The sequence below is a fragment of the Streptomyces sp. ADI96-02 genome (genome assembly GCF_003846185.1).
Taxonomy (GTDB): domain Bacteria; phylum Actinomycetota; class Actinomycetes; order Streptomycetales; family Streptomycetaceae; genus Streptomyces.
The window spans coordinates 923,136-979,554 of sequence record NZ_ML123034.1 but is presented as its reverse complement, the minus strand read 5'-3'; the positions used below and the strand labels follow the sequence as shown (position 1 = coordinate 979,554).

The following is a 56,419-nucleotide window of genomic DNA, read 5'->3' as shown; positions in this document are numbered from 1 at the left end:
GCCGAGGGCCCCGAGGTCGAGGCGGAGTGGTTCAACTTCGACGCCCTGAACTTCGTGCCCGACCACCCGGCCCGCCAGATGCAGGACACCTTCTTCGTGCGGGGCGCCACGCCCGACGGCAGGGCGACCGAGGGCGACGAGTCCGGCGTCGTGCTGCGCACGCACACCTCGCCGGTCCAGGCCCGCACCCTGCTGGAGCGCAAGCCCCCCGTCTACGTGGTCTGCCCCGGCCGGGTCTACCGCACCGACGAGCTCGACGCCACGCACACCCCGGTCTTCCACCAGATCGAGCTGCTCGCCGTCGACGAGGGCCTGACCATGGCGGATCTCAAGGGCACCCTCGACCACATGGTCCAGGCGCTCTTCGGCCCGGACATGAAGACCCGGCTGCGGCCGAACTTCTTCCCGTTCACCGAGCCGTCCGCCGAGATGGACATGGTCTGCTACGTCTGCCGCGGCGAGTCCGTCGGCAACCCGGACCGCCCCTGCCGCACCTGCGGCAGCGAGGGCTGGATCGAGCTGGGCGGCTGCGGCATGGTCAACCCCAAGGTGCTGACCGCCTGCGGCGTCGACCCGGGCAGGTACAGCGGATTCGCCTTCGGGTTCGGCATCGAACGGATGCTGATGTTCCGCCACAACGTCGAGGACATGCGAGACATGGTCGAGGGCGACGTCCGGTTCACCCGGCCGTTCGGGATGGAGATCTGATGCGCGTCCCGCTTTCCTGGCTGCGGGAGTACGTCGACCTGCCGGAGACGGAGACCGGCCGTGACGTACAGGCCAAGCTCGTCTCCGTCGGCCTGGAGGTCGAGACCGTCGAGCAGATCGGCGCGGGTCTCAAGGGCCCCCTGGTCGTCGGACAGGTCCTGACCATCGAGGAGCTGGAGGGGTTCAAGAAGCCCATCCGCTTCTGTACCGTCGACGTCGGCTCCGCCAACGGCACCGGCGAACCGCAGGAGATCGTCTGCGGCGCCCGCAACTTCTCCGTCGGCGACAAGGTCGTCGTGGTCCTGCCGGGCGCCGTGCTGCCCGGAGACTTCGCGATCGCCGCCCGCAAGACGTACGGCAAGACCTCCCACGGCATGATCTGCTCCACCGACGAGCTGGGCATGGGCGACGACGGCACGCACGGCATCATCGTGCTGCCGCCGGAGCACGAGGCGGGCACGGACGCGATCGAGCTGCTCCAGCTCGTCGACGAGGTCCTGGACATCGCCGTCACACCGGACCGGGGCTACTGCCTGTCGATGCGCGGCGTGGCCCGCGAGACGGCCATCGCCTACGGCCTGCCGCTGCGCGACCCGGCCCTCCTGGACGTGCCCGCGCCGAACGCGTACGGCTACCCGGTCAGGATCTCCGACCCGATCGGCTGCGACCGCTTCACCGCGCGCACCGTCACCGGACTCCAGAGCGAGGCCCGTTCCCCGATCTGGATGCGGCGACGCCTCCAGAAGGCCGGGATGCGCCCGATCTCGCTCGCCGTGGACGTCACCAACTACGTGATGCTGGAGCTGGGCCAGCCCCTGCACGCCTACGACCGCACCCGGGTCGACGGCCCCATCGGCGTGCGCCGCGCCGCGCAGGGCGAGAAGCTGACCACGCTGGACGGCGCGGTGCGCGTGCTGGACGCCGAGGACCTGGTCATCACGGACAACCGCGGGCCGATCGGCCTCGCGGGCGTCATGGGCGGGGCCGACACGGAGATCGCCGACGCCGCCGAGGAGTCGCACACCACCGAGGTGGTCATCGAGGCCGCGCACTTCGACGCGATCTCCATCGCCCGCACCGCCCGCCGCCACCGCCTCTCCTCCGAGGCGTCCAAGCGCTTCGAGCGCGGCGTCGACCCGCAGGCCGCCGCCGCTGCCGCGCAGCGCACCGTCGACCTGCTGGTCCTGCTCGCCGGGGGCACCGCCGAGGCCGGCGTCACCGAGATCAGCTCGCCGTCCGCGCCCCGCAGCATCGCGATGCCGGCCGACCACCCCGACCGGGTCGCCGGTGTGGCGTACGGCCGCGAGACCGTCGTGCGCCGCCTCCAGCAGGTCGGCTGCGACGTCTACGGGCAGGACGAGCTGATCGTCACCGTGCCGTCCTGGCGCCCCGACCTCGCCGAGCCGAACGACCTGGCCGAGGAGGTCATCCGGCTGGAGGGTTACGAGAACCTGCCCTCCACCCTGCCGACGCCCCCCTCCGGCCGCGGTCTCACCGACCGCCAGCGGCTGCACCGCCGCATCGGCCGGGCGCTGGCCGGAGCCGGTTACGTCGAAGCCCTGAACTACCCGTTCATCGGCCCCGCCGTCCTGGACCAGCTCGGTGTGGAGGCGGACGACGCCCGCCGCCGCACGGTCACGCTCGTCAACCCGCTCTCCGACGAGGAGCCGGCGCTGCGCACCACGCTGCTGCCCGGCCTCCTGGGCGCGCTGCGGCGCAACGACGGGCGCGGCAGCCACGACCTCGCGCTCTTCGAGACCGGTCTCGTCTTCCGGCCGACCGGCGACGAGACGCCGGCCGTCCGGCTGCCCGTCGACCGGCGTCCCACCGACGAGGAGATCGCCGCTCTCAACGCCGCGCTGCCGCGCCAGCCGCGCCGCGCCGCCGTCGTGCTCGCGGGCGCCCGCGAGCAGGCAGGCTGGTGGGGCAGGGGCACGCCGGCGACCTGGGCGGACGCCGTCGAGGCGGCCCGGACCATCGCCCGCGAGGCCGGCGTCGAGGTGACCGTCCGCGCCGACCGGCACGCCCCCTGGCACCCCGGCCGCTGCGCCGCGCTGTACGTCACCGTGGACGGCGAGGAGACCCTCTTCGGACACGCGGGCGAACTGCACCCGCGCGTGATCAAGGAGCTCCACCTTCCCGAGCGGACCTGCGCCGCCGAGGTCGAGCTCGACGTCCTGGAACGGGCCGTCGACGGCGCGCTCCGGGCGCCCCGGATCTCCGCCTTCCCGGTGGCGACCCAGGACGTCGCGCTCGTGGTCGCCGAGGACGTCCCGGCCGCCGACGTGGAGAAGGCGCTGCGCGAGGGCGCGGGCGGACTCCTCGAATCGCTGCGGCTGTTCGACGTCTTCACCGGCGAGCAGATCGGGGCGGGCAACAAGTCCCTGGCGTACGCGCTGCGGTTCCGTGCCGCAGACCGGACGCTGACCGTCGAGGAGGCGTCGGCCGCCCGCGACGCCGCCGTCGCCCTGGCGGCGGAGCGTACGGGCGCGGTGCTCCGCGGCGCGTAGGCCGCATCCGGCACCGCTCGGCGGTGGACGGGCAGACGACGTCGGGAAGGGGCGTATCCGGCCACTGGATACGCCCCTTCTCCTGTCCCGCCGATCGGCGCGTGGACCGCACGCGGGCCGGGAGCGGAACCGGGAGGAACGCGGTTCCGGCCGGCGACCCGCGGCCACCCTCCTTCACTCTGGGGCAGTGGGTCGTGCGGTCCGCCGCGCCGCCCGCACCGCCCCGGAGTGTCGGGCAGGTCGGCGGTGCGGACGGGCGCGGGTGCGGGTCGTCAACCGTTACGAGGGGGAGCCGACGACCCGGCCGCCTCTTGCGAGGAGCCCATTCAACCGAGCCCGGACCCCGTGCGGCAGAGCGCACGGCCGGAGGGTTCGGGCATTGCGTTCACACCCCGTGTGAACCGGACACCCCTTAGGCTCGGTGCGACACGCACCAGGGGGGACGATGGAGCCGAATGTCCTGCTCGAATCCCTGATCGACGAGGCCGAGGTCTCCCGGGCGGGACTGGCCGGTCACGTCAATCAGGCCGGCCGGGCCCGCGGCCTGGACCTGCGGTACGAACACACGGCGGTGTCCCGCTGGCTGAAGGGGCAGCGACCGCGCGGCCAGGTGCCGGACCTGATCTGCGAGGTGCTGGGCGGCAGGCTGCGGCGACCGGTCGGCCTCGACGACATCGGCATGGGCGTCTCCGCGGCCCCGGGTGCGGACGCCGCCGCGCACGGCGCCTCGCTCTCCGGCTTCGTCGAGCGGGCGACGGCCCTGTGGCGCTCCGACGAACAGCGCCGCCCGCACCTGGCCACCGTCCCCGCGGTCACCGGCACCACGGCCGTGATGCCGGTCTGGGAGTGGGAGAACCCGCCGGAGGACACCGACGTGTCACGGCCGGGACCGGTGCGGGTGAGCACGGCCGACATAGCGGTGCTGCGCTCGGCCCGCGACCACTACGAGCAGATGTACCGGAAAGCGGGCGGCATCGCGACCCGCCCCCGGATCGTCCACTTCCTCAACGCGCAGGCCGCGCCCCTGCTGCGCGGCGGCCACAGCGACGCGGTCGGCCGGCGGCTGCACCGGGCGACGGCCGGACTGGTGGCGGTGGCCGGCATCTGCGCCTACGACTCCGACGCCCACGGACTGGCCCAGCGCTACTTCCACCAGGCGCTGCGGCTCGCCAAGTCCAGCGGCGACCGCGGCCTCGGCGGCTACGTCATCGCCCTGCTGGTCACCCAGTCGCTGTTCCTCGGCGACTACCGCCGCTCCATCGCCTTCGCCCAGGCCGCGCTGCGGGCCGCCGGGGACCACATCACCCCGGCCCTGGCCGCCGATCTGCACGCCATGCAGGCCAAGGCGTACGGCAGGCTCGGCGACGCGGCGAGCGCCCGCGCCTGCATCGGCCGGGCCGAGGCACAGGCCGGGCGCATCCACACGGGCCGGGAGCCGGACGAGACGGGGTACGTGCAGCCGGGGCTGGTCGACGTCCAAGTGGCGGAGGCGCTGCTCAGCCTGGGGGATCTGCCCGCAGCACGGGAGTACGCGGCCTCCGCCGTGCGCGCCCCGGCGCACGACCGGGGGCGCGTGCACCGGCTGGCGATGCTCAGCCATATCGAACTGCTCCAGGGCGAGCCGGACCGGGCGGCCGGTACGGCGGCCGAAATGGCCGAGCGGGCCCGGGGCATGGAGTCCCAGCGGCTGCGCGACCGGCTGCGCCAGGTGCGGCGGCAACTGGCCGAGAGCGGCTGCGCCGACGCCGCTCGGACGGCGGACCTGATCGACGGGGCGCTCCGCGTGCCTCTGTGAGCTCCGGCGACACCCTCGTCGCGCGTTCCCGCCGGGAAGCGGACCCTGCTGGCATGTTGCCACCGACATGTCGAAAGGCGGCAGAAACGTGCAGTGGACGAACCTGAGTGAACAGAGTGTGTATCAGAACCCGTGGTTCCGGGTGAACCTGGCGGATGTCCTGCTCCCGGACGGCCGGCACCTGGAGCACTTCGTCATCCGGCTGCGGCCCGTGGCGGCGGCCACCGTCGTCAACGAGGCGAACGAGGTCCTGCTCCTGTGGCGGCACCGGTTCATCACCGACAGCTGGGGCTGGGAACTGGCCGCGGGCGTCGTCGAGGACGGTGAGGACATCGCCGCGGCGGCGGCCCGGGAGATGGAGGAGGAGACCGGCTGGCGTCCCGGCGAGCTGCGCCCGCTGCTGACCGTGGAACCGGCGAACGGACTCACCGACGCCCGCCACCACCTCTACTGGTCCGACCGGGCGGACTACACCGGCCCTCCGCAGGACGCCTTCGAGTCCTCCCGCCGGGAGTGGATACCGCTCAAGCTGGTCCCCGACATGATCGCCCGGGGCGAGGTGCCCGCCGCGAACATGGCGGCGGCCCTGCTGATGCTCCACCACCTGCGCCTGGGCTGACCGGCCGTCGCGCACGGCGAAGGGCCGGTCCGGGCGCTGGTGCCCGGACCGGCCCTTCGAGGCGCACGGGCTCCGGACCCAGCGGCCTCAGACGTACGGGACCTCAGGCGTACGGGTAGAACCCCGACCCCGTCTTGCGGCCGAGCCGGCCCGCGTCGACCATGCGCTGGAGCAGCGGGGGAGCGGCGTACAGCGGCTCCTTGTACTCGGCGTACATCGAGTCGGCGACCGAGGCGACGGTGTCGAGGCCGATCAGGTCGGCGAGCTTGAGCGGCCCCATCGGGTGGGCGCAGCCGAGCTCCATGCCGTTGTCGATGTCCTCGCGGCTGGCGATGCCCGACTCGAACATGCGGATCGCGGAGAGCAGATACGGGATCAGCAGCGCGTTGACGACGAACCCGGACCGGTCCTGGGCGCGGATCGCGTGCTTGCCCAGCACGTCCTGCACCACGGCCTCGGCGCGCGTGACCGTCTCGTCCGAGGTGGTCAGCGCCGGGATCAGCTCGACGAGCTTCTGCACCGGGGCCGGGTTGAAGAAGTGGATCCCGATCACCTGTTCGGGGCGGGAGGTCGCGACGGCCAGCTTCACCAGCGGGATGGAGGAGGTGTTGGAGGCCAGGATCGCGTCCTGCCGGGTCACCACCTGGTCGAGGATCTGGAAGATCTCCGTCTTGACCTGCTCGTTCTCCACGACGGCCTCGATGACGAGATCGCGGTCGGCGAACTCCCCGAGGTCGGTGGTGAAGCTCAGGCGGCCGAGGGTCTCGTCCCGCTCCGCCGCGGTGATCTTGCCGCGTTCGGCGGCCTTCGAGAGGGAGTTGTGCAGCCGGGTCCGGCCGATCTCCAGCGCCTCGCCGGTGGTCTCGGCGACCTTCACTTCGAGGCCGCTCCGCGCGCACACCTCCGCGATACCTGCGCCCATCTGGCCACAGCCCACCACCCCGACGCGTGCAATGTCGGCCATAGAGTCCGTCACCTCGTGCCTTTCGCCGTTCTCCGTATCGCAGGGTCCCGTGTGGTTCCGGTGCCCGCCTCGACCCCACGACGTTACTCCGCGACCTGGCCTCCACGACCTGCGGGTCATCCGGCTACGGAGGGGCATGATGTCGTCACACACGGCTATCGGGGTCGTGGGGGAGCGCGGAGGGACGAGGTGCGGCACATGGGGCGTACGGGTATGGCCAGGAGGGCCTTCGTGGTGGGCGCGGCCGGGACGGCGGCGGCGATGGCGGCGGCCGGTGACGCCGTCGCCTCCCCGGCGGCGGGGCTCCGACGGGCCCGGAGAGGCGGCGGCCGGGCCGAGCCCGCCGAGATGCGCGGGCTGTGGATCGCCACCGTCTCGGGGGTGGACTGGCCGTCCAAGGCCGGTCTGACGGCGGCGGCGCAGAAGGCCGAGCTGATCGCCTTGCTGGACCGCGCCGTCGAACTGCGGCTCAACGCGGTGGTCTTCCAGGTCCGGCCGACCGCCGACGCGCTGTGGCCCTCCCCGCACGAACCGTGGTCCGCCGTCCTCACCGGGGTGCAGGGCAAGGACCCGGGCTGGGACCCGCTCGGCACGGCGGTGCGCGAGGCGCACGCCCGCGGGCTGGAGCTGCACGCCTGGTTCAACCCGTACCGGGTGGCGAACCACACCGACCCCTCCCGGCTCGTCGCCTCGCATCCGGCCCGCCGCCACCCCGACTGGGTCCTGCCGTACGGCGGGAAGCTCTACTACAACCCGGGGCTGCCGGAGGTCCGGCGCTTCGTCCAGGACGCGATGCTGGACGCCGTGCGCCGCTACGCCGTCGACGCGGTGCACTGGGACGACTACTTCTACCCGTATCCGGTGGCCGGCGAGCGGTTCGCGGACGACGACGCCTACGAGCGGTACGGGGCGGACTTCGCCGACCGGGCGGCCTGGCGGCGGGACAACACCGACCGGCTGGTGCGCGAGATGAGCGAGCGGATCCAGGAGGTCAGGAAGGGCGTCCGGTTCGGCGTCAGCCCGTTCGGCGTCTGGCGCAACGCCTCGACCGACCCGCTCGGCTCCGACAGCCGGGCCGGGGTGGAGACCTACGACGATCTGCACGCCGACACCCGCAAGTGGGTCAAGAAGGGCTGGATCGACTACATCTGCCCACAGCTCTACTGGCACATCGGCCTCGCCTCCGCCGACTACCGCAAGCTGGTGGCCTGGTGGAGCGGGACCGTACGGGGCACCGGCGTCGCGCTGTACGTGGGGGAGGCGCTGTACAAGGCGGGCGATCCGGCACAGCCCGCCGCCTGGCAGGACCGCGCCGAGCTCTCCCGCCACCTCACGCTGGCCAAGGAGCACGCGGAGGTGGGCGGGCACGTCTTCTTCTCGGCGAAGTCGGCGGTGAGAGACCGGATCGGCGCGATGGCCCAGGTGGTGGCCGACCACTACCCGAGCCGGGTCCGCGCGCGGAACTGACCGGTCGGAGCGCGGAGCTGACCGGTCGGGGGCGGAACCGACCGGACGGCGCTCCGGTCCGACGGGGTGCCGAACCGACCGGTCGGCGTTCCGACCGGACGGGCCCGGCGCCGACCGGTCACGGCGGCCCTTCGGCTCCGGCCCCTCGGGTGCGCGCGGACACGCCGCCGCGTGCGCCCCGGCGGCGGGCCGTGCGCTGCGTGGCCGCGATGCAGACGAGCACCGCGACCGCGGCCGCCGGGGCCGCCGCCGACACCTCCTCGCCGAGCAGCAGGAAGGACCAGGCCAGCGTCAGCAGCGGCTGGGCGAGCTGGAGTTGACTGGCCCGGGGCACCCCGATCTCCGCCATGCCCCGGTACCAGACGTACAGGCCGAAGAGGGTGGACCCGGCGGCCACCCAGACCAGGCCGAGCACGCCGTGCGCGGTCAGGTGCACCGGCTCCAGCCGCAGAGCGACCGCGCTGCCCGCCACCGCGAGCGGCAGGCACAGGATCAGCGCCCAGCCGATCACCTGCCAGCCCGGCATCACCCGGGCCAGCCGGCCGCCCTCGGTGTACCCGGCCGCGCACACCAGCAGCGCGCCGAACAGGTAGAGGTCGCCCGAGGACACCGCGCCGCCGCTCTGCTGCACGGTGAAGGCGATCACCACGGCCGCCCCGGCCAGTGCGGCGATCCAGAACGTACGCGAGGGGCGTTCGCCGGTGCGCAGGGAGGACAGGACCGCCGTGGTCAGCGGCAGCAGACCCACGACGACGGCGGCGTGCGACGACGTGGAGGTCTGCAGTGCGAGCGTCGTGAGCAGCGGGAACCCGACCACGACGCCGCCCGCGACGACCGCGAGCCCGCCCCAGTGGCGGCGGGCCGGCGGCGGGACGCGGGCCGCCAGCATCATGGTCCCGGCGATCAGCGCGGCCAGCATGCTGCGCAGGGCGACCAGGGACCAGGGGCCGAAACTCTCCAGCCCCCAGGCCGTGGAGGGAAAGGTGAGCGAGAACGCCACCACGCCGAGCGCGGCGAGGACGACTCCGCCGCGTGCCGTGGCCGGGGCGGCGGTCGCGAACCGCGCGGACGCCTCCGGCGGGGCCGCGTCCGCCGCGGGCGCGGCCCGCTCCGCCGGGCGGCGGTGCAGGTCGCTCACCGCTATCGATGATGCCGGGGTAGCGCTATCGTGTGCTCTCATGCATGAGCGTAACAGCGTCCTGGAACTGGTGACTTCCCTGAGGGGTGAGCTCGACCGCTACTCTCCGGGTGGAAAGCTCCCGTCGAGTCGGGCCCTCGTAGAGCGCTTCCGCGTCAGTCCCGTGACCGTCTCCCGGGCCATCGCCCAGCTCGCCGCCGAGGGGCTCGTGGTCACCCGTCCCGGCTCCGGGGCCTTCCGGGCCCAGCCCCGTACCGAGCTGCCCGCCCCCGGAGACACCTCCTGGCAGGAGGTGTCGCTGAGCGGCGACGGCGGCCCCGAGGCCGTGCCGCGCAGCGTCGACGCCTCCGGCGTCCTGATCACCCTCACCGCCCCTCCGCCCGGCGTCATCGAGTTCAACGGCGGCTACCTGCACCCCTCCCTCCAGCCCGAGCGGGCGCTCTCGGCGGCCCTCGCCCGCGCCGGCCGCAGGCCCGGAGCCTGGGGCCGGCCGCCCACGGACGGGCTGCCCGAACTGCGCTCCTGGTTCGCCCGCGAGATCGGCCCCACCGTCGCCGGCTCCGACGTCCTGATCACCGCGGGCGGCCAGAGCGCGCTGGCCACCGCGCTGCGCGCGCTCGCCCCGCCCGGAGCCCCGGTCCTCGTGGAGTCGCCCACCTACCCCGGCATGCTCGCCGTCGCCCGCGCCGCGGGGCTGCGCCCCGTACCGGTCCCGATGGACGCGGACGGGGTGCGGCCCGAGTTGCTGGCCGACGCGTTCCGGGCCACCGGGGCCCGGGTCTTCGTCACCCAGCCGCTCTTCCAGAACCCCACCGGGGTCGTCCTCGCCCCGGCCCGCCGCCCGGAGATCCTGGCGATCGCGCGGGCGGCGGGAGCCTTCGTCGTCGAGGACGACTTCGCCCGCCGCCTCGTCCACGAGGACGCCGGGCCCCTGCCGGCGCCGCTGGCCGCCGACGACCCCGACGGCGTGGTCGTCCACGTCTGCTCCCTCACCAAGATCGCCTCGCCCAGCCTGCGGGTGGGCGCGCTGGCCGCCCGGGGCCCGGTGCTCGAACGGCTCCGCGCGATCCAGGTCGTCGACAGCTTCTTCGTGCCGCGCCCGCTCCAGGAGGCCGCGCTCGAACTCGTCGGCTCACCGTCCTGGGGCCGCCATCTCGGCTCCGTGGCGTCGGGGCTGAAGAACCGCCGTACCGCCATGGCAGCCGCCCTCCGCGCGCACCTGCCCGAACTCGCCCTCACCCACCTCCCGGCCGGCGGCGGCAGCCTCTGGCTCCGGCTGCCCGCCACCGGGGCCGGAACCGGCACCGACGAGTCCGCCATGGTCTCCGCCGCCCTGCGCGCCTCGGTCGCCATCGCCCCCGGCAGCCCGTACTTCTGCGCCGAGCCGCCGGGCGGACACGTACGGCTCAGCTTCGCCGCGGTCTCCGGTCCGGCCGAGATCGCGGAGGGCGTCCGCAGACTGCGCGCCGCCCGCGACGGCCTGCTCCGGCCGGGCGGCTCCGCCGGGGGCCCCGGGCCCTGACCGCGCGAGGGCGTCCCGTCGATCCGGCCGGACCCCCTTGACCAGACGGGCGTTCGGCACCACGATCCGGCCATGACGCTTCGGGTCTTCCTGGTCGCGGCGGCACGCAGCTCCTCCCGCCTGGCCGAGCGCTTCAACGAGGACCGGCCGCTCGACCACTTCGGCCGGCACGAGGTGCGGCTCGTCGCGCCCACCCTGCTCCCGCTCGCCGCGGCCGAACTGCGCTACTGCTCGCCCACACCGCGCAGCCGCGCCACCGGTGACGCGCTCGGGCTGGCGCCCATGGCCCAACCCGCCCTGCGGGACTGCGACATGGGCCGTTGGCGGGGCGCGACCCTGGCCGAGGCGACCGCCCGGGAACCGGCCGCCGTCGACCTCTGGCTCAGCGATCCGCAGAGCGCGCCGCACGGCGGCGAGACCCTGGTCGGCTTCATCGGACGGATCGGCGGCTGGCTGGACACCCGCCCCGACTGCGAGGGCTTCATCGCCGCCGTCGCCGAACCCGCCGTGATCCGCGCCGCCGTCGTCCACGCGCTCAACGCCCCTCCGGCGGCGTTCTGGAACGTGGACGTCCGCCCGCTCTCCACCGTGGCCCTGACCGGCCGGCCCCGGAGCTGGAGCATCGACCTGGAGCCGGGCGTCCGCTGACCCCCGTACGGGCGGGACGGCGGAGGCCGACGGCGGTCCCGGAGCGGTCACGGAGCGCGGCAACCGATTCACCGACCGAACCCGGGTTTCACCTGCGGTTGCCAGGGGTGTGAGGATGGCTCCATGACAACCAAGGTCTACTTCGACATCACCATCGACGACGCGCCCGCAGGGCGGATCACGTTCAACCTGTACGACGACGTCGTCCCCAAGACGGCGGAGAACTTCCGCGCCCTCGCCACCGGCGAGAAGGGCTTCGGCTACAAGGGCTCGTCCTTCCACCGCGTCATCCCGGACTTCATGCTCCAGGGCGGCGACTTCACGCGCGGCGACGGCACCGGCGGCAAGAGCATCTACGGCGAGAAGTTCGCCGACGAGAACTTCACGCTCAAGCACGACCGCGTGGGCCTGCTCTCGATGGCCAACGCCGGCCCCAACACCAACGGCTCGCAGTTCTTCGTCACCACGGTGCTCACCCCGTGGCTGGACGGCAAGCACGTGGTCTTCGGCGAGGTCGCCGACGAGGACGGCCTGGCCCTGGTCCGCAAGATCGAGGCGCTCGGCACCCCGAACGGCCGCACCCGCGCCAAGGTCACCATCGCCGACTCCGGCGTTCTCTGACCCCTCCCGTACGCAGCCGATCCCGTACGCAGCCGAGCCGCCGGCCCGACGCATCCGCGTCGGGCCGGCGGCTCGCCGCTGTCCGGGGCCGCACGCACCACCCGGGCCGTTCTCCGGGGCCGGGGGCCGGGGGCCGGGGGAGCGGGTGCGGGGCTCAGCCCGACTGGGCGGCCCGCTCCGCGTTGCGCTCCTTGATGCGGGCGGCCTCCTTGCGGACCTCCGCCTGGGTGGCCCGCTCCTTGGCGAGCCATTCGGGCATCTCGTCCTTGAGCGCGTCGATCTGCTCCGTGGTGAGCGCCTCGGAGACACCGCCGCGGGCGAGCCCCGCGATGGAGACGCCGAGCTTCGCCGCGACGACCGGGCGCGGGTGCGGACCGGTGCGCCGCAGCTCCACCAGCCACGCGGGCGGGTCGGTCTGGAGGGCGTTCAGCTCGGTGCGCGAGACGGCACCCTCCTGGAACTCGGCGGGGGTGGCCTGGAGGTACACACCCAGCTTCTTCGCCGCGGTGGCGGGCTTCATGGACTGGGCGGTCTTGTGCGACGTCATGGTGTCCAGGGTATCGACCGCCGGACATACCTCCGACCACCGGCCGGTAGCCTGGATCCGTGACAGGCTCGGAAATCCCCTCGTCGTTCAGACTCGCGTACGTCCCCGGCGTGACGCCCACCAAGTGGGTGAGGGTCTGGCACCAGCGGCTGCCCGGCGTCCCGCTGGAACTGCTCCAGACCTCCGCGGCGGAGGCCCCCGGGCTCCTGGCCGAGCGCGGCGCGGACGCCGGACTGGTGCGACTGCCCGTCGACCGGACGCTGCTGAGCGCGATCCCCCTCTACACCGAGACGACCGTCGTCGTGATCCCCAAGGGCCACGTCGCGACCGCCGCCGAGGAGGTCTCGCTCGCCGACCTGGCCGACGAGGTCGTCCTGCATCCCCTCGACGACCTCCTCGACTGGGAGGCCCTGCCCGGCCGGCCCGCGATCGAGCGCCCGGCCACCACGGCGGACGCCGTCGAGCTGGTGGCGGCGGGCGTGGGCGTCCTCCTCGTCCCCCAGTCCCTGGCCCGCCTCCACCACCGCAAGGACCTCACCTACCGCCCGGTCCCCCAGGCCCCCGCCTCGCGCGTGGCCCTGTCGTGGCCTCAGGAGGAGACCACCCCCGACCTGGTCGAGGAGTTCATCGGGATCGTCCGCGGGCGCACGGTCAACAGCACCCGGGGCCGCGTGGCCGCCGCGGCGCAGCCCCCGGCCAAGGAGAAGGCGCGGGCGAAGGCCAAGCGCGCCGAAACGGGCGAGGGAGCGCGGCGCAAGCCCGCGCCCGGCCGCCAGGGCGCGGCGGACCGGCGCGGCACGGCCCCCAAGGGCGGCCGGTCCGGCCAGGCGGGCAAGCGCGGGAAGCCCCGCGGCAGGTAGGACCGGGCGGCGGGCAGCACGGTCCGGGACCCGGCTCCGGGCGCGCCGACAGCCGCCGGGCCGGCCCGCCGGCGGCGACCCGATCCGCCGCCCGCCCCGGCGGCACGGACCGCCCCGTGGGGCGCACGCGTACCCGCCCGAGGCTCCTGCCGGGTGGACGCGGACCGGAACGCCCCGCCCGTTCCCTCGTTGACGATGCGTCCTGCCGTACGTCCGGGGAGCGTCCGTCTCATGCGAAACACCCGCACTCGAACCACTCGCGGTACCGAGCGCCGGGCGGTCGTGGGCCTGCTGCTGATCGCGCTGGCGTTCACCGCGCTCCAGCTGACCGCGGTGACCGGGCGGGCCTCGCCGGACACGAAGAACTACCTGTCCTACGCGCTGACGCTCAGCGGCGAGAGCCGGGCCGAGGCGGGACGGCTGGCCATCGGGTACTCCTGCGACAGCGGGCAGCGCGGACCGCTCCGCACGATCCCCTGGACCAGCAGGGAGGCCCCCGGCGAGTCGCGGGAGCAGTGCGTACGCCGGCTGACCGCGTCGACGGCCCACTGGTCCGCCCACGGCAACACCTCCGGCATGACCGCGCCGTTCGCGAACCACCGCTTCATGGCGATCTTCGAGGCCCGGCCCGGCTATCCGCTCTTCCTGGTCCCCTTCGTGACCCTCTTCGGCATCGCCCCCGGCCTCTGGCTCGCCGGGCTGGCCGTCGCGCTGGCCGGAAGCCTCTGCGTCCTGGCGACGCTCCGCCACGCCGGGACCTCCTGGCGGGCCGCCCTGACCGGCCAGGCGCTCTTCCTCGCCCTGCCTACCGGAACCGTCGCCATGAACCCGCTCAGCGACGGCCTCTCGCTCGCCCTCGGCACGGCGGTCGTCCTCGGCTGCACGCTGCTGCTCCGCGACCGGCCGCGTACCGGCGCCGCGCTCGTCGCGGGCGGTCTGGCGCTGATGTTCCCGGTGCGCTACTCGCAGGCGCTGCTCCTGGCCGCCGCGCTCGCCGCCGTCCTCGTGGCCCGGGCCGTTCTCGTACGGCTGCGCCACCGGCCGGTTCCCCCTGGTGCTCTGCGCGCGGCCGGGCTGTGCGGCGTACTCGCCGTCCTCATCCACACCGGGACCCACCTCCTGTCCTGGCCCTCGGGCCAGGACAGTGCGCAGGACCTCCTGACGCACCACTACAGCCGGCCCGACGTGGCGGACCCCTGGCCGCTGTTCCTCGCCCAGGAGAAGGTGTTCTGGGCGGCGTGGATCGAGCGCCAGGCAGCCCGCCCCGTCCTCCTCGTCCTGCTCGCCCTCTCGGCCTGGGCGCTGGCGCGGCGGCGGTCCGCGGTGCTGCTGCCCGTCGCCGTGGGGGCGGCGGCGGCCGGCCTCCTCAACCAGGCGGGCCACCCCAACCTGGACCAGCTCCTCGGCCACCGGCTCATCGTCTTCGTCTGGCTGCTGCCCGTCCTGGCCGTCCCGCTGCTCCTGGACCGCCCGCCCCGGCGCTCCGGCCCGGTCACGTCGGACGGCACAGGAAAAGGCGAGGAGTTCGTCGACTCCTCGCCACTCTCAACGTATAGCGCACAGGGGGCCTTGCGGCAAGGCCCCGGTCGTACCGCAGAATGAGCGGCCGAAGCCGGAAAACGCGGAATGCGAGATACGCGCACTGCATGCGTTCTTGTTCCGGTATATGTCATACGGGGGCGGCCGGAACGGCGGTGGAGCGAGCCGAGCGGCCGACCCCGGCTCGTTCGAGGGGTTTTCATGAGAGACGTGATCGTCGTCGGCGGTGGCCCGACCGGCGTGATGCTGGCGGCCGAACTGCGACTGCACGGAGTGCGGGTGCTCGTGGTGGAGAAGGAGGAGGAGCCGACCCCGGTCGTACGCGCGCTCGGCCTGCACGTGCGCAGTATCGAGGTGATGGCCCAGCGCGGCCTGCTGGACCGGTTCCTCGAACACGGCCGGAAGTTCACCGTCGGCGGGTTCTTCGCCGGTCTCGGCACCGCGTGGCCGGACCGGCTGGACACCGCGCACTCGTACGTCCTCGGCATCCCGCAGACCACCGTCGACCGGATCCTGACCGAGCACGCCACCGAGCTGGGCGTCGAGTTCGAGCGGGGCCGCGCGCTGACCGGGCTGACCCAGGACGACCAGGGGGTGACCGCTGAGCTGGCCGACGGCACACGGCTGCGCTCGCGCTACCTGGTCGGCTGCGACGGCGGGCGCAGCGCGGTGCGCAAGCTGCTCGGCGTCGGCTTCCCCGGCGAGCCCACCCGGGTCGAGACGCTGCTGGCCGAGGTGGAGCTGACCGCGCCGCCCGAGACGGTGGCCGACGTGGTGGCCGAAGTCCGCCGGACCCAGCGGCGGTTCGGCGCCATGCCGCTCGGGGACGGGGTGTACCGCCTCGTCGCGCCCGCCGACGGACTGGCCGAGGACCGCAGGGTCCCGCCGACCCTGGAGGAGCTGAAGCGGCAGGTGCGGGCGGTCGCCGGCACCGACTTCGGCGCGCACTCGCCGCGCTGGCTGTCCCGCTTCGGCGACGCCACGCGCCTGGCCGAGCGCTACCGGACGGGCCGGGTGCTGCTGGCGGGCGACGCGGCGCACATCCATCCGCCGACCGGCGGCCAGGGGCTCAACCTCGGCATCCAGGACGCGTTCAACCTGGGCTGGAAGCTGGCCGCCGAGGTCGACGGCTGGGCCCCGGAAGGGCTGTTGGACAGCTACCAGCGGGAGCGCAGGCCCGTCGCGGCCGACGTGCTGGACAACACCCGCGCGCAGATGGAGCTGCTCTCCCTGGAGCCCGGACCCCGTTCGGTGCGCCGGCTGCTGTCGGAACTGGTGGAGTTCGAGGACGTGAACCGCTATCTGATCGAGAAGATCACGGCGATCGCGGTCCGCTACGACTTCGGCGAGGGGCACGACCTGCTCGGCCGGCGGCTGCGGGACGTGGAGCTGAAGCGGGGCAGCCTCTACGAGCTGATGCGGGGCGGGCGCGGGCTGCTGCTCGACTCGACCGGCCGGCTGTCCGTGGCGGGCTGGGAGGACCGCGTCGACCACGTCGTCGATGCCGGCGGGGGACTGGACGTGCCCGCGCTGCTGCTGCGGCCGGACGGCCATGTGGCGTGGGTCGGCGAGGACCAGCGGGACCTGGTCGACCGGCTGCCGAGGTGGTTCGGCGCGAAGGCGACGGCGGCCCCCGCCGGCTGAGAGACTGGTCCCGCGCCCCGGCGTGCGGCCCGTCGCCGCCCGCCCGCGTCGGTCGCGCGGCACTCTGGAATTCTTTGCATAAACCTGCGGGCCAGCGTATAGTCATGCCATCGACGAGGAGGATTCCGATGGTGGTACGCGCAGCGGTGGCAGGGGCGAGCGGATACGCCGGCGGGGAGCTGCTCCGCCTCCTGCTGGTGCACCCCGAGGTCGAGATCGGGGCCCTGACCGGGCACTTCAACGCCGGGCAGCCGCTCGGATCGCTCCAGCCGCACCTGCGCCCGCTGGCCGACCGGGTGCTGGAGCCGACCACCGCGGACGTGCTCGCCGGGCACGACGTCGTCTTCCTGGCCCTGCCGCACGGGCAGTCCGCCGCCGTCGCCGAGCAGCTCGGCGACGAGGTGCTGGTGGTCGACATGGGCGCCGACTTCCGGCTGAAGGACCCCGCCGACTGGGAGAGGTTCTACGGGTCGCCGCACGCCGGCACCTGGCCCTACGGGCTCCCCGAACTGCCGGGCGCGCGGGCCGCGCTGGCGGGAGCGCGGCGCATCGCCGTGCCCGGCTGCTACCCGACCGCGGTCTCCCTCGCCCTCTTCCCGGCGTACGCCGCCGCCCTCGCCGAGCCCGAGGCCGTGATCGTCGCCGCCTCCGGCACCTCCGGCGCGGGCAAGGCCGCCAAGCCGCACCTGCTCGGCTCCGAGGTGATGGGCAACATGACCCCGTACGGCGTCGGCGGCGGGCACCGCCACACGCCCGAGATGATCCAGAACCTCAGCGCCGCCGCCGGCGAGCCGGTCTCCGTCTCCTTCACGCCCACCCTCGCGCCCATGCCGCGCGGAATCCTCGCCACGTGCAGCGCGAAGGCGAAGCCGGGCGTGAGCACCGAGAGCCTGCGCGCCGCCTACGAGAAGGCGTTCGCGGACGAGCCGTTCGCCGACCTGCTGCCCGAGGGCCAGTGGCCCGCCACCGCCGCGGTGTACGGCTCCAACGCCGTCCAGATCCAGGTCGCGTACGACGAGGCGGCCGGTCGGATCGTCGTGGTCAGCGCCATCGACAACCTCGCCAAGGGCACCGCGGGCGGCGCCCTTCAGAGCATGAACATCGCCCTCGGACTTCCCGAGGACACCGGACTTTCCACGATCGGAGTCGCACCGTGAGCGTCACGGCAGCACAGGGGTTCTCGGCGGCGGGCATCGCCGCCGGAATCAAGGAGAGCGGCAACCCGGACCTGGCCCTCGTGGTCAACAACGGGCCGCGTCGCGCCGCCGCGGGCGTCTTCACCTCCAACCGCGTCAAGGCCGCTCCGGTGCTCTGGTCGGAGCAGGTCCTCAAGGGCGGCGAGGTCACCGCCGTCGTCCTCAACTCCGGTGGGGCCAACGCCTGTACGGGACCCCAGGGGTTCCAGGACACCCACGCCACCGCCGAGAGGGCCGCCGAGGTGCTGGACGGCCACAGCGCGGGCGAGATCGCCGTCGCCTCCACCGGACTCATCGGCATCCTGCTCCCGATGGACAAGCTGCTCCCCGGCATCGAGCAGGCCGCCGCCGCGCTCAGCGAGCACGGCGGCGAGAAGGCCGCCATCGCCATCAAGACCACCGACACCGTGCACAAGACGGCCGTCGCGGGCGGCACCGGCTGGACGGTGGGCGGCATGGCCAAGGGCGCGGGGATGCTCGCACCGGGTCTCGCCACCATGCTCGTGGTCCTCACCACCGACGCCGACGTCGCCGCGCCCGCGCTGGACGCGGCGCTGCGCGAGGCCACCCGCACCACCTTCGACCGGGTCGACTCCGACGGCTGCATGTCCACCAACGACACCGTGCTGCTGCTCGCCTCCGGCGCCAGTGGCATCACGCCGGAGCAGGGCGAGTTCGCCGAGGCCGTGCGGGCCGTCTGCGCCGACCTCGCCCGCCAGCTCATCGGCGACGCCGAGGGCGCGTCCAAGGACATCCGGATCGAGGTGATCAACGCGGCCACCGAGGACGACGCCGTCGAGGTCGGCCGGTCCATCGCCCGCAACAACCTCCTCAAGTGCGCCATCCACGGCGAGGACCCGAACTGGGGCCGGGTGCTCTCCGCGATCGGCACCACCCGGGCCGCCTTCGAGCCGGACCAGCTCAACGTCGCCATCAACGACGTCTGGGTCTGCAAGAACGGCTCGGTGGGCGAGGACCGCGACCTCGTCGACATGCGCTACCGGGAGGTCAGGATCACCGCCGACCTCGCCGCCGGAGCCGAGTCGGCCGTCATCTGGGCCAACGACCTCACCGCGGACTACGTCCACGAGAACAGCGCGTACAGCTCATGACCACCGCGCGGAAGCACACCGCACTGCCGAAGGCGCAGATCCTCGTCGAGGCGCTGCCCTGGCTGACCCGCCACAACGGCCGGACCGTCGTCATCAAGTTCGGCGGCAACGCCATGGTCGACGAGGAGCTGAAGGCCGCCTTCGCCCAGGACGTCGTCTTCCTGCGGCAGGCCGGCCTCAAGCCCGTCGTCGTGCACGGCGGCGGCCCGCAGATCAGCGCCCAGCTCGACAAGCAGGGCCTGGTCAGCGAGTTCAAGGCCGGGCTGCGGGTCACCACTCCCGAGGCGATGGACGTCGTGCGGATGGTGCTCGCCGGGCAGGTCCAGCGCGAGCTGGTCGGGCTCCTCAACCAGCACGGCCCGCTCGCCGTCGGCCTGACCGGCGAGGACGCCCACACCATCACCGCCACTCGGCACCGGCCCACCATCGACGGCGAAACCGTCGACATCGGCCGGGTCGGGGAGATCACCGCCATCGACACCGGCGCCATCCGGGCGCTGCTGGACGACGGCCGCATCCCGGTCGTCTCCTCCATCGCCCGCTCCGCCGACGACCACCACGTCTACAACGTCAACGCCGACACCGCCGCCGCCGCGCTCGCCGCCGCGCTCGACGCCGAGACGCTGATGGTCCTCACCGACGTCGAAGGGCTCTACGAGGACTGGCCCAACAGCGACGACGTGATCAGCCGGCTCACCGCGAGCGAGCTGGAGAAGCTGCTCCCCGAGCTGTCCAGCGGCATGGTGCCCAAGATGCAGGGCTGCCTGCACGCGGTGCGCAACGGCGTCGAGACCGCCCGGGTCATCGACGGCCGGGTCCAGCACTCGATCCTGCTGGAGATCTTCACCGACGAGGGCATCGGCACGATGGTCGTGCCCGACGCCCCCGTCGAGGTACACGGAACACAGGCCGCACACGGACCGCACGGACAGGGGGCATCATGACCGGGACGGGGCTCACCCCTCGGTGGCAGGGCGCGCTGATGGACAACTACGGCACGCCCCGGCTGCCGCTGGTCCGCGGCGAGGGCGCCCACGTCTGGGACGAGGACGGCGTCCGCTACCTCGACTTCGTCGGCGGGATCGCGGTCAACGCCCTAGGCCACGCCCACCCGGCCGTCGTGGAGGCCGTCTCCCGGCAGATCGCCTCCCTCGGCCACGTCTCCAACCTCTTCATCGCCGAACCGCCCGTCGCCCTCGCCGAACGGCTGCTCCAGCTCTTCGGGCGCACCGGCCGGGTCTTCTTCGCCAACTCCGGCGCGGAGGCCAACGAGGCCGCCTTCAAGATCGGCCGGCTCACCGGACGCACCCACATGGTCGCCGCCGACGGCGGCTTCCACGGCCGGACCATGGGCGCGCTCGCCCTCACCGGCCAGCCGGGGAAGCAGGAGCCGTTCCGGCCGATGCCCGGCCACGTCACGCACGTGCCGTACGGGGACGCCGACGCGCTGCGGGCCGCGGTGACCACCGACACCGCCCTGGTCGTCATCGAACCCGTACAGGGTGAGAACGGCGTGGTCGTCCCGCCCCGGGGGTATCTGGAAGCCGCACGGGAGATCACCCGCGCCACCGGCACCCTGCTGGTCCTGGACGAGGTGCAGACCGGGATCGGCCGCTGCGGCCAGTGGTTCGAGCACCAGGCGCACCAGGGCGTCGAGCCGGACGTCGTCACCCTCGCCAAGGGCCTCGGCGGCGGCCTGCCGATCGGCGCGACCGTCGCCTTCGGACCGGCGGCCGACCTGCTGAAGCCGGGCCAGCACGGCACCACGTTCGGCGGCAATCCGGTGGCCTGCGCCGCCGGCCTCGCCGTCCTGGACACCCTCGCGGCCGACGGCGCGCTCGACGCCGTCAAGCGGCTCGGCGAGCGGATCCGCGACGGCGTGGAAGCCCTGGGCCACCCGCTCGTCTCCCATGTCCGCGGCGCCGGGCTGCTGCTGGGCATCGTGCTCAACGAACCCCTCGCACCGCAGGTGCAGCAGGCCGCCCAGCGAGCCGGTCTCCTGGTCAACGCGCCCGCGCCCGACGTCGTCCGGCTCATGCCGCCGCTGATCATCGGCGACGCGGAGGTGGACGCGTTCCTGGAGATCCTGCCGGGCGCACTGGACGCGGCACAGCGGGACGAACGGTCCGGAGCATGACCCTCCGCGGAATGGGGCGACGACGATGACCGAGGCGCAGGAGACCGAGTACGGCGGGCCGTCCGTGCCGCAGACCCGCACCGCCCGGCACCGCCGGATCGTGGACATCCTGAACCGGCAGCCGGTCCGCTCGCAGAGCCAGCTGGCGAAGCTGCTCGCCGACGACGGGCTGAGCGTCACGCAGGCGACGCTCTCCCGCGACCTCGACGAGCTGGGCGCGGTCAAGATCCGCAACACCGGCGGCGAGCTGATCTACGCGGTGCCGAGCGAGGGCGGATTCCGCACCCCGCAAGCGCCGCTGGGCGGTTCGGCCAAGGAGGAGCGGATGCGCAGGCTCTCGGCCGAACTGCTCATCTCCGCCGAGGCGTCGGCCAACCTGGTGGTGCTGCGCACCCCGCCCGGCGCGGCCCAGTTCCTCGCCTCGGCCATCGACCAGGCCGAACTGCACGACATCCTCGGCACCATCGCGGGCGACGACACGCTGATGCTGATCAGCCGCGACCCGGCCGGCGGCCAGGCGCTCGCCGACCATCTGCTCCGGCTGGCCCAGAACGACCGCTGAGCGGTCCCGTTCAGTAGCGCGTGATCGCGGTCGGGCCCGAGTCGGTCCCGACCGCGATGTGCGGCCGCCGCCCCGGGTCCGCCCAGGCCAGGATCGCCGCCATCGCGTCCGCCGGCACGGAGACGCAGCCGGCCGTCGCGCCGCGCCCGTTCACGTGCAGGAAGATCCCGGCGCCCCGCCCGCGTACCGGCCGGTCGTAGTTGAAGCCGATGACCAGTGCGTGGGTGTACTGCGGCCGGTAGGCGGCCAGGTGCTCGGCCTCCTCGGCGCGGCAGTCGGCCGGGAGGGGCTCCACCCAGCGGTTGTACGACGTCGACTCGTTGTCCTGGCACCACCAGGAGCGGTCGGTGACCCGGCGGTAGCGGGACGCCGTCCCCGCCGGGGCCTCCTCGATGCCGAAGGCGTACGGCAGGTCGTAGAGGCCGGTGGGCGTGGTGTTCGTGCCCTGCCGCCGGGTGGCGCCCTCCGCCAGCCCCCTCGCGCCGAAGCGCGCGGGCGCCGAACCCGCCGCCGCCCAGGCGCCCCCGCGCCGCTCCCACCAGGTCGCCGTGCCCGTCGTGGAGCCGGTGTCCGGGGCCTGGGCGGTGATCAGCTGGCTGCCGCCGCCCGTGTCCGCCATCCGGTCGGGCAGCGGCGGGGCGTCACCAGGGCCCGCGCCGAGTGAGCCGGTCAGGGCGAGCAGGACGGCGAGCGTCACGAGAGGTCCGCGCATGCTCCGGACCGTACGGCGCGATGCGGCCGGGCCCCACCGGAAGTGCTCCGTCCGGCCCAGGACGCCCGCCGGCCCCACCGCTCCCGGACGCGGCGGCTTCCGCCCGCGCGAGCGGACCCCAGACAGCCCGCCGGCCCCTCCTCGAAGCTCACCCAAGGCCCCGCTCGACGGTCCTGACCTGCGGTTTTGACAAAGCATACGGTGGATTGCATAGTTATACCCATCAGTGATTGCACCGTAAGGAGAAACCCGTGACCGAGCGCGTCGTACTCGCCTACTCGGGCGGCCTGGACACCTCCGTCGCCATCGGCTGGATCGCCGAGGAGACGGGCGCCGAGGTCATCGCCGTCGCCGTGGACGTCGGCCAGGGCGGCGAGGACCTGGACGTCATCCGCAAGCGCGCGCTCGCCTGCGGTGCCGTCGAAGCCGAGGTCGCGGACGCGAAGGACGAGTTCGCCGAGGAGTACTGCCTCCCGGCGATCAAGGCCAACGCCCTCTACATGGACCGCTACCCGCTGGTCTCGGCCCTCTCCCGGCCGACCATCGTCAAGCACCTCGTCGCCGCCGCCCAGAAGCACGGCGCGGGCATCGTCGCCCACGGCTGCACCGGCAAGGGCAACGACCAGGTCCGCTTCGAGGCCGGCATCTCCGCGCTCGGCCCCGACCTGAAGTGCATCGCCCCGGTCCGCGACTACGCGATGACCCGCGACAAGGCGATCGCCTTCTGCGAGGAGAAGAACCTCCCGATCGCGACCACCAAGAAGTCCCCGTACTCCATCGACCAGAACGTCTTCGGGCGCGCCGTGGAGACGGGCTTCCTGGAGGACATCTGGAACGCGCCGATCGAGGACATCTACGAGTACACCGAGAACCCGGCCGCCCCGCGCGAGGCCGACGAGGTCGTCATCTCCTTCAAGGAGGGCGTCCCGGTCGCCCTCGACGGCCGCCCCGTCACCGTCCTCCAGGCGATCCAGCAGCTCAACGAGCGGGCCGGCGCCCAGGGCGTCGGCCGGATCGACATGGTCGAGGACCGGCTCGTGGGCATCAAGTCCCGCGAGGTGTACGAGGCGCCCGGCGCGATCGCGCTGATCACCGCCCACCAGGAGCTGGAGAACGTCACCGTCGAGCGCGAGCTGGCCCGCTACAAGCGGCAGGTCGAGCAGCGCTGGGGCGAGATGGTCTACGACGGCCTGTGGTTCTCCCCGCTCAAGCGGGCCCTGGACGGCTTCATCAACGAGGCCAACCAGCACGTCACCGGCGACATCCGGATGACCCTGCACGCCGGCCGGGCCGTCGTCACCGGCCGCCGCTCCAGCGAGTCGCTGTACGACTTCAACCTCGCCACCTACGACTCGGGCGACACCTTCGACCAGTCCAAGGCCCAGGGCTTCATCGAGCTCTTCGGCCTCTCCTCGAAGATCGCGGCCAAGCGCGACCTGGCCTGACCCTCCCTCGTTGTACAGCCGCCTCCCCGTCACTCCGCGGCGGGGAGGCGGTCGCACATCCCGCACTCTCCTTGAGGAGCACGCAGTGAGCAGCAACAACGGTGACCTCCGGCTCTGGGGCGCGCGTTTCGCCGACGGACCGGCCGAGGCACTGGCCAGGCTGTCGGCCTCCGTCCACTTCGACTGGCGGCTCGCGCCCTACGACATCGCCGGCTCCCGCGCCCACGCGCGCGCCCTCAGCACGGCGGGCCTGCTCACCGCGGACGAACTGACCCGGATGCTCGCCGGGCTCGACCGGCTCGAAGCCGACGTCGCCGACGGCTCCTTCACCGGCACCGTCGCCGACGAGGACGTCCACACCGCGCTGGAGCGGGGCCTGCTGGAACGCCTGGGCCCGGACCTCGGCGGCAAGCTGCGCGCCGGCCGGTCGCGCAACGACCAGATCGCCACCCTGTTCCGGATGTACCTGCGCGACCACGCCCGCACCATCGGCGGCCTGATCGCCGACCTCCAGGACGCGCTCGTCGGCCTCGCCGAGGCCCACCCGGACGTGGCGATGCCGGGCCGCACCCACCTCCAGCACGCCCAGCCCGTCCTCTTCGCCCACCATGTGCTGGCCCACGTGCAGTCCCTGTCCCGGGACGCCGAGCGGCTGCGCCAGTGGGACGAGCGCACCGCCGTCTCGCCGTACGGCTCCGGCGCGCTCGCCGGCTCCTCGCTGGGCCTGGACCCGCAGGCCGTCGCCGCCGACCTCGGCTTCGAGCGCGGCTCCGCCGCCAACTCCATCGACGGCACGGCCTCGCGCGACTTCGTCGCGGAGTTCGCCTTCATCACCGCGATGATCGGCGTCAACCTCTCCCGGATCGCCGAGGAGGTCATCATCTGGAACACGAAGGAGTTCTCCTTCGTCACCCTGCACGACGCCTTCTCGACCGGCTCCTCGATCATGCCGCAGAAGAAGAACCCGGACATCGCGGAGCTCGCCCGGGGCAAGTCCGGCCGCCTCATCGGCAACCTGACCGGTCTGCTCGCCACGCTCAAGGCCCTCCCGCTCGCGTACAACCGCGACCTCCAGGAGGACAAGGAGCCCGTCTTCGACTCCTGCGACCAGCTCGAAGTCCTGCTGCCCGCCTTCACCGGCATGATGGCCACCCTCACCGTCAACCGCGAGCGCATGGAGGAGCTGGCGCCCGCCGGCTTCTCGCTCGCCACCGACGTGGCGGAGTGGCTGGTCAAGCAGGGCGTCCCGTTCCGGGTGGCGCACGAGGTCGCCGGCGAGTGCGTCAAGCGGTGCGAGCAGGACGGCATCGAGCTCGACCAGCTCACCGACGAGCAGTTCGCCAAGATCTCCGAGCACCTCACCCCCGAGGTCCGCACGGTCCTCAACGTGCGCGGCGCGCTCGCCTCCCGCAGCGGCCGGGGCGGAACCGCACCGTCCGCCGTCGCCGTGCAGCTCGCCGAGGTGAAGGCGGATCTGGCCGCCCAGCACGCGTGGGCGACGGCCCGCCCGTAGGACCGTCGGGCGGCGCACCGGCGCGCGGCAGGTGTACGACGGGTGTCGCGGGCTACGTTCAGCGGGGTAGGAGTAACCGAAACCGACCCCGAGGAGCCCGCGATGCCCTTCGCCGCCCTGGCCGCCGCGACGACCCCGACCGCCCACTTCGGGCTGGGCCTTGCCGCCGTCGGGAGGCCCGGCTACATCAATCTCCACCGCGACCGCGACCTGGGCGACGACCGGGACGCGGACGCGCTGCGCGCCCGTACGCACGAACTGCTCGACGCGGCCTACGCCCAGGGCGTCCGGTACGTCGACGCGGCCCGCTCCTACGGCCGCGCCGAGGAGTTCCTGGGGGAGTGGCTGGACGCCCGGCCCGCCTTCACCGACCTGGTCGTCGGCAGCAAGTGGGGCTACACCTACACCGCCGACTGGAAGGTCGAGGCAGAGGTCCACGAGGTGAAGGACCACGGCCTGGCGGCCTTCGAGCGCCAGCGCGAGGAGACCCGCGACCTCCTCGGGGACCGGCTCGACCTCTACCAGATCCACTCGCTCACCCCCGACAGCCCGGCGCTCGCCGACAAGGAACTGCACGAACGGCTGGCGGCCCTGTCCGCCGAGGGCGTCGCCGTCGGCTTCTCCACCAGCGGCCCCGCCCAGGCCGACGCGATCCGCGCCGCCCTCGCCGTCACGGTCGACGGCGCGCCCCTCTTCCGTACCGTCCAGGCCACCTACAACGCGCTGGAGACCTCCGCCGGGGCGGCGCTGGCCGAGGCGCACGACGCCGGGCTCACGGTGATCGTCAAGGAGGGCATGGCCAACGGGCGGCTGGCGGGCGGAGAGGCTCCCGCGGTGTTCCGCGAGATCGCCGCCGACGCGGGGGTGGGCGGCGACGCGGTGGCCCTCGCCCTGGTCCTGCACCAGCCGTGGGCAGGCGTGGTGCTCTCCGGCGCGGCCACGGCCACCCAGCTCTCCGGCAACCTCCACGCCGCCGTCGTCGACCTGGGCGAGGAGCAGCGGGCGCGGCTGGACGCGCTGGTGGAGGAGCCGGAGTCGTACTGGCGCCACCGGGCCGCCCTGCCCTGGAGCTGACGGGCGGCTCAGCCACCGCCCACCGCATCCGCCCAACCCCGGATGAGACAGATGTGTCTCATCCGGGTTATAGTCGTCTCATGACTCTCGACCGTGAGCAGGTGCTGCGCAGCGCCGCCGCTCTGCTGACCCACAAATCGACCGCCACCATGGACGAGGTCGCCAAGGCTGCGGGCATCGGCCGCGCCACCCTGCACCGCCACTTCGCCGGCCGCGACGCGCTGGTGAAGGCCCTGGAGGACCTCGGCATCCAGGAGTTCGAGGCGGCGCTGGACGCGGCCCGGCTCGACGAGGGCACCTCCGAGGAGGGGCTGCGCCGGCTCATCGCGGCCGTCGAGCCCAGCGCCGGCCTGCTGTCCTTCCTGGTCACCGAGAACCAGCTCTTCGAGGGCGAGGAGATCAACGAGGGCTGGAACCGGGCCGACGCCCGCGTCTCCGCCTTCTTCCGGCGCGGCCAGGAGCGCGGCGAGTTCCGGATCGACCTGACGCCCGCCTGGCTGACCGAGGCCCTCTACGGGCTCATCGGCACCGGGGCCTGGGCCGTCCAGGTGGGCCGGGTCGCCGCCCAGGACTTCTCGTACATGGTCGTCGAGCTGCTGCTCGGCGGAGCCCGCCGGAGCGTGACCACGTGACCGGCACAGACCTGCGGCCGGACACCGTGGAGGCCGTGCGCCGCCCCGGGCGGTGGATCGCGCTCGCCGTGCTCGTCCTGGCCGTCCTGCTGGTGGCCGTCGACGCCACCGTACTGGGCCTGGCCACCCCGTTCCTCAGTGAGGACCTGGCCCCCACCGGCACCCAGCTCCTGTGGATCGGCGACGTCTACTCCTTCGTCATCGCCGGCATGCTCGTCTCGATGGGCAGCCTCGGCGACCGCATCGGCCGCAAGAAGCTCCTGCTGACCGGCGCCGTGGCGTTCGGCGCCGTCTCGGTGCTCAACGCGTACGCCACCACGCCCGAGATGATGATCGTGGCCCGCGCGCTGCTCGGCGTCGCAGGCGCCACCCTGATGCCCTCCACACTGGCCCTGATCCGCAACCTCTTCCACGACCCGCGCGAGCGCAGTCTCGCCATCGGCATCTGGGGCGCGATGGCCTCGGCGGGCGCGGCCGTCGGACCGGTCGTCGGCGGATTCCTGCTGGAGCACTTCTGGTGGGGCTCGGTCTTCCTCATCAACCTGCCGGTGATGGCCGTGCTCGTCGTCGTCGGCGTCAAGCTGATACCCGAGTCGAAGAACCCCGCGCCCGGCCCGTGGGACCTGCTCAGCGTCGGGCTCTCGCTCGTCGGCATGATCGGCGTCGTCTACGCCGTCAAGGAGACCGCCGCCCACGGCCTCGGACCGGGCGCCGCGGCGGCGGCCGTGGCCGGTGCCGCGGCCCTGGCCTGGTTCGTCCGCCGGCAGCTCCGGCTGCCCGCACCTCTTCTGGACATGCGGCTCTTCCACCACCGGGGCTTCTCCGGCGCGGTCCTCGCCGACCTGCTGACCATCCTCGGCCTGTCCGGCCTGGTCTTCTTCCTCTCCCAGTTCCTGCAACTGGTCCAGGGACGGGGCCCGCTGGAGGCCGGACTCGCCGAACTGCCCGCCGCCATCGGCGCGGTGGCCGCCGGCCTGCTGGCCGGTTTCGCCGCCCGCCGGTTCTCGGTCCGGTCCGTCGTCGCGGGCGGCCTCGCGGCGGTCGGACTGGCCCTGGGCTCCGTGACGCTGCTCGACCAGCACACCGGTTATCCGCTGCTCGGCTCGATGCTGCTGATCGTCGGCGTCGGCGCGGGCTTCTCCTTCACCGTCACCGCCGACGTGATCCTCTCCAGCGTCCCGACGGAGCAGGCCGGCTCCGCTTCCGCCGTCTCCGAGACCGCGTACGAACTCGGCGCGGCCCTCGGCATCGCCCTGCTCGGCTCCATCGTCACCGGCGTCTACCGCGGCTTCCCGACGCCGTCCGGCATCTCCCCGGGCGTCGAGTCGGCCGCGCACGAATCGCTCGGCGGAGCCGTCGAGGCCGCCACGGCGCTGCCCGCCGCCCAGGCGGGGCCCCTGGTCTCCGCGGCCCAGGAGGCGTTCGTCGACGGGATGCGCTCGGCCGCGGGTATCGGCGCGTCGGTCCTCCTGGCAGCGGCCGTCGCCGCCTGGTTCCTGCTGCGCGGGCAGAAGCTGGAGGACGGCGTCGAACACCCGTGACGCGATCCGCGCCCGTACGCGCGGAAGGGCCCGTGCCCCCGGCGTCTGCCGGGGGCACGGGCCCTTCCGCGACGCCGGGTCAGGCGGCCTTGGCCTTGGTGGCGTACATGTCCACGTACTCCTGGCCGGACAGCCGCATCACCTCGGCCATCACCGAGTCGGTCACCGCGCGCAGCACGTACCGGTCGCGGTCCATGCCCTCGTAGCGGGAGAACTCCATCGGCTCGCCGAAGCGGACCGTGACCTTGCCCGGTCGGGGCAGCCCCGCGCCGCCCGGCTGAAGCTTGTCCGTCCCGATCATCGCGAACGGGACCACCGGCGCACCGGTCATCAGCGTCAGCCGTGCGATGCCCGTACGCCCCCGGTAGAGCCGGCCGTCGGGGGAGCGGGTGCCCTCCGGATAGATCGCGAACGCCTGCCCCTCGTCCAGCACCCGGCGGCCGGTCATCAGCGCCGCCACACCGCCCCGGCCGCCGTCCCGGTCCACCGGGATCATGCCGCAGCCGGTGAAGAACCAGGCCATCAGCCGGCCCTTGAGGCCCTTGCCCGTGACGTACTCGTCCTTGCCGATGTAGTACACCGGGCGGTCGCAGCAGATGGGCATGATCATCGAGTCGATGAAGGTCAGATGGTTGCCCGCGAGGATCACCGGACCGGTCCCGGGGATGTTCCGCGCACCCTCCACCTGGGGGCGGAACATCAGACGCAGGATCGGTCCGAGCACTGCCTTGATGACCGTGAGACGGGACAACGGTTCCTCCGGTGTCGTGGCCGGGGCCGGCCGGGGTGGGACGAACGGACGTGAGCGACGCCTGGTGCTACGGGCTGAAGGTCGGTGCAGGTGAGGACGATACTCGCGGGTATGCCCTGATCGCACATCGGGTTCATCAGATGGATACGCGGTGTTGACGTGAGTTTCCGCCATGTTCGCCCCCGGTCCGCCGCTCCGTCGGCCCGCCCGCCTACGATCGGGCCTCGCCCGAGCAGGATCCCGACACACCCACCGAGGAGCGATCATGACGGAGCGCGCAGGCAACAGTCCCGGCCGGCGGGCCCTCCTGGGCGCGGCCGTCCTCTCCACGGCGGCCCTGGGGCTGCCCGGCACGGCGAGGGCCGCCGAACGGGGCGACGGCGGGCCCGGCGGACCTCTGCGCGGCCTGCCGCTCCCGACCGTGATCGGCCACCGGGGAGCCAGTGGCTACCGCCCCGAGCACACCCTGGGCTCCTACCAGCTGGCGCTGGACATGGGCGCGCACATCATCGAGCAGGACCTCGTCCCGACCAAGGACGGCCATCTCGTCTGCCGCCACGAGAACGACATCACCGCCACCACCGACGTCGCCGACCACCCCGAGTTCGCCGACCGCCGGACCACCAAGAAGATCGACGGCCTCTCCCTCACCGGCTGGTTCACCGAGGACTTCACCCTCGCCGAACTCAAGACCCTGCGCACCACCGAGCGCATACCGGGCACCCGCCCGGACAACGCGCTCTACGACGGCCGCTGGACCGTACCCACCTTCGAGGAGGTCCTGCGCTGGGCCGACCGCGAGGGCCGCAGGCGCTCCAAGCCGGTCTGGCTGTACGTGGAGACCAAGCACCCCACCTACTTCCGGGGCCTCGGCCTCGGCCTGGAGGAACCGCTCGCCCGGCTGCTGCGCCGCCACCACCGGCACCGCGCCGACGCGCCGCTCATCCTCCAGTCCTTCGAGCCGGGCTCGATCCAGCGGCTCGCGCGCCTGGTCGCCACCCCCCGCGTCGTCCTGCTGTCCGGACCGAAGGAGCGGCCCTGGGACTTCGTCGAGTCGGGCGACCCGCGCACCGTCGCGGACCTGGTGAAGCCCGCCGGGCTGCGGTGGATCGCCTCGTTCGCCCACGGCATCGGCCCCACGCTGGACCTGGTCATCCCCAAGGACGCCTCGGGCCGGCTCACGCGGCCGACGACGCTGGTGCGGGACGCGCACGACCGGGGCCTGCTCCTCCACCCGTACACGATCCGCAACGAGAACACCTTCCTGCCCGCCGACTTCCGCCGGGGAACGGACCCCAACGCCTACGGCGACGTCTTCGGCGCCTACGCCGCGTACTTCGCCACCGGCATCGACGGAGTCTTCTCCGACCAGCCTGACACCGCCCTGCTGGCCGCCGCCGACCACGCCGGACGCTGATCCGGCGTCCTCGGGGCGGCGGTGGCGGAAGTCGCCCTCCTTTGCGAGGACACAGAGTGATCCCGGGTCGGCGCTGGGGTGGCGTCCCTATTCAGCTCGATGCCCTTCGTGAAGGCCCCGCAGGGCTGGAGCGGGGGCATCGGCACGAGGCGGTCGATGGTCCGGTTCACCGACGCCTCATCACAATCATCCTTGTATTTGAGACATGGCTTGTTTGAGAGCAAGAGGGAAGAAAGTCACTCGGAGTGCCATCGATTTGAGAGTTCGGAACGCCCGTCTGCTCCTCGCGGAGGCGTTCGAATCCTCGGTGGAGACACAGATTGGGATAGCGTTCCAGTGGTATCCGGAATCTTCCGAGAGGGCATCGCGGCAGCAATTTCATCACGCTGAGTAACAATCTCGGTCGCGCAGCCGGTTCAGGCGTAAACACTGATTTTCTGCCACAGTTCTATAGAGTGGTCGAAGTGACCGGCGAGACGCTCCTGGCCCGACTCGCCAGCACTTTTGAAAATATCTTAGTATCGTGAAATCTGCAAATTCCCGGTATCTGGCCAACGCAAGGGCTGTTCTCTCGCGGCTGTAGGCGATACTTGATTGCGCCTTGCGTTATTTCATTGTGGTTATCGTGCGGCCCCGGAGATCGGCATCATCACCGAAGAGAAGATTTCGCAGTGTCAGGTAAACCCGTCCATGGGCCTGAGGCCCCACGTCGTCCCCCTTCTGCCTGCCATTCTGTCCGTGCTTCTCGGTGTATGGGGAATCCGCAGAGGTGAAACCTTATGGCACGATGAGGCCGTGACGCTCGACCTGGCTTCACGCAGTCTGCCGGACTTATGGGAGACGCTGGGCAACATCGATGCTGTGCACGGGGCTTATTACCTCATGATGCACGGAATGTTCAGTCTTTTCGGCGCCGATCTGTTGGTGCTGCGTCTTCCCTCTGTCTTCGCCACCGCCGTGGCAGCGGCAGGAGTGGCGGCGCTCGGGGCGCGGCTGTCGGGGCCCCGCGCCGGACTCCTGGCGGGTCTGGCGTTCGCCGTTCTGCCGGACGTTCAGAAGTATTCGCAGGAAGGGCGATCGTACGCTCTGGTCTGCGCGCTCGTGGTCTGGGCCACCTATGTTCTCGTCGCGACGATCCGCCGGTACCAAGGCGCGGGATGGTCCGGTCACGGCGGTGCCGCGGGAATGTGGATCGGGTACGGCCTTCTGATGCTGGTGGCTTGCCTGCTGGCCCGAGTTCGCGATGCTGGCCCTGGTGGCACATGCCTTCGCCCTGCCGGCGGGAGCCAGGCGTCCGTGGTTCTGCACCACACTTGCCGTTGGGGCGGGCCTGGCGCCACTTGCGGTTCTGGGTATGAGGCAATCGGGGCAGGTCGCCTGGATCGACGATGTCAGCAGTGGTGAATACCGGAGCTTCGCGTTCCTGGCCGCGTCCGTGCTGGTGTTGTCGTTATGTGTGGCACGCGCCGACAAAGCGTCTCCGGGAGCATGTGTCAATCTGTCGGCGGTCGCCCTGCCGCTGGCCATCGTTCCCACTGCCCTGCTCATGCTCCTGTCGCTCAACAAGCCGCTCTACTTGGAGCGCTACGTGCTCTACAGCCTGATCGGTCTCGCCCTCCTGCTCGGAGCCGCGCTGGATCGGGCAGTCCGGCACGGCCGGCTCCTGCGCGTCACCGCCGTTACCGCGGTCCTTGCGACGGTCGCACTGCTGGTGCCGGAATCCGTCAGGCTGCGTACCTCGGAAAGCCGATCGGACAATGTCACTGCTCTGGCCGAAGTCCTGCGCGAGCAGGCCACTCCCGGCGATGGGGTGCTCTATCTGTCGGTGAAGCGCCGGGCGTGGACGCTCGCCTATCCGCCGAGCGGTACGCAGCTGTCCGACCTCGCGCAGGCACTGACCCCCGTGGCCTCCCGCAGCCTTTACGGCACCGAACTACCCGCCCGCCAGATCCGCGCGCACATGCTCGCCAGTCCACGGATTCTCGTCGTCACCGAGCCCCCGGGCAGCCCGGTCGCGAGCACCGGGACGGACCTGATGAAGCGGAGGACACTGGCAGCGTATTTCGACCGGTGCCGCACCATACAGGTCGACGGCGCGCAGATCATGATCTACGAGGCCTCCGCACACTGCTGAACCAGCGAACTGGTGCCGCGTCAAGAGTCCTGGACCAGTGAGGCTCCGCGTAGGCGCCCGCCCCGTGGAGGCGCGTCGCCGGATCGACCACGGCAACCCGCCCGCACCCCGCGTCAGCCGCGGGGCCGGGCGTGCCCCGGTCGGGTGGCGCGCCGCGCGCCGGGCAACCGGGTGCCGCCACCGGCACGTCCGCCGGTACATGACGCCTTCGCACCCCGCACCGGCCGCCTCCCGCGCGGCTGCCACCGCCACCGCCACCGCCCTCGCCGTCCGCACCCTGCGCCCCCTGGTCCGCGCGGAGGCGAGCGCCGAGGCGCCCGCCGCCGGACTCGACCCCGCCGACCTCGAACAGAGCGTGTGGCTGCGGCTGCTGGAACGCCCCGAGACCGTCGGACCGCCCCGCGACCCGGCCCGCTGGGTGCGCGACGCCGTACGCGCCGAGGCCCGCCGGGGACGCCGCCGGGCGCGGCGGGAGCGTCCGTATCCCGCGGCCGAACCCGCCGCGGGACCGGCCGGCTGCCCGGAACGCGCCGCGCTAGGGGCCGCCGAACGCCGGGCGCTGCGGGCGGCGGTGGCGCGGCTGCCCGGACGCTGTCCGCGCTTACTGGAGGCGATGCTCGCGCCCGCGGACCCGACCTACCGAGAAATCGCAGGGGAGTTGGGTATGTCACAGGGGAGTTTAGGGCCGATCCGTTCCCGTTGCCTTGGATGTCTGCGCAGAATGCTGGCGGCGGAGGTTGTCGCTCCTGAACTGCGGGGAAGAGCGCGGTAGACAACCGGCGGACAGGTGAGCGGGAGGCGTGCACACATGGGCATGAGCGTGATCATCTCGGCGGCGACGGCGCAGGACGTCGAGCAGATCTTCAGACTCCAGTACCTCTGCTTCCAGCGCGAGGCGGAGCTGTACGACAACTACCGGATCGACCCGCTCGTGCAGAGTCTCGACGCGGTGCGCGCCGAAGTCGCCGACGACCTGGTGTTCGTGGCCAGGCTCGGTGAGGAAGTGGTCGGATCGGTACGCGGGTTCACCGAACCCGACGGCACGGGCCTGATCGGTAAGCTCTGCGTGCACCCCCGGCTCCAGGGCCACGGCCTCGGCACCCGGCTGCTGCGCGCCGCCGAGCGGGCCCTGGCCGGCGACCGCGCGGCCACCCGTTTCCGGCTGCACACCGGCCACCGCAGCGACAGTGCCCTGCGTCTCTACCGGCGGGCGGGCTACAGCCGCGTCGGGGCCCTCACCGGGGCGGACGGCGTCCAGATGATCATGCTGGAGAAGGACGCCGGGACGCAGGAGTACGTGGCCAGCGCCTGACTCCGGCCGGGGCCAACCACGCGGGTCGCGCGCGGAGCGGCGCTCAGGCGGTCCGCGCGCGGCGCAGCCAGATCATCCCGGTGACCGGCAGGATCACCGGGATGAACAGGTAGCCCATCCCGAAGTCCGACCAGACGGTGGCGTCCGGGAACGCCGAGGGCTCGGCCAGCGTCCACGCGCCGACCACCAGGACGCCGACGAGCTCGGCGGCACAGCACACCAGGGCCGCCCGGCGGGCCTTCTCACCGCCGCGCACCAGCGAGTACGTGATGAAGCCGTAGACGACGGCCGCGAGCGCCGAGAGCGCATAGGCCAGTGGAGCCCGGTCGAAGTCGATGATCATCTGGACGATCGAGCGCGAGGCCGCCGCGACCGTGAACACCCCGTAGAACCAGACCAGGACCCGGCCCGGACCGGTGCCCAGCTCGAACGCGGGCTTCGCGCCTGCCGGCAGCGGCCGGCCCGCGGGCGCGGCCGGGTCGGCGGGGACCTGGGCGGTCCCGGGGCGGTCGGTGTCACTCACGTCAGTTACCCCAGATGTCGTAGAGCCGGACTTCGAGCACCGCCAGCACGACCGCTCCCGCCGCCACCGTCACCGAGCCCCAGCGGGTCCGCTCGGTCAACGACAGGAAGGCCGCCGCCGGCACGGCCGCGAACGACCCGATCAGATACGCGATGAACACCGTCATGCCCTGCTCCGGCCGCTCCCCGCGCGCCAGCTGCACGACGCCGACCACCAGCTGGGCCAGAGCCAGTACGGTGACGACGGCCATGCCGATGAAGTGCCAGTCCTTCGTCGGCTGATCCCGGTAGGCGGCGTGACCGCACCAGGCGGCGAGGGCGAGCGCGGTCACGGCGACCGCGACCGTCAGGGCGTCGAGCATGCAGCGAGGGTATTACGGGCGCACCGGCCGCCCGCGTGCGGCCCCGTCCCGCGCCCGCCGGAGGCCGCCCGGCGGCGGCAACCGTGGCCTTGACCACAGCGGCCCGCCCCGCCGGCCCGCCCCGGCGGCGGCCCTCACTCCGTACCCCGCCCTCCCGCCTCGCCATCGCCGCAGGTCACAGCGGTGCGCGCGCCGAACCCGCCGGCTGCCGCACGCACGCGCGGCGACCATCCAGCGCTGTCCGCTATGCGGACAGCCAGGTTCGCGGGGGCGTTACGTCTGTTTTACTGGGGCCCATGACCACGACGAGCAGCCGCACCCTTGCGACCGAGGCGATCAGCACGCCCGGTGCTCGTTGTATGTGTCGAATGCGCGCCATCTGAGGGCCCCCGCCTGATCCTCGCGCCCCGAAGCGAGAACCGGCCTGTGCCGTTCGCACCCAAGGGAACGAGCCCGCCCGAGCATGCGCCGGAAGCCGGCGGAACCCCGCCCCCAGCCATGCCGAGACCCACCGGCCCACCAGCCCGAACAGTCTCTTCAGACGAATGCCCCGTGCCCGGCGGACACCGCGCCGCGCACTCGACAGTGACGGAAACCCTGTGATCACCACTACGGGCCTCACCAAGGTCTACCAGGCGCGCGACCGCGAGGTCACCGCGCTCGACGGCGTCGACCTCCACGTCCGCGAAGGCGAGGTGTACGGCGTCATCGGACAGAGCGGCGCCGGGAAGTCCTCCCTGATCCGCTGCGTCAACCTGCTGGAGCGCCCCACCTCCGGCACCGTGACCGTCGCCGGCCAGGACCTCACCGCCCTCGCCGGCCGGGGCCGGCGGGCGAGCCGCGAACTGCGCGCGGCCCGCACCCGCATCGGCATGGTCTTCCAGCACTTCAACCTGCTGGACTCGCGGACCGTCCTGGACAACGTCGAACTGCCGCTGGAGATCCTCGGCGTCTCCGGCCAGGAGCGCACCCGCAAGGCCCGCGAACTCCTCGACCTGGTCGGCCTCGCCGACAAGGCCCGGTCCTACCCCGGCCAGCTGTCCGGCGGGCAGAAGCAGCGCGTGGGCATCGCCCGCGCCCTGGCCGGCGACCCCAAGGTGCTGCTCTCGGACGAGGCGACCTCCGCCCTCGACCCGGAGACCACCCGCTCCATCCTCCAGCTCCTGCGCGACCTCAACCAGCAGCTCGGCCTCACCGTGCTGCTGATCACGCACGAGATGGACGTCGTCAAGACCGTCTGCGACTCCGCCGCGCTCATGCGGCGCGGCCGGATCGTCGAGTCCGGGACCGTCGGCGAACTCCTCGCCACCCCCGGCTCCGAACTGGCCCACGAGCTGTTCCCGGTCGGCGGCACGGCCTCCGGACCGGACCGCACGGTGATCGACGTCACCTTCCACGGCGAGACGGCCTCCCAGCCGGTCATCTCCCAGCTCTCCCGCACGTACGACATCGACATCTCGATCCTGGGCGCCGCCATGGACACCGTCGGCGGCAAGCAGATCGGCCGCATGCGCATCGAGCTGCCCGGCCGCTTCGAGGAGAACGTCGTCCCGATCGGCTTCCTGCGCGAGCAGGGCCTTCAGGCCGAGGTCGTCCCCGCCGCGTCCGCCGGCACCGCGTCCGCCGGCACCGCGTCCGCCGGCACCGCGCCCGTCGTCCCCGAACAGGCGTCCGCCCCGCTCACCGAGGAGGTCGCCAAGTGACCTGGTCCGAAATGCAGCCGCTGCTGACCCAGGGCACCGTCGACACGCTCTACATGGTGCTCTGGTCGGCGCTCGTCACCGTTGTCGTCGGCCTCCCGCTCGGCGTCCTGCTGGTCCTCACCGACAAGGGCGGACTCCTGCGGAACACCGCGGTGAACAAGGTCATCGGCGTGATCGTGAACATCGGCCGCTCGCTGCCGTTCATCATCCTGCTGATCGCCCTGATCCCCTTCACCACCTGGATCGTCGGCACCTTCATCGGCCCCACCGCGATGATCGTCCCGCTCGCCGTCGGCGCGATCCCCTTCTTCGCCCGGCTCGTCGAGACGTCGATCCGCGAGGTCGACCACGGGCTCGTCGAGGCGGTCCAGTCGATGGGCGGTTCCATCCCCACCATCGTCCGCAAGGTGCTCCTGCCGCAGGCCCTGCCTTCCCTGGTCTCCGGCGTCACCACCACCCTCATCGTGCTCATCGGCTACTCCGCGATGGCCGGCGCGGTCGGCGGCGAAGGCCTGGGATCCAAGGCCGTCACCTACGGATTCCAGCGCTTCGACAACCAGTTCATGCTGATCACCGTCGCGCTGCTGATCGTCATCGTCACCGTGATCCAGGTCATCGGGGACCTCGCGGTCCGGCTGCTGGCCCGCCGGGGCCGCGCCACCACCTGACTCCACCTCCCAGGGACTCTTCGTCCCACCGAGCCCGGACTCCATGCCCGGGCGCACCACCATCACCACCGGAAAGAGGCACTCCTCGTGCGTAGGAACACCAAGATCACCGCAGCCGCCGCCGCGTCCGCCGCCCTCGCGCTCGGACTCACCGCCTGCGGTACGGACTCCGACCCGGCGTCCAAGAGCGGGACCGGCGCGAACGCCGACACCTCCAAGGCCCTCGTCGTCGCCGCGTCTCCGACGCCGCACGCCGACATCCTCAACTTCGTCAAGGACAACCTGGCGGACAAGGAGGGCCTGAAGCTGGAGGTCAAGGAGTTCACGGACTACGTCCTGCCGAACACCGCCACCCAGAACGGCCAGGTCGACGCCAACTTCTTCCAGCACAAGCCCTACCTGGACGACTTCAACAAGAAGCAGAAGACCACCATCGTCCCGGTCGTCAACGTGCACCTGGAGCCGCTGGGGCTCTACTCCAAGACGGTCAAGGACCTCAAGGACATCAAGTCCGGCCAGACGATAGCCGTCCCCAACGACACCACCAACGAGGGCCGCGCGCTCCAGCTGCTCGCCGAGAACGGTCTGATCACCCTCAAGGACGGCGTCGGCACCAACGCCAAGCTGAGCGACATCACCGACGACAAGGGCCTGGAGTTCAAGGAGCTGGAGGCCGCCACCGTGCCCCGCGCCCTGAACGACGTGGACGCCGCCGTCATCAACGGCAACTACGCCATCGAGGCCGACCTCAAGCCCGGCCAGGACTCCCTCGCGCTGGAGAAGGCCGAGGGCAACCCCTACGCCAACTTCCTCGCGGTGAAGGACGGCAACGAGAAGGACCCGCGCGTCGAGAAGCTGGCCAAGCTCCTCAACTCCGACGAGGTCAAGAAGTTCATCGAGGACACCTACCAGGGCTCGATCGTCCCGGCCTTCGGCGCCCCCGCCAAGTCCTGACACCCGCCCGGCACTTGCCCGCGGAGCCCCGCACCTCCCCTCCGGGAGTGCGGGGCTCCGTCGTGCGGACCCGCCCGCCCACCGCGCGGACCCCATGCTGCATGCTGTGCTTTTAACCGGTCTTCGGCATGGAGCTGCGCATGACTACCACCTTTCCGTCCATCTCCATCAGCACGGACAGGTTGGTGATGCGCCCCTTCGACATGGCCGACGTCCCCGCGTACATCGAGATGATGAACGACGAACTCGTCACCGCCTGGGCCGACGGACCGCATCCGTACACACAGGTGGACGCCGAGCGCTGGGTCCGCAGGATCGCCCCTGGGGAACGCACCTCGGGCCACGGCATCGTCCTCGCCGTCACCGAGTTCCTCACCCAGCGGCTCGTCGGCACCGTACGCCTCCTCAACACCGACTGGCGCACCCTGGCCACCGAGGTCCGCTACATCACCGCTCCGTGGGCGCGCGGCGAGGGGTACGCCGCCGAATGCGTGCTGGCCGTGGCGGAGTGGCTCTTCCGCGACCAGGGCTTCGAACGCGTCGAGCTGCGCACTCCGGCCGACAACACCGCCGCCCAGCAGGTGGCCCAGAAGCTCGGCTGCATCAGCGAGGGCGTCCTGCGCAACGCCCGGATCGCCCGGACGCAGACCGAGGACGGCGGCTGGACCGACATCCGCACCGACCTGATCGTCTGGGGCCTCCTTCCCGAGGACCTGGAAGGCGTGGCCGAGCAGCTGGCCGACGCCGGCGGCTACAGCACGTACGACGACTGGAACTGACACCCCACGGCCGCCCGACGGCCCTCGGTCCGGACCGGGTACTCTCACCCCTGCCCGGCACCGCACGGGCAGCCCCGCCCCGCGACAGGTCAGGAGACAGACGACGATGGCCGACCGGGTCACGGTGATCGGCTGGGACGGCTCGCCACTGACCAGAGCGGCCACGGCCGCGCTCTCGGCCGCGACACTCGTCGCGGGCGCCGCCCACCACCTCGCCCTGCCCGAAGTGCCCGGCGACGCCGAACGCATCCGCCTCGGCAGCGTCGACCTCGCCGCCCGCCGGATCGCCGCACACCGCGGCAGCGCGGTCGTCCTCGCCGACGGCGACCCCGGCTTCTTCGGCGTCGTGCGCACCCTGCGCGCCCCCGAGCACGGCCTCGAAGTGGAGGTCGTCCCCGGCGTCTCCTCCGTCGCCACCGCCTTCGCCCGAGCCGGCATGCCCTGGGACGACGCCCAGATCGTCGTCGCCCACCCGCGCACCCTGCGCCGCGCGGTCAACGTCTGCCGGGCCCACCACAAGGTCGCCGTCCTCACCTCGCCGGGCGCCGGCCCCGCCGAACTGGCGCTGCTGCTCGACGGGGTCCACCGCACCTTCGTCATCTGCGAGGAGCTGGGCACCGCCCGCGAACGCGTCACCGTCCTCACCTCCGACAAGGCCGCCGACCACGTCTGGCGCGACCCGAACGTCGTCATCGTCATCGGCGGCGGCCCGGAGACCACCGCCACCGGCGCGTGGATCGCCGGCCGCCACCCCGCCTACCCGCGCGGCATGCGGGGCTGGGCGCTGCCCGCCGACGCCTACCGCGCGGCGGGCGCGGGCCGGATGCCCGAGAGCGGCGAGGGCGAGTCCCCTACCCTGCGCGCCGCCCAGCTGGCCCGCCTGGGCCCGCGCACCGGCGACCTGGTCTGGGACATCGGCTCCGGCAGCGGCGCGCTCGCCGTGGAGGCGGCCCGCTTCGGCGCGGCGGTCCTCGCCGTGGACGCCGACCCGGCCGCCTGCACCCGCACCGAGGCCGCCGCCCGCGCCTTCGGCGTACCCGTCCAGGTCGTCTGCGGCCGGGCCCCGCACATCCTGGAGACCCTTCCGGAACCCGACGTCGTACGGATCGGCGGCGGCGGCGTGCCCGTCGCCACCGCCGTCGCCGACCGGCGTCCGGAACGCATCGTCACGCACGCCTCCACGCGCGACGAGGCCGAGGCGCTCGGCGCGGCCCTCACCGGCACCGGCTACACCGTCGCCTGCTCGCTGCTCCAGTCCGTCGACCTGGACACCGGCTCGTGGGAGGAGCGCGAACGCTCCGTCGTCTTCCTGCTCTCCGCGCTGCGCTCCGACCTCGCCCCCTGACCGTTCGGGACGGTACGGGAGGTAGGCTGGCCGATTGTTGTACCGCGCCCGGCCGTTCGTCGTTTCGTTCGTCAATGTCCGGAAAAGTGGACTGTTTTGGTCCGCGCTGTGGTACGGCACAATCCGGGGGGACGCGCGACGTGGCGCAGTCCACAGCGCACCGCGGCGGAACCGACCGCCGGGGTGGCTAACGGCCGCGAGAATGGAACAGGTCCGCGGGCGTTTCGTGCCGCGCGGCGAGGCCGCTCGTTCTTGATGACGAGCACCGGTGTGCCGTGGTTCGGCGTCCCGGGCGAAGGGCCGAAGGAGCACTGACGATGGGCGAGGGGTACGCATGACTGACACCGGCCAGGTCCCGGGCGAGGGACTGCCGGAGAACGCAGGCATGGTGGAGCAGCCGGGCGTCCCCGCCCCGGAAGCGCGCACCTTCCTCAACCCCTCCGAGCACACCGGGCACACCGCCGAGGACGACGACCTCCTGCTGATGCCGACGTCCCAGGGCGCCTGGAGCGACCCGCAGTCCGCACAGGCGCCCGGGCAGAGCCGGCCGGCCCCGGCGGCCGTGCCGCAGCAGCAGCAGCCGACCCGCGCCCCGGCCGCGCAGGCGGTTCCCGAGCAGGCCGCCCACGCCCACCAGGCGCACCAGCCCCGGGTCGCCGAGCAGGTCCAGGGGCCGCAGGGCCCCGTGGAGACCCACGGCACCCACGAGTCCGGAGGCCGCGACTCGGGCTCCGTCGACCTCAGCGGCGTACGCATCCCGGCCCCCGCACCCGCTCCCGTCGGTACGCCCGCGCAGACCCAGCCCCCGGCCCGACGCCCGCTGCACCGCGGCCCGGTGGCCAACGAGGGCCCGTCGTACGGCGGTTCGCCCGGCGGGGTGGTCCGCTCGCTGGCCGACCGAGGTCCGGCGGCGGCCCCGACCCGCGCCGCGAGCCCGCCCGCGACCGGTCCCGAATACCTCGACGCCTCGATCGCTCCGGCCGCTCCGGCCGAGGTGACGCACCCTTCAGAGGCGCCCCCGACAGGCGAGATGTCGCCGCAGGGCGGCGTCCCGTGGGACGCGCAGCCGCCGCAGGAGCAGCCGGTGACGGCCGTGCCCGAGCAGGCCGCCGCACCGACCGAGGCGCTGCCTGTCGACGAGCCCCAGCAGGTCGACCAGGTCGAGCCGAGTGCTCCGGAGGAGTCGCAGTCGACGGCCCCCTCGGAGCAGCCCGAGCAGCTCCTCCAGCAGGAGCAGGCCCGGGAGTCTGACGCGGTGCAGGCTCCGGTTCCGGTTCCGGCAGAAACGGTCGTTCCCGCGGAGCCTGCCGCCCCCCCCGAGGAGCCCGCCGCCCCGGAAGCAGCCGCCGAGCCGCACGGGGCCGCCCTGCCCGGCCGGCCCGCCGCGCCGGGTGAAGGGACCGTGCCGGAGCAGCCCGCCGATCCCGTGCCGCCGACCGTCGTGGACGCTGCCGTGCCGCCGGTCGAGCCGGTAGCACCGGTCGCCGTCGTCGTGCCGGACGCACCGCGGCCCGAGGCATCGGTGCGGGAAACCGCCCAGGCCCCGCCCGCCGTGCCCGTCGCACTCGTCGAGGAGGCCCCGGCGGCCCGGCCGCCCGCCGAAGCGCCGGCCGAGACGCCCGCCGAGGCTCCGGAAAAGGCTCCCGAGGCCGCCTCCGAGTCCGCTCCCGAGGCAGCCTCCGAGACGTCTGCCGACGCCGTGGCGCAGCCCGCCCCCGTGGAGGCCCCGGTCCCGGAGGCGACGGCCGCTCCGCAGACCGACGCACCCGCGCAGCCGGCCGCCGCCACCGAGCCGGCCACGGCGCCCGCGCCCGAGCAGCCCGCCGAGTCCGTGCCGCCCGCGCAGCCCGCGCAGCCCGTGCCGCCCGCGCAGCCCGTGCCGCAGGCGGCAGCCCCGCTGCCCGCTGAGGCGGTCGCGGACCCCGGCCCGGCCCCGGCGACCGCCGAGACCGTCGCGGAGGCAGCCCCGGCCCCGGTCGCCGCCGAGAGCCCGCAAGCGGTGCCGACGCCCGAAGACGCCCAGCCCGAGGCCGTCGTCGCCGAGGCCGGTCCCGTCGCGGACCCCGTGCCCGCAGCGGTCACCGAGCCCGCCGAGGCAGCGCCCGCGCCCGCCGAAGCATCCGCGCCCGCCTCCGCCCCCGTACCGGCGGAGACCGGAGCCGTCAGCGCGCCCGAGCCGGCCTCCCAGCAGCTCCCGGACACCGCGCCCGCGGCGGAAGCGGAGCCGGAGGACGGCACCGGCCCCGAGGTCATGGAGACCCCCGAAGCCATCGAGACCTCCGAAGCCGAAGGGACCTCCGAAGCCGAGGAGACCCCCGAGGCCGAGGCCGAGCAGCGGCCCGCCGCCCCGGAGGGGCCCGCCGCCGAGCCGGCCCCGGCCGAGGCGCCGTCCCCGCAGGCGGCGGCGGCCAACCCGCCCGCCGCCGGTTACGACGACGCCGAGCGCGAGGCCGTGCTGAAGGTCATGCGCGAGCGGCGGGACATCCGCAACGGCTTCCGCAGCGACCCGATTCCGCACGAGGTCCTGCTCAGGGTGCTGGAGGCCGCGCACACCGCGCCGAGCGTCGGCCACTCCCAGCCCTGGGACTTCGTCGTCATCCGCTCGGCCGAGACCCGCCGCTCCATGCACGAGCTGGCCCAGATGCAGCGCGACGCGTACGCCAAGTCGCTTCCCAAGGGCCGGGCCAAGCAGTTCAAGGAACTGAAGATCGAGGCCATCCTCGACACCCCGGTCAACATCGTCGTGACCGCCGACCCGACGCGCGGCGGCCGGCACACCCTCGGCCGCCACACGCAGCCGCAGATGGCCCCGTACTCCTCGGCCCTCGCCGTCGAGAACCTCTGGCTCGCCGCCCGCGCGGAGGGGCTCGGCGTCGGCTGGGTCAGCTTCTTCGACGAGCGCGAGATGGTGCGCGCGCTCGGCCTGCCCGAACACCTCGAAGTCGTGGCGTACCTCTGCGTCGGTTACGTCGACGAGTTCCCCGAGGAGCCCGAGCTGGTGCAGGCGGGCTGGTCCAAGCGCCGCCCGCTGTCCTGGGTCGTGCACGAGGAGACGTACGGCCGCCGCGCGCTGCCGGGAGCGGAGCCGCACGACCTGCTCCAGGACACCATCGCCACCATCCGTCCGCTCGACGCGAAGGCACTCGGCGAGGCGTGGGAGCGCCAGAAGCGGATGACCAAGCCCGCCGGGGCCCTCGGCATGCTGGAGATCATCTCGGCGCAGTTGTCGGGCCTCTCCCGGATGTGCCCGCCGCCGATCCCGGAGCCCGCGGCCGTCGCGATCTTCGCCGGCGACCACGGGGTGCACGCCCAGGGCGTCACGGCGTGGCCGCAGGAGGTCACCGCCCAGATGGTGGCGAACTTCCTCGGCGGCGGGGCCGTCTGCAACGCCTTCGCCGCCCAGGTCGGGGCCGAGGTCTGCGTGGTCGACGTCGGCGTCGCCACGGAACTCCCCGCCACCCCGGGGCTGCTGCCCCGCAAGGTCCGCGCCGGGACGGCGGACTTCACCACCGGGCCGGCGCTCAGCCGCGAGGAGGTCCTCGCCGCGATCGAGGTCGGCATCGAGACCGCCCGCGACCTGGTGGCGGCGGGCAACAAGGCCCTGCTCACCGGCGAGATGGGCATCGCCAACACCACCGCGTCGGCCGCGCTGATCAGCGTGTACACCGGAATCGACGCCTCCGAGGTGACCGGCCGGGGGACCGGGATCAACGACGAGATGCACGCCCGCAAGGTCGACGTCGTACGCCGGGCGCTGGATCTGCACCAGCCGGACGCGGACGACCCGATCGGGGTGCTCGCGGCGGTCGGCGGTCTGGAGCACGCCGCGATGGCGGGCTTCCTGCTCGGCGGCGCCTCCCTGCGCACGCCGGTGATCCTGGACGGTGTGAGCGCGGGCGCGGCGGCCCTGGTGGCGAGGGCCATCGCCCCCGAGGCGCTGGCAGCCTGCATCGCCGGGCACCGCAGCGCCGAACCCGGGCACGTCGCCGCACTGAACAAGCTGGGCCTGCGCCCGCTGGTCGACCTCGACCTGCGCCTGGGCGAGGGCACGGGCGCGCTGCTGGCGCTCCCGATCGTGCAGAGCGCGGCCCGCGCCATGCACGAGGTGGCGACGTTCGACTCGGCGGGCGTGACGGAGAAGTAGTCCGGGAAGGGGCGGGGGCGGGAGCCGCCGGGGGCGACCCACCGCCCCCGCCCGTGCCGCGGGCACCCCGTATCGTGGTTCCCAGCCGAGCCCCGCCCCTTTCCGCACGTCACAGCCGCTCCACCGTCGCAGCGGCCCGCTGTCCAGCACCCCGCACGAGGAGCCCGCACCGCCATGGCCGAGCACGACGATCACCCCGCTTACCCCGTCGGACTGCGCCTGCACGGCCGCCGTGTCGTCGTCGTCGGCGGCGGTCAGGTCGCGCAGCGCCGCCTTCCCGCGCTCGTCGCCACCGGCGCCGTGATCACGCTCGTCTCCCCGTCCGCGACGCCCTCCGTCGAGGCGATGGCCGCCGCCGGCGAGTTCCGCTGGGAGCGCCGCCGCTACCGGGACGGCGACCTCGCCGACACCTGGTACGCGCTGGTCGCCTCCTCCGACGCCGCCGCCAACGACGCCGCCTCCGCCGAGGCGGAGCGGACCCGCACCTGGTGCGTACGGGCCGACGACGCCGAGGCGGCGACGGCCTGGACCCCGGCCACCGGCCGCAGCGAGAACGTGACGGTCGCCGTCCTCACCACTACCTCCCAGGGCCGCGACCCCCGGCACTCCGCGGCCCTGCGCGACGCCATCGTCGAGGGCCTGCGCGACGGCACCCTCACCGCCCCGCACCACCGCACCCGCGCCCCCGGCGTCGCGCTCGTCGGCGGCGGCCCCGGCGACCCCGACCTGATCACGGTCCGCGGTCGCCGCCTCCTCGCCGAGGCCGACGTCGTCATCGCCGACCGGCTCGGCCCCCGCGACCTGCTCGACGAACTGCCGCCGCACGTCGAGGTGATCGACGCGGCGAAGATCCCCTACGGGCGGTACATGGCCCAGGAGGCGATCAACCAGGCGCTGATCGACCACGCGAAGGCGGGCAAGGCCGTGGTCCGGCTCAAGGGCGGCGACCCGTTCGTCTTCGGCCGCGGCATGGAGGAGGCCCAGGCGCTGGCCGCCGAGGGCATCCCCTGCACGGTCGTGCCCGGCATCTCCAGCACCATCTCCGTACCCGGCGCGGCCGGCATCCCCGTCACCCACCGCGGCGTGGCCCACGAGTTCACCGTGGTCAGCGGCCATGTGGCGCCGGACGACCCGCGTTCGCTGGTCGACTGGGCGGCCATCGCCCGGCTGCGCGGCACCCTCGTGCTGCTGATGGCCGTCGACAAGATCGGCGCCATCGCCGCCGCCCTCATCGCCCACGGCAAGGACCCGGCCACGCCGGTCGCCCTCGTCCAGGAAGGCACCACGGCCGCACAGCGCCGCGTGGACGCCACCCTGGCCGACGTCGGCGAGCGCGCCGCCGCCGAGGACGTCCGCCCGCCCGCCGTGATCGTGATCGGCGAGGTCGTCGCGGTCGGGCCCCACTCCGCGCCGCGGCCCGACCCGGCCGCGTAACCGGCTCCCACCCGACTCCTCCCAGGCGTTGGCACCACACACCGGACAAGGCAGTATCACCCTGTGGCAGATCTCATCACCGTCGACGATCCCGACGACCCGCGCCTGCGCGACTACATCGGCCTGACCGACGTCGAACTGCGGCGACGCCGCGAGCCCGCCGAGGGCCTGTTCATCGCCGAGGGCGAGAAGGTCATCAGACGCGCCCGGCACGCCGGATACGACATGCGGTCCATGCTGCTCTCCGCCAAGTGGGTCGACCTGATGCGCGACGTCATCGACGAGGTCCCGGCCCCCGTGTACGCGGTCACGCCCGAGCTGGCCGAACACGTCACCGGCTACCACGTCCACCGCGGAGCCCTCGCCTCCATGCAGCGCAAACCGCTGCCCGCCTCCGACGAACTGCTGACCACCGCACGCCGGGTGGTGGTCATGGAGTCGGTCAACGACCACACCAACATCGGTGCGATCTTCCGCAGCGCGGCGGCCCTCGGCATGGACGCCGTGCTGCTCTCCCCGGACTGCGCCGATCCCCTCTACCGGCGTTCGGTCAAGGTGTCGATGGGCGCGGTCTTCTCCGTCCCGTACGCCCGGCTCGAATCCTGGCCCAAGTCGCTGGAGACCGTACGGGAAGCGGGATTCCGACTCCTCGCGCTCACCCCCGACGCCAAGGCCACGAGCATCGACGAGGCGGCCCCGCACCGGATGGAGCGGGTCGCGCTGATGCTCGGCGCGGAGGGCGACGGACTCTCGCGGCAGGCCCTGATGGCCGCCGACGCGTGGGTCCGCATCCCGATGGCCCACGGAGTCGACTCGCTGAACGTGGGGGCCGCCGCCGCCGTCGCCTTCTACGCGGTGGCGACGGGACGCCCGGAGAACTGACCACGGGCCTGCGCGGATACGGGCCACCGGGCGCGCGGTGACGGGACGTCCGCAGATCCGACTAGCGTGCCGCGCGGTGGCCCCCGCCGACCCGACGCGGCATCAGGACGGATTCGGCGCGGCCTGATCCGCCGCCGCGTCGCCGACCACTTCGGACGTGCCGTACGCGCCGGACGCCTCCGGCGCGTACGCGGCCCCCGTCCGCTGCTCGCTCCCGCCGAGCCCCCGCGCCGGGCCCTGGCAGCCCTGCGCAGCCGCGATGCCCAGCGCCACCAGCAGCGTCACGACCACGAACACCACCAGCCGCTGGCGCAGCAGCCGCGGATTGGCCGGCCGCCGGCCCGCCGACGTCGTGCGGCTGCCGGAACGCGTGCCCGGCCTGCCGTTCGTCCCGCCCGCCGGCCCCTGCCGCTTCCCGGAACGCGTGGTGTCGCGCGGCGCCGGACGCGGACGCGACCCGCCCGTGCGCGGCGGGCCCGAACGCCCCGGCGCCGGACGCCTGCCCTGCTGCGGGCGCGGGGCCGACGGGCCCTCCGTGCGGCGGGTGTGCTGATCGGCGTACGGATCGGACATCCGCCCGGTCGGCCGGTCGGCCTGCGCCGAACGCTGCACGGGCGGACGGCTCTCGTGCAGCCCCTGCGCCTCGCGCGCCGCGATCTCCTTGAGCCGCATGGACAGTTGCAGCGTGCTCGGCCGCTCCTCGGGGTCCTTGGCCAGGCAGGCGCGCACCAGCGGGGCCAGGGCGTCGTGCACATCGTGGAGCTGCGGCTCCTCGTGCACCACGCGGTACAGCATCACCTCGGAACTGCCGTGCCCGAAAGGGGAGTCGGCCATCGCCGCGTACGCCAGGGTCGCGCCGAGCGAGAACACGTCCGTCGCGGGCGTCACCGCCGCGCCCCGGACCTGCTCCGGAGCCAGGAACCCGGGTGAACCGACCGCCGTGCCGACGTGCGTCAGGGTGCTGGCCCCGGTCGCCCAGGCGATGCCGAAGTCGATGATGCGCGGGCCCTTGGGGGAGAGGAGGATGTTCGACGGCTTCAGGTCCCGGTGGACCACCCCGGCCTCGTGCACCGCGACCAGCCCCTCGGAGAGCGCCGCGCCGATGGCGGCCACCTCCGCCGCGGCCAGCGGGCCCTCCTCGGCGACCTTGTCGTGCAGGGAGGGGCCGGGCACGTACTGCGTCGCGAACCACGGGCGGTCCGCCTCCAGATCGGCGGCGACCAGCCGGGCCGTGCACCCGCCGCGGATGCGCCGCGCGGCCGAGACCTCGCGCGCGAACCGCGAACGGAACTCCTGGTCCTCCGCCAGATCGGGCCGGATCACCTTCAGCGCGACCCGCTGTCCGCGCCGGTCGGAGCCCAGGTAGACGACGCCCATGCCGCCCGCGCCCAGTCGCCGGTGCAGCCGGAACGAGCCGACGAGACGCGGGTCCTCGCGCCGGAGCCGCATCATCGCCATCGTCTGCCCATCCCCGCTGCCTGGTCCGCCTGACGAGGCACAGCTTACGTACCCGGCGCCCGGCGCGCTCAGAGGCCGCGCCCTCGCCCGGGATTCGATCGTCAGTGCCGGGTGGGAGACCCGAAACGTGGTCAGGGAGCGGCGGATCCGGGCTCCCCGGCCGGTGCGAGATCTCAAAGGACCCTCGCAGAAGGGGGATTGGATCAGTGAAGGGTGACCGGGTCGAGACGGTCGTGGACGCCGCGGACACCACCCGGACGTACGGGACGGCGGCCTCCCGGGCAGGCCGAAGGGTGGCGAGCGCCGTCCGTCGAGGGGTGGTCGAAGTGAGTGAAGTCACCCGAAACGGCACGGTCGTGCGCGCCGCGCGCTTCAGGGCGACCAGGATGGCGGCCCTGGTCGAACAGCCGGTCCCCCGGGAGGACGCCTCCCGGCGCCCCCTCCGGGAAGACCCCAAGGTCCGGCGCCCCGTCTCCACCCAGAGGAGTACGCCGACGCTCGACGGCTCATCCTCCGGGAGGCCCGGAATCAGGTACGCGGGCATGACGCCGTGTGCTCGCCGCTTACCTAGTGTTGAGGTCAAGCGGTGGGCGCGGCACTCGTTCCCCGAGGCCGTACGCCCGCCGCTCCACGACCCGTCAGGAGAGGAACCATGTCGGACACGGCACCGCGGACGATGGTCCGTACGCAAGGACGCAAGGCGTACGCATCGCTCGGCGCCCGCACGTCCGGCACCCGCCACCCCTTGGTGGCGACGGCCATGGTCCTTCCCCTGGCAGCCCTGCTCGCCGTCGTCTTCGGCGGCTGGGAGGCAGTGGTCACACAGGCGTCGTCCGTGGCTGTGATGCTGGGGCGCTGAGCGGCGCCCGGGGTCCGGAAGAGCGGTCCTGACCCGACATCCGGTCAACAGCCCCGTGGGGACGGGGGTGCGGCGGACGGCAGCGTTTGTCCGGTCAGCTGGGGAGCTGACCGGGCATCGCGCTGTCCGGACCCGCCCGGACCCCACCGGCCCTGCCGGGGCCGCCGGTCGCCGCCCCGACCGGCTGGAGCACGCGGCTCGCGGCGTAGGCTCTGCGAGGACCGGCGGCAGAGCCGGCCGACCGCCGCCGGGGGAGCCGTTGCGTACCACCTCAGTCGTCGACGAGCTGGGCGCGCTGGCGCACCGCCTCGCCCACCCGGCGCAGACGCACCGCGGCTGCGCGCCGCCCGAAGTCCTCGCGGACCGCCCGGACGGCACCGTCGTCCGCAGCGGACCCGTGGTGGCCAAGGCCCACGCGCCGGACACGGACCGCGCGGACCTGTCGGCCCGCCTCGCCCTCGCCGCCGACCCGTCCATGACCGGCATCCTCCTCCCGCCGCTCGGCGCACCCCCCGGCCTCGCCGCCGGCCGTCGTGCCGTCTCCCTCTGGCCGTACGGAACACCCGTCGACCCCGCCGACCCGGCCGCCGCTCCCTGGACCCCGGCCGCCCAACTGCTCGCCCGCCTCCACCGGACCGCGCCCCCGTTCCCCCTTCCGCCCATGCGCGGCCCGGCCAAGGCCGCCCGGGCCGTCCTGCGGATGCGGACCGCCCTTCCCGGCACACCGCCACCGGTTCGCCCCGTCCTGGCCGCCTGGCGGGCCCTGCCCGCCTGGGCCCGCGGCGAGGCGGCGAATCCCGCGACGCGGGCCGGCTTCCTGTGCCACGGGGACCTGCACCTCGGCCAGTTCGTCCGCCACCCGGCGCCGGCCGGGCCCTGGCTGCTCATCGACGTCGACGACGCCGGTACGGGCGATCCGGCCTGGGACCTCGCCCGGCCCGCCGCCTGGTACGCGGCCGGCGTGCTGCCGTACGAGGACTGGCTGCTCTTCCTGGACGCCTACCGGGCCGCCGGGGGGCCGGCGGTGCCCGCCGACGGCGACCCCTGGCGGGCGTTGGACGTGCCCGCACGGGCGTTGACCGTGCAGACGGCGGCCCTGGCCCTGGCCAAGTGCGCGGCACAGGAACGCGATCCGGACGAGCTGGAGCTGCTGATGATCGAGGCCTGTGCCCGAATTGCGTCCCTCCCGCCCCAGTTGGCCGCCGAGGACGCGACGTAGGGTGAACTGACCGTGGCCGGGCATGCATTCCGGCGACGGCACGACGAGGGCGAGGAGCCGAGCCGATGATGCAGTGTCCCAAGTGTCACGCGCAGATGCACACGTACAACCGCAATGGCGTCCAGATCGAGCAGTGCAGCGGCTGCCGGGGGATATTCCTGGACTACGGCGAGCTGGAGTCCCTGACCCGCCTGGAGTCGCAGTGGTCGCAGCAGGCCCCGCCCGCTCCGCCCGCCCCGCAGGCATACCCGGCCGCCCCCGCCGCCCACGCGCCCGCGTGGGGCGCGCCGCACCAGGGCGGTCACTACGGCCACCACCGCCAGAAGGGCTTCGGCCGGATGCTCTTCTCCTCCTGAGCGGGGAGACGAAGAACCCCCCGGCCGAGACGGCCGGGGGGTTCTCTTCGGTGCGCGATACTGGGATTGAACCAGTGACCTCTTCCGTGTCAGGGAAGCGCTCTCCCGCTGAGCTAATCGCGCAGGGTGACCCTGCGTGTGTACTGCGTGCGCGATACTGGGATTGAACCAGTGACCTCTTCCGTGTCAGGGAAGCGCTCTCCCGCTGAGCTAATCGCGCGGGGTCCTCACGGACCAGTGGACGATACTGGGATTGAACCAGTGACCTCTTCCGTGTCAGGGAAGCGCTCTCCCGCTGAGCTAATCGTCCTTGGAGGTGGAGACGGGATTTGAACCCGTGTAGACGGCTTTGCAGGCCGTTGCCTCGCCTCTCGGCCACTCCACCAGGGATGGGGCTTCGGGAAGAACCCCCATCATTCAGCGAGCGGACGACCAGGTTCGAACTGGCGACCTCAACCTTGGCAAGGTTGCGCTCTACCAACTGAGCTACGTCCGCTTGTCCTTTCCGGCCCGCTTGCGCGTCCCGGCGACGTGTTGAACTCTAGCGGATTCCCGGTCCAGCACAAAAACGCGTTTGTGCTGCGTGCTGCGCTGCCTCCGCCCCGACGCGGGTCACCGCGCACCGTCCTAGACTCACCAGCGTGTTCGACCTCGCTCCCATGGCCCGCTTCGGCGGCCTCGTCGCCTCCGGTCTGCAGGACGTGACCCGTGACCCGGCGGCCCTCGACTCGTCCGGCTTCTGGGCCGTATGCGCCGATTTCGAAGGCCGTCCCGTCTGCGCCCGCTTCGCCTCGGTCCGCCGGGAGCCGGTGCCCGCACCGGCGCCCGGGGCCTGGCGCGGGCCCGCCGCCGGGGAGTGGACGTCGTCACTCGACCATGACGCCTACACGGCGGGCGTGCGGCGGATCCGGGAACACATCGCGGCCGGAGACGTCTACCAGGCGAACCTCTGCCGGGTCCTGTCCGCCCCGCTGCCCGGCCCCGGCGCGGCCGACGTCGACGCCCTCACCGCCCTGCTCGCCCGCGGCAACCCAGCCCCCTACGCCGGAACGATTCGGCTGCCCGGCCACGGGATCGAGGTGGCCACCGCGTCCCCCGAACTGTTCCTGCGGCGCGACGGCCGGACCGTCGAGTCCGGGCCGATCAAGGGCACCGGCCGCACGGAGGCCGACCTGCTGGAGAAGGACCACGCCGAGAACGTCATGATCGTGGACCTCGTCCGCAATGACCTCGGCAGGGTCTGCGCGACCGGCAGCGTCAGCGTCCCCGACCTCTGCGTCGTCGAGAAGCACCCGGGCCTCGTCCACCTCGTGTCCAGCGTGCGGGGCCGGCTGGCCGACGGCGCGGGCTGGCCGGAGCTGTTCGCCGCGGCCTTCCCGCCCGGTTCGGTCACCGGAGCGCCCAAGTCCAGCGCCCTGCGGATCATCGCGGAGCTGGAGCGGGGCCCGCGCGGACCGTACTGCGGTGCGATCGGCTGGGTCGACGCCGACCGGTCGACGGCTTCGCTCGCCGTCGGCATACGGACGTTCTGGATCGACCGGACCGGCGCCGCCCCCCTGTTGTGCTTCGGCACCGGCGCCGGCATCACCTGGGGCTCCGACCCGGAGCGGGAGTGGGACGAGACCGAACTGAAGGCTTCCCGGCTGCTCGCTGTAGCGTCGGGTGTGTACGAGCAGACAGGAAGGACCGCGCCATGAGGATCTGGGTCAACGGGGGACTGCACGACGCGGAGGACGCCCGTCTCCCGGTGCTCGACCACGGGCTGACCGTGGGCGACGGCATCTTCGAGACGGTCCGCACCAGCCACGGGCGGCCCTTCGCGCTGACCCGGCACCTCGACCGGCTGACCCGGTCGGCGCGCGGGCTCGGCCTGCCCGATCCGGACCTCGACGAGGTCCGCCGCGCCGTCGCCGCCGTCGTGGAGGCCAACCCCGTACCCCTGGGCCGGCTGCGCCTCACGTACACCGGCGGCCTCTCGCCGCTCGGCTCGGACCGGGGTGACGACGGGCCGAGCCTGGTCGTGGCGCTCGACGGGGTGACCCGCCGGCCGGACACCACCGCCGTGATCACGGTGCCCTGGACCCGCAACGAACGCGGCGCGCTCACCGGGCTCAAGACGACCTCGTACGCGGAGAACGTCGTCGCGCTCGCCCGGGCCCGCGAGCAGGGCGCGTCGGAGGCGCTGTTCCCGAACACGGCCGACCGGCTCTGCGAGGGCACCGGGTCGAACGTGTTCGTCGTCCTGGACGGCCGCGTCCACACCCCGCCCGTGGCGAGCGGCTGCCTCGCCGGGATCACCCGCGCCCTCGTGGTCGAGTGGACCGGTGCGGAGGAGACCGACCTGCCGATGCGGGCGCTGGCCGAGGCCGACGAGGTCTTCCTGACCTCCACCCTGCGCGACGTCCAGGCGGTGCACCGCGTCGACGGCCGGGAGCTGCCGGGGGCACCCGGGCCGGTGACGGCGAAGGCCATGCGCGTCTTCGAGGAGCGGGCCGGCGAGGATCTCGACCCGTAAGGCCGCGCCCGGCCCCGGGAGTCGGCTCAGCGCGTGACGCCGGCCCGTCCGGGGGATAGAAGCCTTGATGACTACGACACTCCGGCCGTCCGGGCCGCTCCAGCAAGGCGAAGACGGTGTGCGTTCGCGCGGCTACGACGTGTGCGACAACGGTCGGCCCGTCGGCTCGGTCGCGATCAGCACCGACGAGTCGTTCGGCGCCGCGGCCGGGGTGGTCCGGGACCTGCGCGTCGACGAGGAGAGGCGCAGGCGCGGACGCGGCACGATCGCCGTGCTCGCGGCCGAGGAGGTGCTGCGGCAGTGGGGGTGCACCCGGGCGCGGGTGGAGGTTCCGGCGGACAACGAGCCCGCCCTGCGGCTCGCCGTCGCCCTCGGTTACACCGAACGCAGCCGCAACATGGCCAAGCGCCTGGGCCCCGGTACGGCCGCGCTGCCCGGCGGTCTGACCTCGCGCCCGATGAGCGGGGAGGAGTTCGCCGCCTGGCGGCGCGAGGCGGTCATCTCGTACGCCCGCACCTGGACCGAGCGCGGTGTGCCGCCGGAGCAGGCCCGGCTCAAGTCCGAGTCGGACCACGCCCGCCACCTCCCCGACGGCGCGCGGACCGAAGGCGTCCGCTTCCAGGTGCTCCTGCGCGGCGACGAGACCGTCGGCCACGTCTGGGTGGCCGTGCGGGACGAGCCGCCGGGCGGTCCGGCCGGATACGTCTTCGACGTCGAGGTGCGCGAGGAGCACCGGGGCAGCGGTTACGGCCGGGCCCTGATGCTCCTCGCCGAGGACATCACCCGGGCCGGCGGCCAGGACCGGCTCGGACTGCACGTCTTCGCCTCGAACACGCCCGCGCTGCGGCTGTACGAGTCCCTCGGCTACGCCACGACGCGGTACAACCTGGCCAAGGTCCTCTGAAGCGGTCGGGGCGCGGGCGGGGAAGGCGTCAGTCCCGCGCGGCGAGCAGGCGGTCGACGATCTCCTCGATCCGCTCGCGCAGACCCTCCTGGCTCCGGCCTCCGTCCAGCCGCTCGTCGCCGATCACATAGGTGGGAGTGCCGGTGACGCCGATCGCCCGGCCCTCGGCCTGGTCCGCGTCGACGATCAGCAGATGCCGTCCGTCGATCAGGGCCGTGTCGAACTCCTCGGCGTCCAGTCCCAGTTCGCGCGCCACCTCCAGCAGCAGCGGTTCACCGGCGCGGGTCAGGTCGGCGGTCCGGGCGAGGACCGCCTCGACGTAGGGCCAGTCCTTGCCCTGGGCCGCGGCCTCCTCGGCGGCCTGGGCCGCCGCGTAGGCGTGCCGGTGCTTCTCCAGCGGGAAGTGCCGCAGCCTGATCTCCACGCGGTCGCCGTACCGGGCGCGGAGGGCGTGCACGTCGGTGAGGGCCCGGTGGCAGTCGGGGCATTCGAGTTCGCACCAGAGGTCCAGGACGACCGGTGCGGCGGGGGTGGTTTCGCTCATGGAATCAGTCTTCCAGGCCGGACGGCACATGCGTCATCGGGATCACGGGGCAGTCCTCGGGGAGGAGCGCGGCCCTGAAATGTCCCTGAGGCGGGCCGGCGGCGTGGCCCCGAAGGCGGTCGCCGGTGCAGGATGGAAGGGACGTTTCCCCGTGCTCCTGGAGGCCCGATGCTTGCCGAGACCATCTGTTCCGCCGCGTCGGCGGCGGGCCTGGGCATCGCCGCGGTCACCGCGTACCGCAAGCGGTTCCTCACCGCGACCAGGATCGCCGCCTACTCGCTGGTGCCCTTCGGCCTGGTGCTGACCGGCGTCGTCGAGTGGCTCTCCGGGATCGCCTTCAAGCCGAGCGTCTGGATCGGCTTCTGCGTGCTCGGCCTGGCCTGGCTGCTGTTCATGATCACGCGATCCGTCGAGCGCCGCAGGGGTACGACACGGGCGGAGCGCCGGGCCGCCCGCGCCGGCCGGCGGAACGAGGCGGTGGCCCCGGCCGCCTCCGCGCCCTCGCTCGGGACCACCGGCTCCGCACGCGGTCCGGCGACCCCGGTGAAGCAGGGGAAGCCGGTGAAGCCGGAGAAGAAGCAGCAGGCCGCGGCACCCGGCGACGACTTCAGCGACATCGAGGCGATTCTCAAGAAGCACGGCATCTGAGACCGTCGCGCGGCCCCCGTCCGGCACCACGGTCCGAATGCATGACGGCGGCTCGGACGCCGGATCGATTTTTCGTGGCCTCGGGACGGTGAACTCCCGGGGTGTTGGGGCAACTTGATCGCCAACCCGGTTCCGGGTGGGTCATGATCGCCCCGAGATGGCGGAAACATTCCGGGGCGAGGCCCCCGCACCCCCTGCCGAAGAGCCCCGCGGCTGCCTCTTCGCGCTTTCCCAGCCGCCCCTGATGATCTTTCTGACGGTCGTCGGGGGCCTGCTGCTGCTGGCCGCGCTGCACGACCTCTTCGTCCTGTGACCGCCGCCCGGCCCGCCGGTCCGCCGCGCGCCCCCGGCGCTCAGCCCGCGGCCTCCCGCCGTCGCGCCCGGTACGCGGCGACATGGAGCCGATTACCGCACGTGCGGCTGGAGCAGTAGCGGCGGGAGCGGTTGCGCGACAGGTCGACGAAGGCGCGCCCGCAGTCCGGCGCCTCGCACCGGCGCAGCCGGTCCTGCTCGCCGGCCACGATGATGAACGCGAGCGCCATGCCGCAGTCGGCCGCCAGGTGGTCGCCGATCGAGGCGTCCGGCGCGAAGTAGTGCACGTGCCAGTCGTAGCCGTCGTGATCGGTGAGCTGCGGAGTGGTCCCGGCCGCGGCGACCAGGCGGTTGACCAGGTCGGCGGCGGTCCGGGCTTCCGGAGCCGCGAAGACCTCCGCGAACCGGGTCCGCACCTCCCGTACGGCGGTCAGGTCCTTCTCGCCGAGCGTGCCGACGCCGCTGATGTGGTGCCGCTGCGCGAACGCGTACAGCGCGGCGACGTCCGCGAGCCCGTCGGCCGGTCCGTCCGCGGGTGTGTCCGCCGCCGGCTCGTCCTGCGGCGCGGTGTTCACCAGATCGACCACCGTGTCGAGGGCGATCCGGGTGTCGTGGGGGATCAGCACGCTTTCGCTCCCTGGCCTCCGGCGGGCGGGCGCCTGCCGATGGCGGCTGACTCTACTGGCTCCCC

At 73.2% G+C, this 56,419-nt stretch carries 52 protein-coding genes, 5 tRNA genes and 1 pseudogene (1 of these 58 running past the window's edge); 43 read left to right on the top strand and 15 right to left on the bottom strand.

The window, feature by feature from the left end; genetic code table 11:
- The 4 genes from pheS to EES43_RS04185 all read left to right on the top strand — a co-directional run.
- Window positions 1-708, top strand: the 3' portion of a protein-coding gene (pheS, locus tag EES43_RS04200; protein ID WP_124267421.1) for a phenylalanine--tRNA ligase subunit alpha. 432 nt of this gene lie to the left of the window's left edge; only the last 708 of its 1,140 coding nucleotides appear in the window; the start codon falls outside the window, past its left edge; its stop codon occupies window positions 706-708.
- Window positions 708-3,218, top strand: coding sequence for a phenylalanine--tRNA ligase subunit beta (gene pheT / locus EES43_RS04195; protein ID WP_124267420.1), 2,511 nt, complete (start codon window positions 708-710; stop codon window positions 3,216-3,218). Before pheS ends, pheT begins: the two co-directional genes overlap by 1 nt.
- Window positions 3,219-3,663: 445 nt before the next feature.
- The gene (locus tag EES43_RS04190; RefSeq protein WP_124267419.1) at window positions 3,664-5,013 is read left to right on the top strand and encodes a transcriptional regulator; all 1,350 of its coding nucleotides are present in this window, start codon (window positions 3,664-3,666) and stop codon (window positions 5,011-5,013) included.
- 88 nt (window positions 5,014-5,101) lie between these two features.
- A complete protein-coding gene (locus EES43_RS04185) occupies window positions 5,102-5,632 on the top strand; it encodes an NUDIX domain-containing protein (protein WP_124267418.1) in 531 nt (176 codons plus the stop codon).
- A 103-nt stretch (window positions 5,633-5,735) separates the two neighbouring features.
- Here the strand turns inward: EES43_RS04185 and EES43_RS04180 are convergent, their stop codons facing one another.
- Window positions 5,736-6,596: a 3-hydroxybutyryl-CoA dehydrogenase gene (locus tag EES43_RS04180; RefSeq protein WP_124267417.1), complete on the bottom strand. Its 861-nt coding sequence runs from the start codon at window positions 6,594-6,596 to the stop codon at window positions 5,736-5,738.
- Window positions 6,597-6,827: 231 nt separating this feature from the next.
- On the opposite strand from EES43_RS04180, the gene EES43_RS04175 reads away from it, so the two are divergent.
- Window positions 6,828-8,063 carry a glycoside hydrolase family 10 protein gene (locus tag EES43_RS04175; protein WP_124271779.1) on the top strand — a complete coding sequence of 412 codons (1,236 nt, stop codon included), beginning with the start codon at window positions 6,828-6,830 and terminating at the stop codon, window positions 8,061-8,063.
- Window positions 8,064-8,181: 118 nt separating this feature from the next.
- Here the strand turns inward: EES43_RS04175 and EES43_RS04170 are convergent, their stop codons facing one another.
- Entirely contained in the window at window positions 8,182-9,243 is a 1,062-nt protein-coding gene (locus EES43_RS04170) for a DMT family transporter (RefSeq protein WP_124267416.1), read from the bottom strand.
- Between EES43_RS04170 and EES43_RS04165 the strand changes: the two genes are divergently transcribed.
- The 3 genes from EES43_RS04165 to EES43_RS04155 all read left to right on the top strand — a co-directional run bounded on the left by EES43_RS04165 (window position 9,242) and on the right by EES43_RS04155 (window position 11,992).
- A complete protein-coding gene (locus EES43_RS04165; protein ID WP_124267415.1) occupies window positions 9,242-10,723 on the top strand; it encodes an aminotransferase-like domain-containing protein in 1,482 nt (493 codons plus the stop codon). The two genes, EES43_RS04170 and EES43_RS04165, sit on opposite strands and share 2 nt — an antisense overlap.
- A gap of 72 nt (window positions 10,724-10,795) precedes the next feature.
- On the top strand, window positions 10,796-11,371 hold the full coding sequence (locus EES43_RS04160) for a histidine phosphatase family protein (protein WP_124267414.1): 576 nt from the start codon (window positions 10,796-10,798) through the stop codon (window positions 11,369-11,371).
- 123 nt (window positions 11,372-11,494) lie between these two features.
- Complete coding sequence (locus EES43_RS04155) at window positions 11,495-11,992, top strand: peptidylprolyl isomerase (protein WP_124267413.1); 498 nt, start codon at window positions 11,495-11,497, stop codon at window positions 11,990-11,992.
- A 154-nt stretch (window positions 11,993-12,146) separates the two neighbouring features.
- Here the strand turns inward: EES43_RS04155 and EES43_RS04150 are convergent, their stop codons facing one another.
- Window positions 12,147-12,539 (bottom strand): DUF5997 family protein, encoded by a 393-nt coding sequence (locus EES43_RS04150; RefSeq protein WP_124267412.1) that lies wholly within the window; start codon window positions 12,537-12,539, stop codon window positions 12,147-12,149.
- 59 nt (window positions 12,540-12,598) lie between these two features.
- On the opposite strand from EES43_RS04150, the gene EES43_RS04145 reads away from it, so the two are divergent.
- From EES43_RS04145 to EES43_RS04110, 8 genes are all read left to right on the top strand, one after another.
- The gene (locus EES43_RS04145; protein ID WP_124267411.1) at window positions 12,599-13,399 is read left to right on the top strand and encodes a LysR family transcriptional regulator substrate-binding protein; all 801 of its coding nucleotides are present in this window, start codon (window positions 12,599-12,601) and stop codon (window positions 13,397-13,399) included.
- 231 nt (window positions 13,400-13,630) lie between these two features.
- Complete coding sequence (locus EES43_RS04140; RefSeq protein WP_241192325.1) at window positions 13,631-15,001, top strand: hypothetical protein; 1,371 nt, start codon at window positions 13,631-13,633, stop codon at window positions 14,999-15,001.
- A 138-nt stretch (window positions 15,002-15,139) separates the two neighbouring features.
- Window positions 15,140-16,582, top strand: a complete 1,443-nt coding sequence (rox, locus tag EES43_RS04135; RefSeq protein WP_124267410.1) for a rifampin monooxygenase — start codon at window positions 15,140-15,142, stop codon at window positions 16,580-16,582.
- A gap of 128 nt (window positions 16,583-16,710) precedes the next feature.
- Window positions 16,711-17,739 (top strand): N-acetyl-gamma-glutamyl-phosphate reductase, encoded by a 1,029-nt coding sequence (gene argC, locus EES43_RS04130; RefSeq protein ID WP_124267409.1) that lies wholly within the window; start codon window positions 16,711-16,713, stop codon window positions 17,737-17,739.
- The gene (gene argJ / locus EES43_RS04125) at window positions 17,736-18,890 is read left to right on the top strand and encodes a bifunctional glutamate N-acetyltransferase/amino-acid acetyltransferase ArgJ (RefSeq protein ID WP_124267408.1); all 1,155 of its coding nucleotides are present in this window, start codon (window positions 17,736-17,738) and stop codon (window positions 18,888-18,890) included. The genes argC and argJ overlap by 4 nt, the downstream gene beginning before the upstream one ends.
- Window positions 18,887-19,834: an acetylglutamate kinase gene (gene argB / locus EES43_RS04120; RefSeq protein ID WP_124267407.1), complete on the top strand. Its 948-nt coding sequence runs from the start codon at window positions 18,887-18,889 to the stop codon at window positions 19,832-19,834. Before argJ ends, argB begins: the two co-directional genes overlap by 4 nt.
- Window positions 19,831-21,027, top strand: a complete 1,197-nt coding sequence (locus EES43_RS04115; RefSeq protein WP_124267406.1) for an acetylornithine transaminase — start codon at window positions 19,831-19,833, stop codon at window positions 21,025-21,027. Before argB ends, EES43_RS04115 begins: the two co-directional genes overlap by 4 nt.
- 25 nt (window positions 21,028-21,052) lie before the next feature.
- Window positions 21,053-21,589, top strand: coding sequence for an arginine repressor (locus EES43_RS04110; RefSeq protein ID WP_124267405.1), 537 nt, complete (start codon window positions 21,053-21,055; stop codon window positions 21,587-21,589).
- 10 nt (window positions 21,590-21,599) lie between these two features.
- Here EES43_RS04110 and EES43_RS04105 read toward each other — a convergent pair whose 3' ends face one another.
- Entirely contained in the window at window positions 21,600-22,301 is a 702-nt protein-coding gene (locus EES43_RS04105; RefSeq protein WP_124267404.1) for a L,D-transpeptidase family protein, read from the bottom strand.
- Window positions 22,302-22,552: 251 nt separating this feature from the next.
- Between EES43_RS04105 and EES43_RS04100 the strand changes: the two genes are divergently transcribed.
- From EES43_RS04100 to EES43_RS04080, 5 genes are all read left to right on the top strand, one after another.
- Window positions 22,553-23,746, top strand: a complete 1,194-nt coding sequence (locus tag EES43_RS04100; RefSeq protein ID WP_124267403.1) for an argininosuccinate synthase — start codon at window positions 22,553-22,555, stop codon at window positions 23,744-23,746.
- Window positions 23,747-23,831: 85 nt separating this feature from the next.
- Complete coding sequence (gene argH, locus EES43_RS04095) at window positions 23,832-25,259, top strand: argininosuccinate lyase (protein WP_124267402.1); 1,428 nt, start codon at window positions 23,832-23,834, stop codon at window positions 25,257-25,259.
- A 102-nt stretch (window positions 25,260-25,361) separates the two neighbouring features.
- Window positions 25,362-26,333 (top strand): aldo/keto reductase, encoded by a 972-nt coding sequence (locus EES43_RS04090; protein ID WP_124267401.1) that lies wholly within the window; start codon window positions 25,362-25,364, stop codon window positions 26,331-26,333.
- A gap of 80 nt (window positions 26,334-26,413) precedes the next feature.
- On the top strand, window positions 26,414-26,965 hold the full coding sequence (locus EES43_RS04085; RefSeq protein WP_124267400.1) for a TetR/AcrR family transcriptional regulator: 552 nt from the start codon (window positions 26,414-26,416) through the stop codon (window positions 26,963-26,965).
- The gene (locus EES43_RS04080; protein WP_124267399.1) at window positions 26,962-28,506 is read left to right on the top strand and encodes an MFS transporter; all 1,545 of its coding nucleotides are present in this window, start codon (window positions 26,962-26,964) and stop codon (window positions 28,504-28,506) included. The genes EES43_RS04085 and EES43_RS04080 overlap by 4 nt, the downstream gene beginning before the upstream one ends.
- Before the next feature lie 79 nt (window positions 28,507-28,585).
- Here the strand turns inward: EES43_RS04080 and EES43_RS04075 are convergent, their stop codons facing one another.
- Window positions 28,586-29,257 carry a lysophospholipid acyltransferase family protein gene (locus EES43_RS04075; RefSeq protein ID WP_124267398.1) on the bottom strand — a complete coding sequence of 224 codons (672 nt, stop codon included), beginning with the start codon at window positions 29,255-29,257 and terminating at the stop codon, window positions 28,586-28,588.
- A gap of 265 nt (window positions 29,258-29,522) precedes the next feature.
- Between EES43_RS04075 and EES43_RS04070 the strand changes: the two genes are divergently transcribed.
- From EES43_RS04070 to EES43_RS04050, 5 genes are all read left to right on the top strand, one after another.
- Entirely contained in the window at window positions 29,523-30,674 is a 1,152-nt protein-coding gene (locus EES43_RS04070; protein WP_124267397.1) for a glycerophosphodiester phosphodiesterase, read from the top strand.
- Between the two features lie 795 nt (window positions 30,675-31,469).
- Window positions 31,470-32,078: a glycosyltransferase family 39 protein gene (locus EES43_RS04065; protein ID WP_241192324.1), complete on the top strand. Its 609-nt coding sequence runs from the start codon at window positions 31,470-31,472 to the stop codon at window positions 32,076-32,078.
- Window positions 32,029-32,808, top strand: coding sequence for a hypothetical protein (locus EES43_RS04060; RefSeq protein WP_124267396.1), 780 nt, complete (start codon window positions 32,029-32,031; stop codon window positions 32,806-32,808). Before EES43_RS04065 ends, EES43_RS04060 begins: the two co-directional genes overlap by 50 nt.
- 199 nt (window positions 32,809-33,007) lie before the next feature.
- A complete protein-coding gene (locus EES43_RS04055; RefSeq protein ID WP_124267395.1) occupies window positions 33,008-33,580 on the top strand; it encodes a sigma-70 family RNA polymerase sigma factor in 573 nt (190 codons plus the stop codon).
- Window positions 33,581-33,616: 36 nt separating this feature from the next.
- Window positions 33,617-34,120: a GNAT family N-acetyltransferase gene (locus EES43_RS04050; protein WP_124267394.1), complete on the top strand. Its 504-nt coding sequence runs from the start codon at window positions 33,617-33,619 to the stop codon at window positions 34,118-34,120.
- A 43-nt stretch (window positions 34,121-34,163) separates the two neighbouring features.
- On the opposite strand, the gene EES43_RS04045 is transcribed toward EES43_RS04050, so the two are convergent.
- Together EES43_RS04045 and EES43_RS04040 are read right to left on the bottom strand one after the other, a co-directional pair.
- Entirely contained in the window at window positions 34,164-34,574 is a 411-nt protein-coding gene (locus tag EES43_RS04045; RefSeq protein WP_124271777.1) for a hypothetical protein, read from the bottom strand.
- Between the two features lie 70 nt (window positions 34,575-34,644).
- Window positions 34,645-35,004, bottom strand: coding sequence for a hypothetical protein (locus EES43_RS04040; protein WP_124267393.1), 360 nt, complete (start codon window positions 35,002-35,004; stop codon window positions 34,645-34,647).
- 599 nt (window positions 35,005-35,603) lie between these two features.
- Between EES43_RS04040 and EES43_RS04035 the strand changes: the two genes are divergently transcribed.
- The 8 genes from EES43_RS04035 (at window position 35,604) to EES43_RS04000 (ending at window position 46,913) form a co-directional block, all read left to right on the top strand.
- Entirely contained in the window at window positions 35,604-36,707 is a 1,104-nt protein-coding gene (locus tag EES43_RS04035; protein ID WP_124267392.1) for a methionine ABC transporter ATP-binding protein, read from the top strand.
- Window positions 36,704-37,375, top strand: a complete 672-nt coding sequence (locus tag EES43_RS04030) for a methionine ABC transporter permease (RefSeq protein ID WP_124267391.1) — start codon at window positions 36,704-36,706, stop codon at window positions 37,373-37,375. The genes EES43_RS04035 and EES43_RS04030 overlap by 4 nt, the downstream gene beginning before the upstream one ends.
- Window positions 37,376-37,462: 87 nt before the next feature.
- On the top strand, window positions 37,463-38,329 hold the full coding sequence (locus EES43_RS04025) for a MetQ/NlpA family ABC transporter substrate-binding protein (RefSeq protein ID WP_124267390.1): 867 nt from the start codon (window positions 37,463-37,465) through the stop codon (window positions 38,327-38,329).
- A 128-nt stretch (window positions 38,330-38,457) separates the two neighbouring features.
- Entirely contained in the window at window positions 38,458-39,108 is a 651-nt protein-coding gene (locus EES43_RS04020; RefSeq protein WP_346774271.1) for a GNAT family N-acetyltransferase, read from the top strand.
- Window positions 39,109-39,214: 106 nt separating this feature from the next.
- Window positions 39,215-40,453, top strand: coding sequence for a precorrin-6y C5,15-methyltransferase (decarboxylating) subunit CbiE (cbiE, locus tag EES43_RS04015; RefSeq protein ID WP_124267388.1), 1,239 nt, complete (start codon window positions 39,215-39,217; stop codon window positions 40,451-40,453).
- Between the two features lie 334 nt (window positions 40,454-40,787).
- The gene (gene cobT, locus EES43_RS04010) at window positions 40,788-44,597 is read left to right on the top strand and encodes a nicotinate-nucleotide--dimethylbenzimidazole phosphoribosyltransferase (protein ID WP_124267387.1); all 3,810 of its coding nucleotides are present in this window, start codon (window positions 40,788-40,790) and stop codon (window positions 44,595-44,597) included.
- Window positions 44,598-44,771: 174 nt separating this feature from the next.
- The gene (gene cobA / locus EES43_RS04005; RefSeq protein WP_124267386.1) at window positions 44,772-46,031 is read left to right on the top strand and encodes a uroporphyrinogen-III C-methyltransferase; all 1,260 of its coding nucleotides are present in this window, start codon (window positions 44,772-44,774) and stop codon (window positions 46,029-46,031) included.
- A gap of 63 nt (window positions 46,032-46,094) precedes the next feature.
- A complete protein-coding gene (locus tag EES43_RS04000; RefSeq protein ID WP_124267385.1) occupies window positions 46,095-46,913 on the top strand; it encodes a TrmH family RNA methyltransferase in 819 nt (272 codons plus the stop codon).
- A 102-nt stretch (window positions 46,914-47,015) separates the two neighbouring features.
- Here the strand turns inward: EES43_RS04000 and EES43_RS03995 are convergent, their stop codons facing one another.
- Window positions 47,016-48,371: a serine/threonine-protein kinase gene (locus EES43_RS03995; protein ID WP_241192323.1), complete on the bottom strand. Its 1,356-nt coding sequence runs from the start codon at window positions 48,369-48,371 to the stop codon at window positions 47,016-47,018.
- Between the two features lie 206 nt (window positions 48,372-48,577).
- Between EES43_RS03995 and EES43_RS31120 the strand changes: the two are divergent.
- From EES43_RS31120 to EES43_RS03975, 4 genes and pseudogenes are all read left to right on the top strand, one after another.
- A pseudogene (locus EES43_RS31120) lies at window positions 48,578-48,826 on the top strand (hypothetical protein); the annotation flags it as partial.
- A gap of 197 nt (window positions 48,827-49,023) precedes the next feature.
- Window positions 49,024-49,230, top strand: a complete 207-nt coding sequence (locus tag EES43_RS03985) for a hypothetical protein (RefSeq protein ID WP_124267384.1) — start codon at window positions 49,024-49,026, stop codon at window positions 49,228-49,230.
- A 259-nt stretch (window positions 49,231-49,489) separates the two neighbouring features.
- A complete protein-coding gene (locus tag EES43_RS03980; RefSeq protein WP_124267383.1) occupies window positions 49,490-50,449 on the top strand; it encodes a phosphotransferase family protein in 960 nt (319 codons plus the stop codon).
- A gap of 65 nt (window positions 50,450-50,514) precedes the next feature.
- Window positions 50,515-50,805 carry a TFIIB-type zinc ribbon-containing protein gene (locus EES43_RS03975; protein ID WP_124267382.1) on the top strand — a complete coding sequence of 97 codons (291 nt, stop codon included), beginning with the start codon at window positions 50,515-50,517 and terminating at the stop codon, window positions 50,803-50,805.
- 51 nt (window positions 50,806-50,856) lie between these two features.
- On the opposite strand, the gene EES43_RS03970 is transcribed toward EES43_RS03975, so the two are convergent.
- The 5 genes from EES43_RS03970 to EES43_RS03950 all read right to left on the bottom strand — a co-directional run bounded on the left by EES43_RS03970 (window position 50,857) and on the right by EES43_RS03950 (window position 51,301).
- Window positions 50,857-50,928, bottom strand: a tRNA-Val gene (locus EES43_RS03970).
- Window positions 50,929-50,953: 25 nt separating this feature from the next.
- Window positions 50,954-51,025 (bottom strand) — tRNA-Val (locus tag EES43_RS03965).
- An 18-nt stretch (window positions 51,026-51,043) separates the two neighbouring features.
- Window positions 51,044-51,115 (bottom strand) — tRNA-Val (locus tag EES43_RS03960).
- Between the two features lies 1 nt (window position 51,116).
- Window positions 51,117-51,190 (bottom strand) — tRNA-Cys (locus EES43_RS03955).
- A 38-nt stretch (window positions 51,191-51,228) separates the two neighbouring features.
- Window positions 51,229-51,301 (bottom strand) — tRNA-Gly (locus tag EES43_RS03950).
- A gap of 163 nt (window positions 51,302-51,464) precedes the next feature.
- Here EES43_RS03950 and EES43_RS03945 point away from each other — a divergent pair.
- The 3 genes from EES43_RS03945 to EES43_RS03935 all read left to right on the top strand — a co-directional run bounded on the left by EES43_RS03945 (window position 51,465) and on the right by EES43_RS03935 (window position 54,224).
- Window positions 51,465-52,502, top strand: a complete 1,038-nt coding sequence (locus tag EES43_RS03945; RefSeq protein ID WP_124271776.1) for a chorismate-binding protein — start codon at window positions 51,465-51,467, stop codon at window positions 52,500-52,502.
- On the top strand, window positions 52,499-53,320 hold the full coding sequence (locus EES43_RS03940; protein ID WP_124267381.1) for an aminotransferase class IV: 822 nt from the start codon (window positions 52,499-52,501) through the stop codon (window positions 53,318-53,320). Before EES43_RS03945 ends, EES43_RS03940 begins: the two co-directional genes overlap by 4 nt.
- Window positions 53,321-53,387: 67 nt before the next feature.
- Window positions 53,388-54,224 (top strand): GNAT family N-acetyltransferase, encoded by an 837-nt coding sequence (locus tag EES43_RS03935; protein ID WP_124267380.1) that lies wholly within the window; start codon window positions 53,388-53,390, stop codon window positions 54,222-54,224.
- A 28-nt stretch (window positions 54,225-54,252) separates the two neighbouring features.
- On the opposite strand, the gene EES43_RS03930 is transcribed toward EES43_RS03935, so the two are convergent.
- Window positions 54,253-54,768, bottom strand: a complete 516-nt coding sequence (locus tag EES43_RS03930) for a DsbA family protein (protein ID WP_124267379.1) — start codon at window positions 54,766-54,768, stop codon at window positions 54,253-54,255.
- 168 nt (window positions 54,769-54,936) lie between these two features.
- Here EES43_RS03930 and EES43_RS03925 point away from each other — a divergent pair, with 168 nt between their 5' ends.
- Entirely contained in the window at window positions 54,937-55,416 is a 480-nt protein-coding gene (locus EES43_RS03925; protein WP_124267378.1) for a hypothetical protein, read from the top strand.
- 157 nt (window positions 55,417-55,573) lie between these two features.
- Window positions 55,574-55,729, top strand: a complete 156-nt coding sequence (locus EES43_RS30500; protein ID WP_164493115.1) for a hypothetical protein — start codon at window positions 55,574-55,576, stop codon at window positions 55,727-55,729.
- Window positions 55,730-55,769: 40 nt separating this feature from the next.
- On the opposite strand, the gene EES43_RS03920 is transcribed toward EES43_RS30500, so the two are convergent.
- Window positions 55,770-56,354, bottom strand: a complete 585-nt coding sequence (locus EES43_RS03920) for a CGNR zinc finger domain-containing protein (RefSeq protein ID WP_124267377.1) — start codon at window positions 56,352-56,354, stop codon at window positions 55,770-55,772.
- Window positions 56,355-56,419: the final 65 nt, after the last annotated feature.

Coding starts and splice junctions, on each gene's coding strand:
- pheT (WP_124267420.1), top strand. CDS start 708: ATGCGCGTCCCGCTTTCCTGGCTGCGGGAGTACGTCGACCTGCCGGAG.
- EES43_RS04190 (WP_124267419.1), top strand. CDS start 3,664: ATGGAGCCGAATGTCCTGCTCGAATCCCTGATCGACGAGGCCGAGGTC.
- EES43_RS04180 (WP_124267417.1), bottom strand. CDS start 6,596: ATGGCCGACATTGCACGCGTCGGGGTGGTGGGCTGTGGCCAGATGGGC.
- EES43_RS04165 (WP_124267415.1), top strand. CDS start 9,242: ATGCATGAGCGTAACAGCGTCCTGGAACTGGTGACTTCCCTGAGGGGT.
- EES43_RS04170 (WP_124267416.1), bottom strand. CDS start 9,243: ATGAGAGCACACGATAGCGCTACCCCGGCATCATCGATAGCGGTGAGC.
- EES43_RS04160 (WP_124267414.1), top strand. CDS start 10,796: ATGACGCTTCGGGTCTTCCTGGTCGCGGCGGCACGCAGCTCCTCCCGC.
- EES43_RS04155 (WP_124267413.1), top strand. CDS start 11,495: ATGACAACCAAGGTCTACTTCGACATCACCATCGACGACGCGCCCGCA.
- EES43_RS04150 (WP_124267412.1), bottom strand. CDS start 12,539: ATGACGTCGCACAAGACCGCCCAGTCCATGAAGCCCGCCACCGCGGCG.
- EES43_RS04140 (WP_241192325.1), top strand. CDS start 13,631: ATGCGAAACACCCGCACTCGAACCACTCGCGGTACCGAGCGCCGGGCG.
- rox (WP_124267410.1), top strand. CDS start 15,140: ATGAGAGACGTGATCGTCGTCGGCGGTGGCCCGACCGGCGTGATGCTG.
- argC (WP_124267409.1), top strand. CDS start 16,711: ATGGTGGTACGCGCAGCGGTGGCAGGGGCGAGCGGATACGCCGGCGGG.
- argB (WP_124267407.1), top strand. CDS start 18,887: ATGACCACCGCGCGGAAGCACACCGCACTGCCGAAGGCGCAGATCCTC.
- EES43_RS04115 (WP_124267406.1), top strand. CDS start 19,831: ATGACCGGGACGGGGCTCACCCCTCGGTGGCAGGGCGCGCTGATGGAC.
- EES43_RS04110 (WP_124267405.1), top strand. CDS start 21,053: ATGACCGAGGCGCAGGAGACCGAGTACGGCGGGCCGTCCGTGCCGCAG.
- EES43_RS04105 (WP_124267404.1), bottom strand. CDS start 22,301: ATGCGCGGACCTCTCGTGACGCTCGCCGTCCTGCTCGCCCTGACCGGC.
- EES43_RS04090 (WP_124267401.1), top strand. CDS start 25,362: ATGCCCTTCGCCGCCCTGGCCGCCGCGACGACCCCGACCGCCCACTTC.
- EES43_RS04085 (WP_124267400.1), top strand. CDS start 26,414: ATGACTCTCGACCGTGAGCAGGTGCTGCGCAGCGCCGCCGCTCTGCTG.
- EES43_RS04070 (WP_124267397.1), top strand. CDS start 29,523: ATGACGGAGCGCGCAGGCAACAGTCCCGGCCGGCGGGCCCTCCTGGGC.
- EES43_RS04060 (WP_124267396.1), top strand. CDS start 32,029: ATGAGGCAATCGGGGCAGGTCGCCTGGATCGACGATGTCAGCAGTGGT.
- EES43_RS04055 (WP_124267395.1), top strand. CDS start 33,008: ATGACGCCTTCGCACCCCGCACCGGCCGCCTCCCGCGCGGCTGCCACC.
- EES43_RS04050 (WP_124267394.1), top strand. CDS start 33,617: ATGGGCATGAGCGTGATCATCTCGGCGGCGACGGCGCAGGACGTCGAG.
- EES43_RS04040 (WP_124267393.1), bottom strand. CDS start 35,004: ATGCTCGACGCCCTGACGGTCGCGGTCGCCGTGACCGCGCTCGCCCTC.
- EES43_RS04020 (WP_346774271.1), top strand. CDS start 38,458: ATGGAGCTGCGCATGACTACCACCTTTCCGTCCATCTCCATCAGCACG.
- cbiE (WP_124267388.1), top strand. CDS start 39,215: ATGGCCGACCGGGTCACGGTGATCGGCTGGGACGGCTCGCCACTGACC.
- cobT (WP_124267387.1), top strand. CDS start 40,788: ATGACTGACACCGGCCAGGTCCCGGGCGAGGGACTGCCGGAGAACGCA.
- cobA (WP_124267386.1), top strand. CDS start 44,772: ATGGCCGAGCACGACGATCACCCCGCTTACCCCGTCGGACTGCGCCTG.
- EES43_RS03995 (WP_241192323.1), bottom strand. CDS start 48,371: ATGGCGATGATGCGGCTCCGGCGCGAGGACCCGCGTCTCGTCGGCTCG.
- EES43_RS03985 (WP_124267384.1), top strand. CDS start 49,024: ATGTCGGACACGGCACCGCGGACGATGGTCCGTACGCAAGGACGCAAG.
- EES43_RS03975 (WP_124267382.1), top strand. CDS start 50,515: ATGATGCAGTGTCCCAAGTGTCACGCGCAGATGCACACGTACAACCGC.
- EES43_RS03945 (WP_124271776.1), top strand. CDS start 51,465: ATGGCCCGCTTCGGCGGCCTCGTCGCCTCCGGTCTGCAGGACGTGACC.
- EES43_RS03940 (WP_124267381.1), top strand. CDS start 52,499: ATGAGGATCTGGGTCAACGGGGGACTGCACGACGCGGAGGACGCCCGT.
- EES43_RS03935 (WP_124267380.1), top strand. CDS start 53,388: ATGACTACGACACTCCGGCCGTCCGGGCCGCTCCAGCAAGGCGAAGAC.
- EES43_RS03930 (WP_124267379.1), bottom strand. CDS start 54,768: ATGAGCGAAACCACCCCCGCCGCACCGGTCGTCCTGGACCTCTGGTGC.
- EES43_RS03925 (WP_124267378.1), top strand. CDS start 54,937: ATGCTTGCCGAGACCATCTGTTCCGCCGCGTCGGCGGCGGGCCTGGGC.
- EES43_RS30500 (WP_164493115.1), top strand. CDS start 55,574: ATGGCGGAAACATTCCGGGGCGAGGCCCCCGCACCCCCTGCCGAAGAG.